The 57,671-nt window shown below is 36.0% G+C and carries 55 protein-coding genes and 2 pseudogenes (1 of these 57 cut by a window edge); 40 read left to right on the top strand and 17 right to left on the bottom strand.

Annotated features, from left to right (window positions below):
- The 15 genes from BOQ62_RS13650 to BOQ62_RS13580 form a co-directional block, all read left to right on the top strand.
- Window positions 1-579: the 3' end of an NAD(P)/FAD-dependent oxidoreductase gene (locus BOQ62_RS13650; RefSeq protein ID WP_129040302.1), read on the top strand. Its footprint begins 687 nt before the window's first position; only the last 579 of its 1,266 coding nucleotides appear in the window; the start codon falls outside the window, past its left edge; the stop codon is at window positions 577-579.
- 83 nt (window positions 580-662) lie between these two features.
- Window positions 663-866, top strand: a complete 204-nt coding sequence (locus BOQ62_RS13645; protein WP_129040300.1) for a hypothetical protein — start codon at window positions 663-665, stop codon at window positions 864-866.
- Complete coding sequence (locus tag BOQ62_RS13640) at window positions 863-2,806, top strand: zinc-dependent metalloprotease (RefSeq protein ID WP_164976749.1); 1,944 nt, start codon at window positions 863-865, stop codon at window positions 2,804-2,806. Before BOQ62_RS13645 ends, BOQ62_RS13640 begins: the two co-directional genes overlap by 4 nt.
- Before the next feature lie 251 nt (window positions 2,807-3,057).
- A complete protein-coding gene (locus BOQ62_RS13635; RefSeq protein WP_129040296.1) occupies window positions 3,058-3,552 on the top strand; it encodes a GNAT family N-acetyltransferase in 495 nt (164 codons plus the stop codon).
- A 165-nt stretch (window positions 3,553-3,717) separates the two neighbouring features.
- Window positions 3,718-4,134 (top strand): RrF2 family transcriptional regulator, encoded by a 417-nt coding sequence (locus BOQ62_RS13630; protein WP_129040294.1) that lies wholly within the window; start codon window positions 3,718-3,720, stop codon window positions 4,132-4,134.
- An 83-nt stretch (window positions 4,135-4,217) separates the two neighbouring features.
- Window positions 4,218-4,931 carry a phosphoadenylyl-sulfate reductase gene (locus BOQ62_RS13625; protein WP_129040292.1) on the top strand — a complete coding sequence of 238 codons (714 nt, stop codon included), beginning with the start codon at window positions 4,218-4,220 and terminating at the stop codon, window positions 4,929-4,931.
- Window positions 4,932-4,943: 12 nt separating this feature from the next.
- Entirely contained in the window at window positions 4,944-5,852 is a 909-nt protein-coding gene (gene cysD, locus BOQ62_RS13620; RefSeq protein ID WP_129040290.1) for a sulfate adenylyltransferase subunit CysD, read from the top strand.
- A 93-nt stretch (window positions 5,853-5,945) separates the two neighbouring features.
- On the top strand, window positions 5,946-7,184 hold the full coding sequence (locus BOQ62_RS13615; protein ID WP_129040288.1) for a sulfate adenylyltransferase subunit 1: 1,239 nt from the start codon (window positions 5,946-5,948) through the stop codon (window positions 7,182-7,184).
- Between the two features lie 4 nt (window positions 7,185-7,188).
- Window positions 7,189-8,019, top strand: coding sequence for a serine O-acetyltransferase EpsC (gene epsC / locus BOQ62_RS13610; protein WP_129040287.1), 831 nt, complete (start codon window positions 7,189-7,191; stop codon window positions 8,017-8,019).
- Window positions 8,020-8,046: 27 nt separating this feature from the next.
- Entirely contained in the window at window positions 8,047-8,958 is a 912-nt protein-coding gene (cysK, locus tag BOQ62_RS13605; protein WP_129040285.1) for a cysteine synthase A, read from the top strand.
- A gap of 23 nt (window positions 8,959-8,981) precedes the next feature.
- The gene (cobA, locus tag BOQ62_RS13600; protein ID WP_129040283.1) at window positions 8,982-9,827 is read left to right on the top strand and encodes a uroporphyrinogen-III C-methyltransferase; all 846 of its coding nucleotides are present in this window, start codon (window positions 8,982-8,984) and stop codon (window positions 9,825-9,827) included.
- Window positions 9,817-11,529, top strand: a complete 1,713-nt coding sequence (locus BOQ62_RS13595; protein WP_129040281.1) for a sulfite reductase flavoprotein subunit alpha — start codon at window positions 9,817-9,819, stop codon at window positions 11,527-11,529. Before cobA ends, BOQ62_RS13595 begins: the two co-directional genes overlap by 11 nt.
- 35 nt (window positions 11,530-11,564) lie before the next feature.
- Window positions 11,565-13,241 (top strand): assimilatory sulfite reductase (NADPH) hemoprotein subunit, encoded by a 1,677-nt coding sequence (gene cysI, locus BOQ62_RS13590; protein WP_129040279.1) that lies wholly within the window; start codon window positions 11,565-11,567, stop codon window positions 13,239-13,241.
- Window positions 13,242-13,589: 348 nt separating this feature from the next.
- A complete protein-coding gene (locus tag BOQ62_RS13585; RefSeq protein ID WP_129040277.1) occupies window positions 13,590-16,466 on the top strand; it encodes a TonB-dependent receptor in 2,877 nt (958 codons plus the stop codon).
- Between the two features lie 5 nt (window positions 16,467-16,471).
- Entirely contained in the window at window positions 16,472-17,989 is a 1,518-nt protein-coding gene (locus BOQ62_RS13580; RefSeq protein WP_129040275.1) for a TSUP family transporter, read from the top strand.
- Window positions 17,990-18,205: 216 nt separating this feature from the next.
- On the opposite strand, the gene BOQ62_RS13575 is transcribed toward BOQ62_RS13580, so the two are convergent.
- From BOQ62_RS13575 to BOQ62_RS13565, 3 genes are all read right to left on the bottom strand, one after another.
- On the bottom strand, window positions 18,206-18,772 hold the full coding sequence (locus BOQ62_RS13575) for a DoxX family protein (RefSeq protein ID WP_129040273.1): 567 nt from the start codon (window positions 18,770-18,772) through the stop codon (window positions 18,206-18,208).
- Window positions 18,773-19,460: 688 nt separating this feature from the next.
- Window positions 19,461-19,850: a DoxX family protein gene (locus BOQ62_RS13570; protein WP_129040271.1), complete on the bottom strand. Its 390-nt coding sequence runs from the start codon at window positions 19,848-19,850 to the stop codon at window positions 19,461-19,463.
- Window positions 19,851-19,958: 108 nt separating this feature from the next.
- A complete protein-coding gene (locus BOQ62_RS13565; RefSeq protein ID WP_129040269.1) occupies window positions 19,959-20,942 on the bottom strand; it encodes a polysaccharide deacetylase family protein in 984 nt (327 codons plus the stop codon).
- 90 nt (window positions 20,943-21,032) lie between these two features.
- Between BOQ62_RS13565 and BOQ62_RS13560 the strand changes: the two genes are divergently transcribed.
- Window positions 21,033-21,887, top strand: a complete 855-nt coding sequence (locus tag BOQ62_RS13560; protein WP_129040267.1) for an AraC family transcriptional regulator — start codon at window positions 21,033-21,035, stop codon at window positions 21,885-21,887.
- 22 nt (window positions 21,888-21,909) lie between these two features.
- Here the strand turns inward: BOQ62_RS13560 and BOQ62_RS13555 are convergent, their stop codons facing one another.
- Window positions 21,910-22,401, bottom strand: a complete 492-nt coding sequence (locus BOQ62_RS13555; RefSeq protein ID WP_129040266.1) for a hypothetical protein — start codon at window positions 22,399-22,401, stop codon at window positions 21,910-21,912.
- A 211-nt stretch (window positions 22,402-22,612) separates the two neighbouring features.
- Between BOQ62_RS13555 and BOQ62_RS13550 the strand changes: the two genes are divergently transcribed.
- Window positions 22,613-23,827, top strand: a complete 1,215-nt coding sequence (locus BOQ62_RS13550) for a hypothetical protein (protein WP_129040264.1) — start codon at window positions 22,613-22,615, stop codon at window positions 23,825-23,827.
- Window positions 23,828-24,044: 217 nt separating this feature from the next.
- A complete protein-coding gene (locus tag BOQ62_RS13545) occupies window positions 24,045-24,530 on the top strand; it encodes a hypothetical protein (RefSeq protein ID WP_129040262.1) in 486 nt (161 codons plus the stop codon).
- A gap of 59 nt (window positions 24,531-24,589) precedes the next feature.
- On the opposite strand, the gene BOQ62_RS13540 is transcribed toward BOQ62_RS13545, so the two are convergent.
- Window positions 24,590-24,979, bottom strand: a complete 390-nt coding sequence (locus BOQ62_RS13540) for a Fur family transcriptional regulator (protein ID WP_129040260.1) — start codon at window positions 24,977-24,979, stop codon at window positions 24,590-24,592.
- An 86-nt stretch (window positions 24,980-25,065) separates the two neighbouring features.
- Here BOQ62_RS13540 and BOQ62_RS13535 point away from each other — a divergent pair, with 86 nt between their 5' ends.
- The 11 genes and pseudogenes from BOQ62_RS13535 to BOQ62_RS13485 all read left to right on the top strand — a co-directional run bounded on the left by BOQ62_RS13535 (window position 25,066) and on the right by BOQ62_RS13485 (window position 36,776).
- Window positions 25,066-25,404, top strand: coding sequence for a MerC domain-containing protein (locus tag BOQ62_RS13535; protein WP_129040258.1), 339 nt, complete (start codon window positions 25,066-25,068; stop codon window positions 25,402-25,404).
- A gap of 4 nt (window positions 25,405-25,408) precedes the next feature.
- Window positions 25,409-26,611, top strand: coding sequence for a GTP-binding protein (locus BOQ62_RS13530; protein WP_129040256.1), 1,203 nt, complete (start codon window positions 25,409-25,411; stop codon window positions 26,609-26,611).
- Window positions 26,612-26,689: 78 nt separating this feature from the next.
- A pseudogene (locus BOQ62_RS13525) lies at window positions 26,690-28,086 on the top strand (alkaline phosphatase).
- 245 nt (window positions 28,087-28,331) lie between these two features.
- Complete coding sequence (locus BOQ62_RS13520; RefSeq protein WP_228414101.1) at window positions 28,332-29,627, top strand: phosphatidylserine decarboxylase family protein; 1,296 nt, start codon at window positions 28,332-28,334, stop codon at window positions 29,625-29,627.
- Between the two features lie 257 nt (window positions 29,628-29,884).
- A complete protein-coding gene (locus BOQ62_RS13515; RefSeq protein WP_129040254.1) occupies window positions 29,885-30,499 on the top strand; it encodes a TetR/AcrR family transcriptional regulator in 615 nt (204 codons plus the stop codon).
- 84 nt (window positions 30,500-30,583) lie between these two features.
- Window positions 30,584-31,867, top strand: a complete 1,284-nt coding sequence (locus tag BOQ62_RS13510) for a TolC family protein (RefSeq protein WP_129040252.1) — start codon at window positions 30,584-30,586, stop codon at window positions 31,865-31,867.
- Between the two features lie 14 nt (window positions 31,868-31,881).
- Complete coding sequence (locus tag BOQ62_RS13505; RefSeq protein WP_129040251.1) at window positions 31,882-32,811, top strand: HlyD family secretion protein; 930 nt, start codon at window positions 31,882-31,884, stop codon at window positions 32,809-32,811.
- Window positions 32,812-32,834: 23 nt separating this feature from the next.
- Window positions 32,835-33,764 (top strand): ABC transporter ATP-binding protein, encoded by a 930-nt coding sequence (locus BOQ62_RS13500; protein WP_129040249.1) that lies wholly within the window; start codon window positions 32,835-32,837, stop codon window positions 33,762-33,764.
- Window positions 33,754-34,497 (top strand): ABC transporter ATP-binding protein, encoded by a 744-nt coding sequence (locus BOQ62_RS13495; RefSeq protein ID WP_129040247.1) that lies wholly within the window; start codon window positions 33,754-33,756, stop codon window positions 34,495-34,497. Before BOQ62_RS13500 ends, BOQ62_RS13495 begins: the two co-directional genes overlap by 11 nt.
- 52 nt (window positions 34,498-34,549) lie before the next feature.
- Complete coding sequence (locus BOQ62_RS13490) at window positions 34,550-35,656, top strand: ABC transporter permease (RefSeq protein ID WP_129040245.1); 1,107 nt, start codon at window positions 34,550-34,552, stop codon at window positions 35,654-35,656.
- Window positions 35,653-36,776, top strand: a pseudogene (locus tag BOQ62_RS13485) (ABC transporter permease). Before BOQ62_RS13490 ends, BOQ62_RS13485 begins: the two are co-directional and overlap by 4 nt.
- 89 nt (window positions 36,777-36,865) lie before the next feature.
- Here BOQ62_RS13485 and BOQ62_RS13480 read toward each other — a convergent pair.
- Window positions 36,866-37,654 (bottom strand): XRE family transcriptional regulator, encoded by a 789-nt coding sequence (locus BOQ62_RS13480; protein ID WP_129040243.1) that lies wholly within the window; start codon window positions 37,652-37,654, stop codon window positions 36,866-36,868.
- Between the two features lie 448 nt (window positions 37,655-38,102).
- Here BOQ62_RS13480 and BOQ62_RS22520 point away from each other — a divergent pair, with 448 nt between their 5' ends.
- Window positions 38,103-38,387: a bacteriocin-like protein gene (locus BOQ62_RS22520; RefSeq protein WP_164976748.1), complete on the top strand. Its 285-nt coding sequence runs from the start codon at window positions 38,103-38,105 to the stop codon at window positions 38,385-38,387.
- A gap of 118 nt (window positions 38,388-38,505) precedes the next feature.
- On the opposite strand, the gene BOQ62_RS13470 is transcribed toward BOQ62_RS22520, so the two are convergent.
- Window positions 38,506-38,724: a hypothetical protein gene (locus BOQ62_RS13470; protein ID WP_129040239.1), complete on the bottom strand. Its 219-nt coding sequence runs from the start codon at window positions 38,722-38,724 to the stop codon at window positions 38,506-38,508.
- Between the two features lie 330 nt (window positions 38,725-39,054).
- Here BOQ62_RS13470 and BOQ62_RS13465 point away from each other — a divergent pair, with 330 nt between their 5' ends.
- Window positions 39,055-41,439, top strand: coding sequence for a TonB-dependent receptor (locus BOQ62_RS13465; RefSeq protein WP_129040237.1), 2,385 nt, complete (start codon window positions 39,055-39,057; stop codon window positions 41,437-41,439).
- Between the two features lie 72 nt (window positions 41,440-41,511).
- Here BOQ62_RS13465 and BOQ62_RS13460 read toward each other — a convergent pair whose 3' ends face one another.
- A complete protein-coding gene (locus tag BOQ62_RS13460; RefSeq protein WP_129040235.1) occupies window positions 41,512-41,919 on the bottom strand; it encodes a GNAT family N-acetyltransferase in 408 nt (135 codons plus the stop codon).
- 100 nt (window positions 41,920-42,019) lie between these two features.
- Between BOQ62_RS13460 and BOQ62_RS13455 the strand changes: the two genes are divergently transcribed.
- A complete protein-coding gene (locus tag BOQ62_RS13455) occupies window positions 42,020-43,468 on the top strand; it encodes a PLP-dependent aminotransferase family protein (RefSeq protein WP_129040233.1) in 1,449 nt (482 codons plus the stop codon).
- A 43-nt stretch (window positions 43,469-43,511) separates the two neighbouring features.
- Here BOQ62_RS13455 and BOQ62_RS13450 read toward each other — a convergent pair whose 3' ends face one another.
- A complete protein-coding gene (locus tag BOQ62_RS13450) occupies window positions 43,512-44,216 on the bottom strand; it encodes a hypothetical protein (RefSeq protein WP_129040231.1) in 705 nt (234 codons plus the stop codon).
- 243 nt (window positions 44,217-44,459) lie between these two features.
- On the opposite strand from BOQ62_RS13450, the gene BOQ62_RS13445 reads away from it, so the two are divergent.
- Window positions 44,460-45,953: a BspA family leucine-rich repeat surface protein gene (locus BOQ62_RS13445; RefSeq protein WP_129040229.1), complete on the top strand. Its 1,494-nt coding sequence runs from the start codon at window positions 44,460-44,462 to the stop codon at window positions 45,951-45,953.
- A gap of 238 nt (window positions 45,954-46,191) precedes the next feature.
- Window positions 46,192-46,569 carry a DUF6624 domain-containing protein gene (locus tag BOQ62_RS13440; protein WP_129040227.1) on the top strand — a complete coding sequence of 126 codons (378 nt, stop codon included), beginning with the start codon at window positions 46,192-46,194 and terminating at the stop codon, window positions 46,567-46,569.
- Window positions 46,570-46,940: 371 nt separating this feature from the next.
- On the opposite strand, the gene BOQ62_RS13435 is transcribed toward BOQ62_RS13440, so the two are convergent.
- Genes BOQ62_RS13435 through BOQ62_RS13420 form a run of 5 tightly spaced genes read right to left on the bottom strand, consistent with a single transcriptional unit; the run spans window position 46,941 to window position 50,224 of the window.
- A complete protein-coding gene (locus BOQ62_RS13435; protein ID WP_129040225.1) occupies window positions 46,941-47,663 on the bottom strand; it encodes an MBL fold metallo-hydrolase in 723 nt (240 codons plus the stop codon).
- Window positions 47,660-48,532 (bottom strand): NAD(P)-dependent oxidoreductase, encoded by an 873-nt coding sequence (locus BOQ62_RS13430; RefSeq protein WP_129040223.1) that lies wholly within the window; start codon window positions 48,530-48,532, stop codon window positions 47,660-47,662. The genes BOQ62_RS13435 and BOQ62_RS13430 overlap by 4 nt, the downstream gene beginning before the upstream one ends.
- A 9-nt stretch (window positions 48,533-48,541) precedes the next feature.
- Window positions 48,542-48,949, bottom strand: coding sequence for an MFS transporter (locus BOQ62_RS23305; protein WP_410494198.1), 408 nt, complete (start codon window positions 48,947-48,949; stop codon window positions 48,542-48,544).
- Between the two features lie 26 nt (window positions 48,950-48,975).
- Window positions 48,976-49,815 (bottom strand): MFS transporter, encoded by an 840-nt coding sequence (locus BOQ62_RS13425; protein WP_228414097.1) that lies wholly within the window; start codon window positions 49,813-49,815, stop codon window positions 48,976-48,978.
- Complete coding sequence (locus BOQ62_RS13420; protein ID WP_228414095.1) at window positions 49,760-50,224, bottom strand: gamma-glutamylcyclotransferase family protein; 465 nt, start codon at window positions 50,222-50,224, stop codon at window positions 49,760-49,762. Before BOQ62_RS13420 ends, BOQ62_RS13425 begins: the two co-directional genes overlap by 56 nt.
- Window positions 50,225-50,321: 97 nt before the next feature.
- Between BOQ62_RS13420 and BOQ62_RS13415 the strand changes: the two genes are divergently transcribed.
- The 3 genes from BOQ62_RS13415 (at window position 50,322) to dapB (ending at window position 52,562) form a co-directional block, all read left to right on the top strand.
- Window positions 50,322-51,179: a LysR family transcriptional regulator gene (locus tag BOQ62_RS13415; RefSeq protein WP_129040221.1), complete on the top strand. Its 858-nt coding sequence runs from the start codon at window positions 50,322-50,324 to the stop codon at window positions 51,177-51,179.
- 100 nt (window positions 51,180-51,279) lie between these two features.
- Window positions 51,280-51,765 (top strand): MarR family transcriptional regulator, encoded by a 486-nt coding sequence (locus tag BOQ62_RS13410; protein WP_129040219.1) that lies wholly within the window; start codon window positions 51,280-51,282, stop codon window positions 51,763-51,765.
- Entirely contained in the window at window positions 51,762-52,562 is an 801-nt protein-coding gene (gene dapB / locus BOQ62_RS13405) for a 4-hydroxy-tetrahydrodipicolinate reductase (RefSeq protein ID WP_129040217.1), read from the top strand. The genes BOQ62_RS13410 and dapB overlap by 4 nt, the downstream gene beginning before the upstream one ends.
- Window positions 52,563-52,892: 330 nt before the next feature.
- Here dapB and BOQ62_RS13400 read toward each other — a convergent pair whose 3' ends face one another.
- The gene (locus tag BOQ62_RS13400) at window positions 52,893-53,276 is read right to left on the bottom strand and encodes a hypothetical protein (protein WP_129040215.1); all 384 of its coding nucleotides are present in this window, start codon (window positions 53,274-53,276) and stop codon (window positions 52,893-52,895) included.
- Window positions 53,277-53,633: 357 nt separating this feature from the next.
- On the opposite strand from BOQ62_RS13400, the gene BOQ62_RS13395 reads away from it, so the two are divergent.
- Together BOQ62_RS13395 and BOQ62_RS13390 are read left to right on the top strand one after the other, a co-directional pair.
- Window positions 53,634-54,029 (top strand): VOC family protein, encoded by a 396-nt coding sequence (locus BOQ62_RS13395; RefSeq protein ID WP_129040214.1) that lies wholly within the window; start codon window positions 53,634-53,636, stop codon window positions 54,027-54,029.
- A 197-nt stretch (window positions 54,030-54,226) separates the two neighbouring features.
- Window positions 54,227-55,096 carry a DMT family transporter gene (locus BOQ62_RS13390; protein WP_129040212.1) on the top strand — a complete coding sequence of 290 codons (870 nt, stop codon included), beginning with the start codon at window positions 54,227-54,229 and terminating at the stop codon, window positions 55,094-55,096.
- A gap of 89 nt (window positions 55,097-55,185) precedes the next feature.
- Here BOQ62_RS13390 and BOQ62_RS23300 read toward each other — a convergent pair whose 3' ends face one another.
- On the bottom strand, window positions 55,186-55,464 hold the full coding sequence (locus BOQ62_RS23300; protein ID WP_262708340.1) for a YdcF family protein: 279 nt from the start codon (window positions 55,462-55,464) through the stop codon (window positions 55,186-55,188).
- Window positions 55,461-55,967, bottom strand: coding sequence for a hypothetical protein (locus BOQ62_RS23295; protein ID WP_228414091.1), 507 nt, complete (start codon window positions 55,965-55,967; stop codon window positions 55,461-55,463). The genes BOQ62_RS23300 and BOQ62_RS23295 overlap by 4 nt, the downstream gene beginning before the upstream one ends.
- 748 nt (window positions 55,968-56,715) lie before the next feature.
- Here BOQ62_RS23295 and BOQ62_RS13380 point away from each other — a divergent pair.
- Entirely contained in the window at window positions 56,716-57,480 is a 765-nt protein-coding gene (locus BOQ62_RS13380; protein WP_129040210.1) for a class I SAM-dependent methyltransferase, read from the top strand.
- The last annotated feature ends 191 nt before the right edge of the window (window positions 57,481-57,671 follow it).

Below are 57,671 nucleotides of genomic sequence, written 5' to 3'. Positions count from 1 at the left end.
ATTTTTGGCAAGAATATAAAATCAGTTGTTGCCAATGGTAAGGAATTTACTGCAGACCAATTTATCATGACTGGAGGTTCATTCTTGCCTGAGCTTGCTCAGAAAGCAGGTATTAAAATTCAATTAATGCCCGGGAAAGGCTATTCGTTGATGCACCAACTGGAAGATCCGCTTACTACATTAGAGCATGCCGCTTTATTACTTGAAGCTAGAGTAGCAGTGACTCCAATGAACGGACAGATCCGTTTCGGCGGAACTATGGAGCTAGCTTCCCATCAGGATAAAATTAATAAGAAAAGAGTAGAAGGAATTATTCAATCCATTCCTCAATATTTACCTGATTTCCATGTTGAAATCCCAAAAGAATCTGAAATCTGGTTTGGGTACAGACCTTGTGCTCCGGACGGACTTCCTTATCTGGGACAGTCTTCCAAACTCAAAAATCTGATTATTGCAGGCGGCGGCGGAATGATGGGACTAAGTTTAGGACCCATTTTTGGAAAAACAGTTTCAGAACTTGCCAATGAAGAAAAGCCAACGGTTGACATACAGATATTCAACCCTGAAAGATTTAGTTAAAAAAACATCACATAAAAACACAAAATTATGCCTAAAACAATTTGATTATTTAAATAATTTATTAACAACCAAATCCAAAATTTATGAAAAAATTTAAATTACTACTACTTGTTTCCCTATTTCCAATAATAGGTTTTGCACAAGAAAAAAGACCTCATGAGTGTAAAGCTGATGAAATGATGAAACAACATTTTAAACTGCATCCTGAATCAAAGGCTGAATATGAAAATTTTGAGAAATATACTCAAGATTTCGTAAAAAAATGGGATCAAACAAAAATTCATTGAATAGGTCAATCAACAATCCAACCTACATTATCCCTTTGGTTTTCCATGTGTATGGAGAATCTCAAAGTAATGTAAAAGTAAATTACCAAAAAGTAGTCGACTTACTGGAACAAATCAACTTAAATTTCAATGGAATTAACACTGATTCAAACACAGTAGATCCTGACTTCCAATCTATCAGAGCAGCGTTAAGCATTGAATTTCGCTTAGCTAAAATTGACCCCACCGGAAAAGCAACAAGTGGAGTGGTATTTCACCCTTTCAAAGGCGGATATGGCAATGGAGGCGGATACGATGCACAAATTGGTGCAGATGCCTGGGATAATGCAAAGTATATGAATGTGTATATCCAAAATGACCTATACGCTGATAAGGATTTATATCAATCAGGAGTTGCCTGGTATCCGGATTCATACATGACTTCAATAAATACAGCCAGAGTTGTGTATAATGGACGTTATATATTCAATGCTGCAGGAACAGTGGCTTCAAACGAGTTTTCTGATACATTCACTCACGAATTTGGGCATTGGTTGAATCTTCAACACACGTTCAATGTTCTTTGTTCAACTGCTAACCCTGGTAATGATGGTGACGGAGTTGCTGACACCCCTGTAGAAAATAATTCTTCCGGATTAGGATGTACAGCTGGCAATAATTGCCTCGGACAAAAAGTAAACGTTGAAAACTATATGGGATACAACGGTTCTGCCGGATGTTATAAAATGTTTACCACTGGACAGATTAACAGAATGATAGCTGCATTAAATCATCCTTCGCGAATAAATTTATGGCAGCCTGCCAACTTAGCTGCTACCGGAGTTGCTAATACTCCACCCAGGCTAACCCTTAGCAACAGTACATTTACAGAGAACTTGGACAATAATGGCAGGGTGTCATTAGATGGAACAGTAGCCTCTGCTCCTACATCAACAATTACATTAAATTCAGCAACATTTGCCGTACCAAATGGAACAACTCTTACTGCAGGAACACATTTCACGTCTTCATTATCAGCAGGACTGACAACAACTATAGTAGTTACAAGCCCAACAACTGCTACACTTACCATAAATGGAGCTGCAACCAGTCACCCTAAAAGCCAGGTCCTGAATTCATCAATTACATTCCTGAATCCGGCTATAACAGGAGGCACAACTTCACTGGGATCAACGACAGCTTTGGCATTAACTTTTTCTTATAAAGATCCTTATAAAATAGTTACTGGAACTCCTCTGGAAAGTTATGCCAACCCAACACCAACAACCGTAACAACCAATTCCGGAGCTCCTTGGAAATATTTTATCATTAACCCGGAACTTAGTGATGATGCAGGATATGGCGCTTGGTATTATGCTGCCAATCAATTAAAACTGGAAACCTACTGGAAAGGATTAGTATGCGAAACAGGAACACGAAATATCAGTTTAATTCCGGCTTGTACCACCATAACCAATGCAAATAATATAGGCTATCCTACTGGTACTCCCGGACAACTTGATGTGTACACTCCTACATATACTACCTGGTCTGGCAAAACCGCCTATGTTGGTTTTAGAAACCAATTTGAAGGTTACAACATTAACGGTTATTTCAAACTGACTGTAGGGGCAAATGGTTCAAATTATTCTGTAACTGCGTTTGCATATAATACACAACCATATGGCAGTATTACAACACCTTGTACGCTATTATCCACTACAGACATTGACACAACAAACACAGAAACTTCTATCTATCCAAATCCGGTTTCTGATGTATTGACTATTAAAACAAAAGGTGAAATTAAATCAATTTCTATTTACAACATGTTTGGAAGAAAAATGAATGCTAAAATTATTGGTGATAAGGTGGATGTTAAAAACTTCCTAAGCGGAACTTATTTAATTGATATTGAAACTTCTTTAGGGAAATCTTCTCAGAAATTCATTAAAAAATAGGATCAAACGGCATATTGCTACAATATGATTGTTAGTAAAAGGTTTTATTATAACTGTCTGTATTTTTGAGACGGTACAGAATTAAGATGGGCTCATTGAGCTCATCTTCTTTTATTTCACCTTCCTATTTCCAGCAATGATGGGCTTAATTTTAAGCCCATTTTTAATATTAAATGAATATTCAATAATCATTTCAGATTTATTTACCTAATTTTATTCGTTTATTAAACATTTACATTCTATTTATTTCTATGAAATATAAAAATGACACGATCATTATTCGTGAATTTACGCCCGAAGAATTTCCTTTATTCTCTACTCTTTTTGAAAATGAGAATGTAACCCGGTATCTGCCTTACAAAACTCCGGAAGAATACAGAGAAATGTTTGATAAAGCATTGGCAGACTACCAAGAAAGCCCATTCAGCAGATGGGGAATATTCAACACCCAAACTGATGATTTTGTAGGAATGTGCCTTGCCAGAGTATTTTTGGACAATCCGGAACAGGTAGAAATAGGGTATACCTTAGGAGAAAATTACTGGGGAAAAGGGCTCGGAACAGAAGTATGTAAAGCACTTGTTGACTATTGCTATTCATTACATCCTAAAAAGGACATTGTTGCAGTAACCGATCTTGATAATATCGGATCTCAAAAAGTACTTCTGAAAAGTGGCTTCAACAGAATTGAAAATCTTGCACGAGAAGACAGAGAACTGGCTTACTTTATACTACAAAAGGAGTAAACTTGTCGCTCATATTACAAACGGAGGACTTAGAATTCCCCTCCTGTGGAGGGGTGGCAAAAATTCAAAGAATTTTTGACGGGGTGGTTCGCACACATCTACTTCAGGCTCATTCATTATAAAACATTTCATTTATCAGATAATTTATCATAACTTGCAGAGATTATGATGTCGAAACGTTGCAAATATGCGCTTAAAGCAATGGTCAGATTAGCAAGGAATTATAACCAGGGCTTTCTGCCAACTTCCGTTATTGCACAGGACGAAAACATCCCCAAGAAATTTCTGGAACAAATTCTCCTCGAACTTAAAAGAGCCAAACTTGTCAACAGCAAGCAGGGTAAAGTAGGAGGGTATTACCTTCTAAAATCACCTGATGAGGTCTCATTAGCAGACATTTACCGCATTTTCGATGGTCCTATTGCACTTACCCCATGCGTATCTTTAAACTTTTATGAAGCTTGTGATGATTGTGTGGATGAAGCTGTTTGTTATCTTAGAAAAGAATTAATGATTGTTCGTGAAAAGACCAGAACGAGCATGATGGAAGCCACTCTTACTAAGTTTATTAACAAGGAATAAAAAAAATTTTATTTAAATTCTACTATTTTGATAGGAGTTATAGAATTTTGTATATATTTGCAAGACTTAAATCTCAATTCAAAATGAATAACAGTCTGAAAAATGAATACGAAAATCTTGTAAAAGAGGCTAATGAAGCTTCTTTTCAAACAGATGGACTGCAAATACTGACTGAAAAATTTCCGGATAAAGTGATCTTTTCAACGAGTTTCAGTTACGAAGATCAGGTCATCACTCATCTGATAAAAGATTTAAATATTGAAATATTCACCCTGGATACGGGAAGACTTTTTGAACAAACTTATGAAACATGGACTTCCACAAAGGCTTTCTTTAAAAAGAACATCAAAGCCTATTATCCGGATATGGAAGAACTCAGAGAATTTGTCACAGAAAATGGTCCTGATTCCTTCTATCAATCCGTAGAAAAAAGGAAAGCATGCTGTACCATTCGAAAGGTTCATCCACTAAGAAAAGCACTGGAAGGCTATGAAGTATGGATCACCGGTCTGAGATCCGAGCATTCTCCCAACAGGCAAAATATGCCCCAGCTGGAATGGGATCCGGATAATAAGATCATAAAATTCCATCCCATCCTTCACTGGACGACAGAACAGGTGACAGCCTATGTAAAGGATCATCATTTGCCTTACAATCATCTTCATAAAAAAGGATTTGTGAGCATAGGATGTGAGCCCTGTACCAGAGCGATCAAAGAAGGAGAAGATTTCAGAGCAGGCCGTTGGTGGTGGGAAGATGCCAACAAAAAAGAATGCGGTCTGCATATTCATCAATAAAAAAAGAAAAAAATGTCAATACATCAGTTAAACTATTTAGATCAGTTAGAAGCCGAATCTATTTATATATTAAGAGAAGTAGCAGGTCAGTTTGAACGTCCGGCCTTACTATTCAGTGGCGGAAAAGACAGTATTGTACTGGCTCATCTGGCCAGAAAAGCATTCTTTCATGGGAAGATCCCGTTTACATTTGTTCATGTAGATACGGGACACAACTTTCAGGAAGTATTGGATTTCCGTGATCAGCTGGTAAAGCAGTTGGATGTGAATCTGGTAGTCAGAAAAGTAGAAGATACGATAAAAAGTAAAAAACTGACTGAGGCTAAAGGTAAATTCCCGAGCAGAAACTGGCTGCAAACCTACACGCTACTTGATACCATTGAAGAATTTGAATTTGATGCCTGCATCGGAGGCGCCAGAAGAGATGAAGAAAAAGCAAGAGCAAAAGAAAGAATCTTCTCCGTTCGTGATGAATTCGGACAGTGGGATCCTAAATTGCAACGTCCTGAACTTTGGAATATCTTCAACGGAAAGATTCACAAAGGAGAAAATGTAAGAGTTTTCCCTATCAGCAACTGGACAGAGCTTGACATCTGGAATTATATCCGAAGAAAAAAAATTGCACTTCCTTCCATCTATTTTTCGCATGAAAGAGAAGTGATCGACTTCAACGGTCAATGGCTGGCCAATTCTTCCCATGTTGTGTTAGAACCTGAAGATATCATCACTACCAAGAAAATCCGTTACCGTACCGTAGGAGACATGACCTGTACTGCAGCTGTAGAGTCTAATGCGGTAACAATAGATGCTGTCATTGAAGAAATAGTAGCCACCAGAATTTCAGAACGTGGCGAAACCAGAATAGACGACAGGGTAACAGAAGCCGCCATGGAAGACCGAAAAAAAGGAGGCTACTTTTAATCAATGATAAAAGATAATTGATCAATGATTACACAAAGTATTTCATCAATTATCATTCATAATTTATCACTTATCATTTATAATTAACATCGGATGGATATATTAAGATTTATAACAGCAGGAAGTGTAGATGACGGTAAAAGTACCCTTATCGGCAGGCTGCTTTACGATAGCAAAAGTATTTTACAGGACCAATTGGAAGTCCTTGAAAAACATTCTAAAAACAAAAATGAAGACGGAGTAGACCTTGCCCTTTTAACGGATGGTCTGCGCGCAGAAAGAGAGCAGGGCATCACCATTGATGTTGCTTACCGCTATTTTTCAACTGCAAAAAGAAAATTTATCATTGCTGATGCTCCGGGCCATGTACAATATACGCGTAATATGATCACCGGAGCTTCCAACTCTGATCTGATGATTATTCTGATTGATGCCCGAAAAGGCGTGATTGAACAGACCAGAAGGCATTCCATCATCGCTTCTTTATTACAGTTGAAAAAAGTAGCTGTAGCCATTAATAAAATGGATATGGTAGATTATTCCGAAGAAGTTTTTGAAAATATAAAATCAGAATATTCGAAAATTGCGGAAAATCTAGGATTAAATGACGTCAGTTATTTTCCAATCTCAGCATTAAAAGGAGATAATATTGTTTCAACATCTTCAAGAACAGAATGGTATGAAGGAAATTCCCTTCTGGAATACCTTGAAGAAGTAACGATTAATGAAGAAAAAAATAATGGAAGCCGTTTTCAGGTTCAGTACGTGATTCGTCCTCAGACTGAAGAATTGCATGATTACAGAGGATATGCCGGACAAATATTAAGCGGAAAGTTCACCAAAGGAGACAAAATTCATATTCTTCCAGCGGATCTGACCACTGAAATCACGAAAATTGAGATCAATGGCATTGAAAAAGAAGAAGCTTTTGAAGGGCAGCCAGCCGTTATCCATCTTGCTCATGATGTAGATATCAGCAGAGGAGATATTTTTGTTACGGAAGAACATGTTCCCACCGTTGAAAAAGATCTTGAAATTCTTTTATGCTGGCTTGATCAGAAACCTTTGCAGCCGGGGAATAAATACCTTCTGCAGCAGAACAGCAGACTTGTAAAGGCAGTGGTAAAAGAGGTAGACTACAAGATCAACGTTAATACCCTTGTCAGAGAACAGGCGGACGGCGAAATTAAGCTGAATGAAATTGTAAAAGTTACCCTCCGTACAGCACAGCCTTTGGTCTATGACAGCTTTATCAATAATAAAACAACAGGCTCAGCTATTTTGGTGGATGAAACGTCTAATTCAACGGTAGCAGCCTGTATAATTCAATAGAAAGATGGCAATTTCCGATCAATTAATACAAAGAATTCATCAGACCAAACAAAATAATATTCACGGATTCTTTGATAAAATAAAGACCAAAAAGTGGGTAAAGGATTTGTATGAAACACTCTTCCTTCCTCAGAATGACAATACTGAAGATCAGCTGAAAAGAAATTTTGAAGCACTGCAGGAAACACTATCAGACCTTATTAATACGGTAACAGGAGATAAAATCCTTACTGAAAAAGAGGTCAGTCAGTTTTTTGAGGCTTTACCGGAGCTTTATAATCAATTGGTTCTGGATGCAACATCCATTTTGGAATTTGATCCTGCTGCAGATTCTCTGGAAGAAGTGTACCTGGCATATCCCGGCTTTTTTGCCACGTATGTCTATCGTATTTCGCATCAGCTTTGGAATCAGGAAGTGAAAATTTTGCCTCGTGTCATTTCAGAATATGCTCACAGTAAAACAGGAATTGATATTCATCCCGGAGCAACGATAGGAAAGTCTTTTTTTATTGACCACGGAACAGGAATAGTGATCGGAGAGACAACCATTATCGGAAATAATGTCAAAATCTATCAGGGAGTAACCCTCGGAGCCTTGAATGTTTCCAAAGAAAAAGCCCATCAGAAAAGGCATCCCAATATAGAAGATGATGTGATTATCTATTCGGGAGCCACTATTCTGGGAGGGGAAACTACCATAGGCAGAGAAAGTGTCATAGGAGGAAATGTCTGGGTAACACAGGATGTTCCTGCCAACTCTCTGGTCTATCATAAAAGCGAAATAAAAATAAAGGATAACAGTTCATTACCGGAATCATTAACCTTTGTGATCTAAAAAACAAAAAATAAAAATTACATTGATATGAAGTTTCAGAATGCATTAGAAACGATTGGAAATACACCCGTCGTGAAAATTAATAAACTCTTCAGTTCAGATCATGAAATCTGGATCAAACTTGAAAAAAGCAACCCCGGCGGAAGCATTAAAGACAGAATTGGATTAGCAATGATCGAAGATGCAGAAGCCAAAGGATTATTAAATAAAGACAGTGTTATTATAGAACCTACCAGCGGAAATACAGGAATAGGACTTGCTTTGGTAGCTGCCGTAAAAGGATACAAACTCATCCTTGTCATGCCGGAAAGTATGAGTATAGAACGCCGTAAAATCATGGAGGCTTATGGAGCCGAATTTGTGCTTACTCCAAGAGAAAAAGGAATGAAAGGCGCTATTGAAAAAGCTAATGAATTGGCTGAAGAAACACCCAATTCATGGATTCCAAGACAGTTTGACAATCCTGCCAATGTAAAAGTACACGTAGAAACCACCGCTCAGGAAATTTTAAAAGATTTCCCGGACGGACTTGATTATATCATTACAGGAGTTGGAACCGGAGGACACATTACCGGAATCGCAAAAACAGTAAAAGAAAAATACCCTAACCTGAAAGTAATTGCTGTAGAGCCTGAATTATCTCCTGTGTTAAGCGGAGGAAGTCCTGCACCACATCCATTACAGGGATTAGGAGCTGGCTTTGTACCTTCCATTCTGGATATTACCCTTTTAGACGGAGTGATCACAGTAGGCAAAGAAGAAGCTTATGAATATGCTCTTAACGCTGCTAAAAAAGAAGGACTTTTTGTAGGAGTTTCTACAGGAGCCGCTTTAGCAGCCATCGCCAAACATTTACCGGAAATACAACCTAACGCTAAAATCCTTACCATCAATTACGATACAGGAGAAAGGTATCTCTCTGTAGAAGGACTCTTCTAAATCCTTAATTAACACCTACTTCAATGAAAACAAATATAAAATCACCAAAGGTCTTCCTTATCGGTGCAGGGCCCGGCAACCCTGAACTGATCACTGTAAAAGCAGTAAAAGCTATCGCAGAAGCAGACGTCATTTTATGTGACCGCCTTGTAAGTCCGGAAATTCTGGAAACCTACGTTAATAAAAACACAGAAATCATTTATGTAGGCAAAGAATGCAGCAAAAATGCATCCACCTCTCAGTCTCATATCAATGCTTTGATGGTGGAATATGCCTTTCAGAATAAAACTATTGTAAGATTGAAAGGAGGAGACGTTTCTATATTTTCCAATATTCTGGATGAATTGCAGGCTTTAAAACAAAATCATATTCCTTACGAGATTATTCCGGGAATTACAGCAGCTTTAGGAGCAGCAGCATTTGCGGGGATGCCTTTAACTGCCAGAGGATATTCTACATCCGTTCGTTTTCTGACCTATTATAAATCAGAAATCGTGAGTGAAGAATACTGGAAAGAGCTTGCTTCTACCAATGATACCCTTGTTTTCTATATGTCAAAAGGAAACCTTACTCCTCTAGTGGAAAAACTGAAAGCACTTAAGATTTCTGGTGATAAAAAAATTGCAGTCATTGAACAGGCTACAACGCCTTTCCAAAAGGTATGCACGTCATCATTTGATGATTTTAATGAAAAATTCGGGGACAAAAACTTTGCATCACCATCATTGGTGGTAGTGGGCAAAATTGTAAATCTCCACGAAGATTTTTCATGGCTGGAAAATGCCGAGCAGGAAGGTCTTTATTTTAAATCTGTAGAAAACGGAAGTCTAATCCCTACCACTCAAAATTTCTTTGAATATGCTGTCTGAAACTAAATTAAACGTATTAAAACAAATCTCCGGAGACCTTTCCAGAGACGAAGCCATCTGGGCAAGCGGATATCTTGCAGGTATTGCAGGGGGATCATCACTTACAGCTGTTCTTCCACCACAGGAAACGAATACTATTGTTCAGAATGCTGTAAAAAAAATAACGCTGGCTTACGGTACAGAAACCGGAAACAGTAAAAAACTGGCTACAGCTCTGGCAACGATTGTTAAGAAAAAAGGACTTCAGGTAAAACTGGCTGACCTTTCCCAATATAAACCTAAAGATCTTGCGAAAGAAGAGTTCTTCTTTGTAGTGATCAGCACTCAGGGAGAAGGTGAACCACCAGCACTGGCCAAAAAATTCTATGATTATATTTATGAAAATGAAATCAATCTTAACGGACTTAAATATGGAGTACTGGCGTTGGGAGATAGCAGCTATCCACTGTTCTGCCAAACCGGAGAAGATGTAGATTCACGTTTTGAAATATTAGGTGCTCAGCGTATCATTCCATTAAAAAAATGTGATATTGATTACGAACAGGAAGCTTCCCATTGGATAGAACATGTATTCGAAACCGTTAATAAAAATGCTGGTCAGGCTACAAAAAATGTTTCAGCTCCAAAGGTTTCTGCCGGAAGAAAAAAAATTCAGGGAAAGGTTTCAGCCATCATCAATCTGAACGATATTACTTCTGAAAAAGAAACTTATCATATCGAAATTGAAACCGAAGAAGCGCTTGCCTATCAACCAGGTGCTGCTTTGGGAGTGATCCCTTTCAATTCAAAAGAAGTTGTATACGAAATTATTACTCTCACAGAAATTGATCCTCATAAACAGATAGAAACAACAAAAATTACGGATTCTGTAGAAGGACTTTTGCACAAGCATCTTAATATTAGCTATCTGCTTAAATCTGTTGTTGCTCAATATGCAAAAATAACAGGACATTCCATTCCTGAAGTCAGATTAAGTCTTCTTGATTTGCTTAGAATTTATCCGGTAAAAAATGCAGATGAATTTGAGGAAATCATTCAGATATTAACCGCTCAGTCACCTCGTCTGTACTCAATCTCTTCCTCTCTGGAAGCGCATGGTGATACGGAAATTCATATTACGGTTGCCAAATCAGAGTTCTTTATTGATCATCAGAAACATAACGGATTATGCAGTGGTTTTCTGAGTGAATTCAAAGAAGGAGAAGAGGTGGAATTTTATATTCAGGATGCAGGACATTTCAAACTTCCGGAAGCAGATAGAGATATCATTATGATTGGTCCGGGAACAGGCATTGCACCTTTCAGATCATTCCTTTGGGAACGAGATGCCACAGGAGCAGAAGGAAGAAACTGGCTGTTTTTTGGGGACAGAAACTTCGTATCAGATTTCCTTTATCAGGCAGAACTTCAGGATTTTCTTAAAACAGGCAGTCTGACGCATTTAGACCTTGCTTTTTCAAGAGATACAGATGAAAAAGTATATGTTCAGCACAGACTGGAACAAAATGCTCAGGAAGTTTTTTACTGGCTGGAAGGCGGTGCTTCTGTGTATGTATGCGGAGCGAAAGAACCCATGGCTTATGACGTAGAGCAAACGCTTCTCACCATTATTCAGAATGAAGGAAAACGCAGCAAAGAAGACGCGGTTGTTTACCTCGAAGAAATGGAACTGAGCGGTAGATATGCCAAAGATGTGTATTAATAAGAAGTACTCGTAAAAATTAAAGGAAACAAGTTATGAACAATGATAAAGAAAACCTTTCACCGGTAGAAAGAATTAAAACCAGCAGTAACGGGCTCAGAGGATCTTTAAAAGAGAGCCTTGCTGATAACTTTACCGGAGCCATAAGGGAAGATGATCAGACTCTGATTAAATTTCATGGAATGTACCAACAGGACGACAGAGACCGAAGGGAAGAGCGTGTCTCCAAAAAACTGGAATGGCTGTATTCTTATATGATCAGATTAAGACTTCCCGGTGGTTTTTTAACTCCTGAACAATGGGTTGGATTGAATGAAACCGCTGAAGATCATTCCACAGGAACGATAAAAGTAACGACAAGACAAACGATTCAGCTGCATGGTATTTTAAAATCTCATTTAAGACCTACCATTCAAAGCTTCAATCTGCAGCATCTGGATTCGATTGCGGCTTGTGGGGATGTCAACAGGAATGTAACCTGTACTGCTAATCCTTCAGAATCACCTTTGCACAAGGAAGCTTACGAACTGGCAGGAAAAATCAGTGAAATGTGTCTTCCGAAAACCCAATCTTATTATGATATCTGGATTGATGATGAACTTCTGGTAGACCGAAAAGCAGAGGAAGATCCTCTGTATCAGGACAGATATCTTCCGAGAAAACTGAAAATAGGAATTGCAGTTCCGCCTAATAACGATGTAGATGTATTCATCAATGATATTGCCTTAATTGCAATTATCGAAAATGATAAAATCGTTGGCTACAATATTGCTGCCGGAGGTGGACTAGGAGCAACCCACGGAAATGAAGCCACTTACGCCCGTCTTGCTTCCATTCTTGGATTTGTGGATACCGAAGAAAAAGTATTGAAAGCAGTCTACGAAATCATCACGGTGCAAAGAGACTTCGGAAACAGAAGCGACCGAAAATTATCAAGATTAAAATACACCATTGATAAACTTGGGATCGATCAGTATAGGGCTGAAGTAGAAAAACGAACAGGATTCAGTTTTGAACCTGCCAGAGAATTTAAGTTTGAACAGAGAAAAGACCGTTATGGCTGGATTCAGAATCATGAAGGAAAATGGTTTTATACCGTATTTGTAGAGCACGGTAGAATTCTTGATACTGCAGAATATCCTTTAAAATCAGGGTTATTAAAAATCGCACAAACTGGAAAAGCTAATTTTCGTTTTACCTGTAATCAGAACCTTATTCTGGCTGATATTGAGGAAAAAGATAAACCAGAAATTGAACATATTTTAAAAGAACATGGAATTTCAGAGTATACCAATGGGGCCAGCGCATTACGCAAAAACTCTGTTGCCTGTGTTGCCCTGAATACCTGTTCACTGGCTTTGGCGGAAGCACAGCGGTATTTACCTTCTTTAGTCACCAAAATAGAACCTATCCTTGAAAAATATGGTCTGTTAGAAGAAGATATTACCATCCGTATGACCGGTTGTCCAAATGGCTGTGGAAGATCTCCCAATGCAGAAATCGGATTTGTAGGTACAGCTTATGGGAAATATAATCTTCACATCGGTGGAGACCGCTTAGGAATGAGACTGAATACAAAATTTAAAGAAAATATTGGTGAAGAAGAAATTCTGACCACGCTGGATGAGCTTTTCGGAATTTATGTACAGAAAAGACTTGCAGAAGAAACATTTGGTGATTTTTCATACCGTTACTTACACACCTTAAACTAATTATATGGCTAATTTTCATTATGATCTGAAAAAAAACAAAAAAACTAAACCTCTTCATTTAGGCGGACGAATGTGTATGTGTTGTTGATTCTCAAAATAACAATACAAACAAAGCTGTTTGAAATAGTAAAACATCATAGTTCACCACTTAAATCAATCAAACCATTAAGGAAATAAAGTTATTTAGGAAAGTTAAGGTAAAATCAAATGATTTTTTAAGATCTGTTCTTTAATGCGAAGCACTCTTAAATACCTTAAAATCTTATCAACTCTTAATGGTTTAAAAACTTTTATGTTTTATTTAAAAAATTCAGACAGCTTCATTCTCAACCTAAAAAATGAAGCAAAATGAAAAACAAAAAACAGGGAAATTTTCTACCAAAAGCAGGTATTATCGCATTCACATTTCTATTCTTTAACTTCGCAGAAGCACAGCAGCAGCTTATAGAACTCAGCGGAAACATCAAAAGCACAGATACACGCAAAAGTCTTGACTCTGTAAAAATACAGATCGAAAATACGCAGGACATTGCATTAACAGATCAGCTGGGAAACTTTAAAATCAGAACCAGAGTTACCATTCCATTTCGGGTGGTGGTTCAAAAAGAAGGCTTCACCAGCCAAACCGTTGAAATCCTTTCTCCTTCCAACAAAATAACGATAGGTCTTAATCCGCAGAATACGATTATTGATGACGTTGTGATTTCTGCCTCCAGAGTTCCGGAAAAAATATTAAGATCACCAATAGCCATTGAGAAAATTGATATCAAGACCATCAGAGAAAGTCCGGCAGCCTCTTTCTATGAAACCCTGGAAAATGTAAAAGGACTTCAGCTTTTGACCTCAAGCCTTACGTTGAAAATTCCTAATTCGAGAGGGTTCAATTCGCCTAATAATTTCCGTTTTATGCAGCTGGTAGACGGGGTAGACGTACAGTCGGCAACGTTAGGAGTACCATTGGGAAATGCAATTGGTCCTACAGAACTGGATATTCAGTCGATGGAAGTCACTCCGGGTGCCGCTTCTGCATTATATGGAATGAATGCCATCAACGGACTGGCAAGTTTACAGACCAAAGATCCGTTTACCTCTGAAGGGATAAGCGTTTATTTCCGAGGTGGAGTGAATCATGTAGACAATGTTAACCATAAAATAAGTTCTCTGGGGGAAAGTGCCATCCGTTTTGCAAAGGTGATCCATAAAAACTTTGCCGTAAAAGTGAATGCCTCTTATTTTAGTGGAACAGATTGGATCTCCAATAATCTCACCGATCAGAATTCAGGGGCATTAGTCACAGCCAATCCTAATTTTGCACTGACCAATAATCCGGCAGAAGACCTCTGGAATAAATACGGTGATGAAAGAAACAACCGCGTAGCTGTAAAAGTGGATTACAATGGAAAACCTACCACATTCAACGTTTCCAGGACAGGGTATCTGGAGAAGGATCTTGTAAGTCCGGATGTGAAAAATATCAAGTTTGATGCAGGGTTATACTATCGTTTCGGAGATCAGTGGAGAACATCTTACGTGTATCGTTATGGTTTACTGGACGGAACTTTCCAGAGAGGAAATAAAATCCGTTTGCAGAATGCCACCGTTCAGAACCATAAAGTAGAACTGACAGGAAAAGAGCTTACCTTCAGGGCTTATATATCTATAGAAAATACCGGAGATTCTTATAATCTGAAACCTTTGGCAGACAATCTTGATCTCACCAACCTTTCCAATACCAACTGGAGAAACATTTTTCAAACGGCTCTCCAGAATAGTCTTAATTCAGGTGTTAATCTCAATGATGCATTTATTCTTGCCCGTCAGCAAGCAGATAAAAACAGAGTTATACCAGGAACGGCAGCCTTTGAACAGTTAAAAAATACCATCATCGGCATCAATAACTGGGATTCAGCTAATGGAGGAGTGGCAGGAGCTCCGGCAACAGGAGGAGCCAAGCTTGAACAGAAATCCCGATTTTATCAGGGTGAACTAACGTATGATTTCAGCAGATTTGTGAAGGTCTTTAATCTTCTTGCAGGAGTAGATTACCGTTTGTACAGCATTACTCCGGATGGAAACAATTTTGTTGATTTTGACCGTCCCGTAAATGAAAGAAATATTCCTTTAGCCAATGGTACCTTCGGAAAAGATGTTATTTATCAGAAATATGGTGCTTTTGCACAGATTACCAAGCTTTTCTTTGATGATAAATTAAAAATAAATGCGGCTTTACGTATCGACAGAAACCCAGAATTTGAAGCCAAACTAAACCCAAGGATAAGTGTGGTCTATTCTCCGGTGAAAGAACATAATTTCAGAGCTTCTTTCCAGAACGGATATCGTTTTCCATCTCTGTTTGAAGCCCTCTCTTTCGTAAACAACGGAAATGTAAGGAGAGTCGGAGGTCTTTCAAAAGTGAATGATGGATTAGGCTATCTGGAAAACTCCTATACATTGGCTTCCATTGATAAATTTACTTCAGCAGTAAATGCAGATGTAGATGCCGGAAAAACCCAGGCTCAAGCAGCTCAGGATAATAAGCAACTTTTAACTGTAGCCAATTTGCAGAAGCTACAGCCGGAAAAAATCAACTCGTTTGAAGTAGGGTATAAATCTACTTTTTTCAATAATAAGCTTGTGCTGGACTGGGATTTTTATTATAATATCTACGAAGGATTCCTTGGTCAGGTAGAAGTAGCTGTCCCTAAAAACAGTCAGGTAGGAAGCAATACTGCCGTACTTGCCATGCTGGACCGAAGTAAACAGGACCGATACAGGGTTTATACGAACAGCAACAGTACCTACAAAAGCTATGGAACCTCTTTAGGAATCCGTTATAATATTACCGGAAACTATAATGTGAATACCAATGTTTCTTATAATGATCTTGCTTCCAATAATAGTTCAGACCTGTTTATCACAGCTTTCAACACTCCGAAATGGATGGTGAATGTAAGTATTGGGAACAGGGAGATTGTTAAAAATATAGGATTTACCCTTGTGGCAAGATGGCAGAGCGGTTTTATGTGGGAAAGTCCTTTAGCATCAGGCCAAATTCCGGCTTATTATACCATTGATGCCCAGGCTACATGGAAACTTCCTGAGATCCGTGCAAATATTAAAATCGGTGCAACCAACCTGTTAAATCGCCGTTATTTTCAATATGCAGCAGGTCCTGAAATCGGAGGACTGTATTATGTCGCTTTTACGTATGACTTAAAATTGTAATCAGGATGAGCAATTCATTATATCCCATATTTTTAAAACTCGAAAACCTTTCACTGCTGATCATTGGCGGAGGCAAGGTTGCTCTTGAAAAGCTGGAATCTGTACTGGGTAATTCACCCGAAACTTCCATCAAGCTCGTGGCAAAAGAGATTATCCCTGAAGTCAGAACTTTACAAAATCAGTTTTCCAATATAAAACTGCATGAAAGAGCCTATGATGATCATGATTTTAATGATACCGATCTTGCTATTATTGCAGTGAATGATATAGTATTGGCAGGAGAAATCAGAGAAAAAGCTCAGCAAAAAAATGTATTGGTTAATATTGCAGATAAACCGGATTTGTGTGACTTTTATTTAGGTTCCATTGTCAAAAAAGGAAGTCTTAAAATTGCCATTTCTACCAACGGGAAATCTCCTACTATTGCTAAAAGATTAAGAGAAACCTTTACAGAAGTAATTCCTGATGAAATGGATCATGTGTTGGATAATATGCAGCATATTCGTAATCAACTGACAGGAGATTTTAATTATAAAGTTAAAGAACTCAACAAAATTACTACAGAATATCTGTCAGAAGGAAAAGCTGCTGCAAAACCGGACATGGAAATTGAAAAATTGATCAATATTACCAAAACCGCTCAAAGAAAGGCTAATATTTACCTCGCAATCATAGGTGTTTTACTTCTTTTCGGATTATTCGGACTTGTGGTGTATCAGTTTAATCTTTCCGGTGATATTCAGTATTTTCTGAATAAAGATGGTCATATTTTTTACTGGATGCTGTTTGCCGGTTTTATGGCAGAGATTGTTGCCGGATCCATGGGCATGGGATATGGCGTGATCTGTACCACAATCCTTTTATTGCTGAATGTTCCGCCACCTGTTGTGAGTGCAAGTATTCATTCTGCGGAGTCATTCACTACTGCAGCCGGAAGTTTCAGTCATTATAAATTAGGAAATGTTAATAAGAAAATGGTATGGGTTTTATTCCCATTAGCTATTGTCGGCTCTATTATCGGTGCTTTAACGTTGTCTCATTATGGCGAGCACTATGCTCATATTGTAAAGCCTATTATTGCCTGCTACACGTTGTACCTTGGAATCAACATCTTAAGAAATGCATTCAAAGATAAAAAATCAGGACAAAGCAAAACCAAACGAAGAACCAATCTAAGAGTATTAGGTTTAGTTGGTGGCTTTATTGATTCCTTTGCAGGAGGGGGCTGGGGACCGTTGGTGACCGGAACATTGATTAAAGAAGGAAGGATTCCCCGTTATGTAGTAGGAAGTTCTACGGTAGCCAAGTTTTTACTCACCATAACAAGTGCCATTACCTTCATTTTTACGATTGGTATTCATCACTGGAATATTGTGTTGGGACTTCTGTTAGGTGGTGTTTTTACGGCTCCATTTTCTGCAATGCTTACCTCAAAGCTTCCCACAAAGAAAATGTTTATTGTGGTGGGAATAGTAGTGATCCTGATGAGTCTTGTTACCATAATAAAATCAATTTTATCATAAAAAATAATAATTAAGCTTCGGAAAAAGCGTGTTTTTTAACGCAAAGATTTTAATGTTTTACTTTAGTTTGAGAGATCAAGGGGAAAAAATCAATGATACAGTCTATGTATATACTGACATTACTCATTTTTAGTAAAAATCTGAAACCATTAAAACTTTGCGTTTTTTACTTTATTTCAAATAATTTTCTAAACATTGTAGTTCTTTATGTGGTACTCAAAAACACTTTGCGACTTTACGATTATCCAACAAAAAAACAGCTCCCCAAAAAGAGAGCTGCTTTAAGAAATTAATTTTTTCCAATTTTGATTTTAAGAAAGTATCAATTCCAAATCCTGAACATCCCTGAAATAAGAATAGGAGTAAAAACAGAAGATACAACGTCTGAGGCAGGTAAAGAAAATAGCTCAGCCAGGTAAAAGGATCCATTTCATAAACTCCGGTTTCAGATTTTATGGGAATAAGTTCTTTGGGAATAGAGCTCAGATCATGGGTGAATAAAGCGACAAGTATAATAATCATTAAAAATACAGAGCTTATTCTTGCCCAGAAACCCAGCATGAGAAATAAACCAAATATACACTCACAAAAAGCAGTAAAACTGGCAGTAAACTGCGGAAATGGAAATCCTATCGTATTGATAGTATTAAACATATATCCCTGAAAAATAGGATGGAAAAGTTTGTTGAAACCTGCTATAAAAAAGAATAATCCAATGAGTATTCTGCAAATTACATAAATATTGACTGTATTTTTTTCGAGGTTTGATATTGTTGTTTTCATTATTTTTTTAATTCATTAATTGATTAAATCCTCATGACAAAACCATGAGCAATAGCTGGTCATGTGATTTTTGATTTGATAGTAGGATATTCTGTATAAATTTCAGATCGCATTATTTTAACGACCTCTGAAATTTATATTTTCGGAGGGATCCAGATAGAATTAAAAAATGAAGAATAGGGTGGATCATCATACAGAAAATGGCGGTTGCTTATCTCCTGATCCATAAATTTTTCAAATGCAAAAGAATGAACAGAAGCGGTAAAAAACAGAGAAAAGCTGGAACAATAATTACTATTGCATTTTATTGGAGTTCTGTTGTTTTCTTCAAGTGAATTTTTATCACATTCTTTATGAGAAGTCTCTTCCTGACTATAGTTTTGGTTTATATTTAAAGAAGAAAGACTGGAATTTTCAGTTTTTAGAATCACCAAATGAATCAGCATTAAACATATATTAAATACCTGTATAAACTGCCGTAATTCATTCTTTTTCAACATAAATTCCTTTCAATGACGACAAATATAGTAAAATATTTATACTTATTTTTTGATCTGAAACTCTTTAAAAATTGTATTTCTCAATAACCTCTGGAGATGAAAAAAACGGAAAAATAAAGATAATAATATGGGGGAATAATATACTCTTTGTTTTCTTTACTTTCCCGGTATTTACAGTTTACTTTTTATCATTTCCTGTCCAAAGCCAGATGATTATCATCAATTCTGCTGATCAGAATGTAAAATAGACCCGCATAGATCATCTGGATACCCATTGCTTCCCAATTTTCAATGGTACTGCTTCCAAAAAGTAACAGAATAATCAGAGAAGCTCCTGCTATGGTAGCAATACGGGTTTTAAAACCAATCATCAGCAATAATCCGATGAGAAATTCCAGAAAGGGAAGTGTAACTCCGAAGAGTTGTACCAATGGCTGTGGAAGCCAGCTTGTTTCAAAACCTTTCATCATTCCTGATGCAAAGTCCTGTAGTTTTACGAGACGGACCAATCCGTGTCCTAAAAGGTTTATTCCCATAGATACTCGAAGAAAAAAATAGGCTGTTTTTATATTATTCATAAAAGTAATTTTTGGTTTGGGAGAAGGAAGCTAGAGGTTGGAAGATATATTGGTCAAAAAAGGACTTTTCAGGCTTCAATAACATCCTTCTTCCAGCCTCCTGCTTCTTTACTTATTAAACTTTTCTTCGCTATTATCAACCGGAGTATTGGGATCATTGATCACCATTTTAGCGATATCATCCTTTCTCATAAAGACTACTCCCTGTTTTTCTTTGGTATATTTAATAAACTCCTCCATAGCGTGCACCATTGCAGGAGTGCCACCAATTCTGTCGTGAAAACTGATGCTCATCATTCTTCTCTTTGAAGCTCCTTCTTCATAAAGACGGTCAAATTCAAATTTCAGCTGTGCCAGAAACTGATCCGGACTCCAGTGCTTTCCTTCAATGTTAACAATATCATTGTTACGCAATGTATAAGGAATAACAACAAAATTTTTCCCTTTCACTTTGGTAATGAAAGGTTCATCATGGCTTAAGTCATCTATATGATACAGAAAACCAAGTTCCTGTAATATTTTAAGGGTGTTCGGACTTCTTCTTAGCCAGTTAGCGTTATAACCAACAGCTTTCTGGCCTGTAATCTTTTCAACAACATCCACACCTTCTTTTATAAAATTCAGCTCATCAGCATAGTTTTTATTCCACTGATTGTCCCACGCAATACCATGGGCTGCAATTTCATGCCCTCCGCTTGCAATGGCTTTGGCCACTTCGGGATATCTTTCAGCAGCTGTTCCCACTATATGAGACGTAACTTTAATATCATATTTTTTCCATAAATCCAGCATACGATAAATGCCTTCATTTCCTCCATATCGATACCAGCTTTCTGCCGGAAGATCGGGTTTTCCTTTAGGCAGGGGAGTTCCGCTGAATGGACTTTCTGCACCCTCTGGCTGTCCGCCTGTTTCAAACTGCATAGAAACAGAAATAACCAATTGAGCTCCATTAGGCCAGTATTTTTTAGCTGAAGTCTGAATTGTATGCTGTTGTTTTTTATCTGTTTTACCCCCATCATGACAATCAGAAAAGGACATCAAAGCGATTGTTGAAGCAAGCAGCAATATGGTTTGTCTTATGTATTTCATTGTGAATGTATTTACAGTACAAAATTGATCAATAAACAAGTATGATATATTGTAAAAATTAATGGTAAATTTGTAAAAATCCAACCTTCAATGAAGCGAATTGTAAATTTCAATTCTTTTAATGTTTTCAGTATTGAAAAAGAAACCTGGGATATAGAATATCACAATCATAACTTTTATGAATTGATTATTATCGAAAATGGAAAAGGATTTCATCATCTCAACAGTATTACTTTTCCCTACAAAAAAGGAGATGTTTTTCTCCTAAGGCCCAGTGATGGTCATGAATTTTCGATTAAAAGCAAAACAAAATTTATTTATATAAAATTTACAGAACAATATATCTGGGAAAACCTCTTGTCTAATAAAAAGAATGAACTAAAAAAAGTAGTTCAACTCCTGATGGAAGATCATTCTTTTGTATATGAATCCGTGATTAAAAGTAAAACAGATAGGGTACACCTGCTACAGCTTGCCCGGATTCTTCTGTATGAATTCAACCATAAGAACACATATAATAAAGAAATAACGGCTGATCTTTTTTCTGCAATTATGACCATTCTTATTCGGAATACAATGAACAATGTTACTACTAAAGACTGGGTTATACAGAATGTAAGCAGAATTGAAAGAATCCTGTATTATATTAATGTCAATGCTTTGGATGCAGATAAAATGAAAATTGAAAATTTGGCCAGAGAGTTTATGCTTTCCCCAAACTATATCAGTATTTATATCAAAAAACAAACGGGCTTCTCTATACAGCAGCATATTATGCAGTATAGAATAAAAACAGCAGAAAAGCTTTTACTTCAAAGTCATTACAATATCAGTGAAATTGCAGATAAGCTGGGTTTTAATGATGCCAGCCATTTCAATAAAATATTCAAAGGATATAAAGAAATGTCTCCTTCAGAGTTTAAAAAGAAATCAACAGCAAAGTAATTCCTTAATAGAGATTATATTTTTATCTTTTAATACCAATCGCTTTTAATGCACTGGACGTTAAGAAAATATCATCAAAAACTGTAAGTGATTCTACATCATTGAATCCTGAAGGGATCAGATCATTTTTGTTAAAAGACAATTCAATGGAAGGGTCGTATGCAGCAACAATTCTCACTTTTGAATATCCATTGTAATCTACTTTGAATGCTTCAAACATACAGTTTTGCTCAGCTTTCTGATATTCAGCATATTCTTCAAATCCGGCAATATCTGTTCTTTTTCCATCATTATGATCAAGAGATTTCCACTCAGAATAATTTTTAGGTTCTTTCAGGATATTTCCTTTTGAATCTACAGGAACAAACATCCCAAGGGTCAAACGCTTCTTTAAAAAATTAGCATAATTATTCATCAGATTCAAAATCTGAAGATCGGCATATCCTTCGTGTGAATAATATTCCAGCACGAAAGTGGTCATCGGAATCAGCTTGTGAGAAGCATCAGTCGGCATATTGAGTGTTTACTTTTTGGCCGATAAAAATAGTATTTTTATTTACGCTACCCAACGCCGGCATGTGATTAGGATGGAATTTATACCCATTCTGAATAACAATAACTTTGGAACAAACTCTCATTTTTCAGTATTTTTGAGGAATAACTATGTAAACCATTATAAACCCATCTGCAAAAACATAAAATATTTTGCAGACACCAATTACAATATGTTGAATAAGATACTATTGGCCTCTGGTATTATCCAGTGCTGCTTCTACAATATCCAGGCTCAAAATGCCGGAGTTCATCCAGTCTATACCTCAGAATGGGGTCATCTTTATCGTGAAAATGACAATAATAAGGATCTTTTAGGAATATTTTCTACCGAAGCTCCTGTTTATGTCCTGGATTCCACCCAAACACAATATAAAGTACAGGTAAGTAACGGAGATATTGGTTTTATAGACCGCCAGTCTTTGCAAAAATCTATGCGCGGAAAAAAATCTGCTGGCGAACCGGCTCAGTATTTCTATCGCGGAGCACAAGGATATCAATGTCCACATTTCTATGTACAGGTTTCTGAACTGCGGGTAAGAAAAGCACCTACCACAGAAAGCACTGCAACCCGCAGAGCAAGTTTAAATGAGTTGATTTGTATTGATTATGTCCCGTTATATCAGGATGGCTGGGTCTATATTGGTGATCATTTCCACGAAAATCCTGAATATATTCAAATGAAATATCTGGGTGGTGAAATTACCTACGACAAAGTTCTGAAAGAATATCTGACTGTAAAGGGCAAAAATCAGGAAAAAGAACTGACCCAAGTTGGAAGATTACGTGAAATAGCATGGACTGAAGATAAAAACCTTAAACAAGCATTGAATTATTGGAAAGAATCTTACACCCATGCGGGAAAAGAAAACCCAAAGATAGATATCGACTTTGAACTTCTTCTGGCAGATCAATTTGCGAAAAAACCAGGAACTGAAGCTTATGAAAAAAAATTAAAGGCTTTGAATATGCATTTTATGTGGAAAGAAACTCAACTTTTTGATGGGAAGATCACAGATACACAGGTAAAACAATTAGAAATGCAAAAAGTAAAAGAGATTCCCAATACTCCTGAATGTGGTTGGGAACCTCAGTATTTTTATAAAAATCCTAATATCATTGCAGCCTTTGAAGAATACAAAGGAAAAGTCTCCGGAAGTATTTACAAAATGTCTTTTAGCAATGGTGAAGCCGTGGTTTTAGGAAACGAACATATGGATTCTAATTATGATGAAAAGAATTTCGTTATCCATTTTGGAGATTTACTTTCTTCACGCTGGATTTCCTCTCCACATGAATATCACATTCAGAATGGAGATGCAGGACTCTTTATTTTCACGTTTAAAGATGGAAAGCTTTTCAGCTATGAATGCATGTTTTATTGTTAGAAAATTTTGATCATTTTGATTAATAGTAGCGGGCTAAAGCCCGCTTGTTTTTTATTTCTGTATAAGACTTTACGAATATTAAGCTTTGGCTGAAGCCATAGGATTTTATGCATATTATTAAAATGGGCTAAAGCCCGTTCCTATTGAATATATTTTCCAATATGAGTGATTAAATTTTAAAGCTGTATCTTTACCATACCAAACAAAATATTACAATATGTCTTTTATTACACCAGAAGGAGCCAGGAAGGCTCAGCTATCCCTATCAGAAAGGGCACCCGTTGCCCACGCCATTCTCTCCGGGGAAGAGAATATTTCGAAATACAACAGTGGAGTATGTCATGATGTGGTAGCCTATGCATTGTATATGCGTGGAGCCAGGATAAGTCCTAATCAGCTTGCAGAATCTGCAGGACAGAAATGGCTAACATTATTCAATTATCCGGCGGGAGAAAAATGGGATGGATATTCACCCATTCCGGCAGGAAAAGCCATTGGTTTCTACAGACTTATTGATAAAACGTTCTTTCACTCTGCTATAACTACAGGAAACGGAAATGAAATAAGATCTGTTAACGGATTTTCTTTAGGATCTGCGTGGTCTGTGCCTGTAGATATGAAGTGGGTTTTGGGCAAAAGAAATTCTGATGGTACCTTCAATTATGACGGAACCAAAATAGAAGTTTACATCTCTTCTTTATAACACCTTTATAAAAGGGTAAAAAGGCAGATGAGCAAATTCGCTTTTCTGCCTTTTTATTTTTATGCATCAGCACATTTCGGGCAGATCCCGCTGATAATAAAATTATATTCCTGTGCAATAAAGTGTTCTGGCAAGCTGATTTCCGGAATCGCATTTTCAATGCATGTTACAGAATGACATTCTTTGCAGTTGAAATGAACATGATTGTGAAAATGCTGTTCATGACTGCACTTTCCACTGCACTTTGCAAAATTCACTACCCCGTCAATATTAACGATCTTGTGTATTTCACCTTCATTTTCAAGCCTTTCCAAAACCCTGTAAATGGTTACTCTATTACACAGATCTCCCAATTTCTTCTGAATATCAGAATGGGTAAGGGCTACATCTGAACCATTGATAAGGTTTAAAATTTCCGTTTTAGCATGTGTATTTCTGACCTGTTTCATATTTTAATGCAACAAAGTTGCGTTATTTAAATTTTTATCTATACTTTTGCAACAAAGTTACGCTAAGAAAATTAATCCATGCTATTATGAAATCAAAAATTCTTGATGCTGTAGGAATCTCCGCTGCTGTTTTATGTCTGATTCATTGTATTGTCTTTCCATTATTGCTGATTATTCCGTTGGGAATATCACACAATCCCTATATAGATCTGGCATTCCTTTGTATTGGAGCCGTTGTTGTGTTCAGGGTAACAAGGAAAATGGAAAACCGATGGCTGAAATTTCTATTCTGGATATCCATTAGCCTCATTTCCGTTTCTATACTGGCAGATTTCCTGTTTGAAGTCCATATTCCTCTGATTTATGTTGGAGCTGCAGGTTTAATTACAGGTCATATCATCAATTTTAAAAATCATAAACATTAAAAACATGACAAAGAAACTTCCTGTAACGGTACTCAGCGGATTTCTAGGAGCTGGTAAAACCACATTACTGAATCATATTCTGCATAATAAACAAGGTTTAAAAGTAGCTGTTATTGTGAATGATATGAGTGAAATCAACATAGATGCCCGACTTGTTGAAAATCAAAATACCCTTTCTAGAACAGAAGAAAAGCTGGTGGAAATGAGTAACGGATGTATTTGCTGTACGCTCCGAGAAGATCTGATGGTGGAAGTAGAACGTCTTGCTCATGAAGACCGTTTTGATTATCTCCTTATTGAAAGTACAGGAATAAGCGAACCTATTCCTGTAGCCCAAACGTTCACTTATATAGACGAAGAAAGTGGAATAGATCTTTCCCGCTTCAGTTATGTAGATACGATGGTAACGGTAGTAGACTGTTTCAATTTTATGAAAGATTTTGGTTCTAATGAATTGTTAATGGATCGTGACCTTACTGATATGGAAGGTGATTATAGAACCATTGTCAATCTTCTGACCGATCAGATTGAATTTGCCAACGTGATTATTTTAAATAAAACAGATCTAATAGATGCTGAAACACTCGGCTTTTTAACAGCTGCTATAAAGAAATTGAATCCGGACGCAGCTCTTTTACATTCTGAGTTTGGAAAAATTGAGCCTCAAAAGATTTTAAATACCCGGCTTTTTGATTTTGACAAAGCACAATCTTCGGCGGGTTGGCAAAAAGAATTACAATCTGATCATCACACTCCGGAAACTGAAGAATACGGAATAAGCTCAATGGTTTTCAGAGATAAAAAACCTTTCCATCCCGTAAGACTCTGGGAATACCTGAATCATCATTATCCTGAAGGAGCCATCAGAGCTAAAGGTCTGTTCTGGCTGGCTTCAAGACCTGATGATGCTTTAAATTTTTCTCAGGCAGGAGGCTCTTTTAGACTTGAAAAAGCCGGAGTATGGTGGTGCAGTATGCCTTTACATCACAGGGTGCAATATTCTTCATTTGCAGAGAATCAAAAATTTATAGAAAGCAGATGGGATAAAACCTGGGGCGACAGAATCAATGAGCTGGTGTTTATCGGGCAGAATCTGGATAAAGATCAAATGGTGTCGGATCTTCAGCACTGTCTTATTAATGACGATGAAAAGGAAATGTTTGATCAAAAGTTGGCTTTTGAAGATCCGTTTCCAGAGAATATTTAAAATTAACCTTTAATTAATGCAACTAAGTTTCAATATAAAATTAAATACAATATCTTACAGCATTATTTTAAAAACAATATGGACAGAAGAAAATTTCTAAAAGGTTCAGCATTACTTTCGGGATTATTGACCTTATCACCCTCCGATCTTTGGAGCTTTGGAAAAAATACGGAGCAATACCAGAAAGGAAAAGGCAAGAATATCATCTTCATGGTAAGTGACGGGATGAGCCTTGGAACACTATCAATGGCAGACTTGTATTCAAGGAATATTTTGGGAAAAGGAAGCAATTGGCTGAATCTGTATCATGATAAAAGGTAACCCGCTCTTTGATGGACACTGCTTCAGCAAGCTCTATTGTAACGGATTCAGCAGCGGCAAGTTCGGCATTCGGAGGAGGAATAAGAGTAAAAAACGGAACCCTGAACATAGGAGCTAACGGTGAAAAACATCTTCCCATATGGCAGAAATATAAAAAAGCAGGAAAGAAAGCAGGTTGTGTCACAACAGTTACCATTACCCATGCTACTCCGGCAGGCTTTTGTGTCAATTCTTCCAAAAGAAATGCAGAGCCACACATTGCAGAAATGTATGCAGATCTGGAGCTGGATGTACTTTTAGGAGGTGGGGACGAGTTTTTTAATCCCGCTAAAAGAGAGGACAAAAAAGATCTTTACTCTGTTTACCGCCAAAAAGGTTACCAGATTTTAAAAACACAAACCGATCTGAAAGAAATCAAAAAAGGAGAGAAGCTGTTAGGAATATTCAGTACAGGGGCATTACCTTATAGTATCGACAGAAACAGCCTTCCGGAACTAAAGAATACTCCGACTCTTACTGAAATGGCCAATACGGCTATCAATCAGATGAAAGATCATCCTGCAGGTTTTGTACTTCAGGTAGAAGCCGGAAAGGTAGACTGGTCTGCTCATGCCAATGATGTAGCAGCACTTATTCACGATCAGCTGGCATTTGATGAAGCTGTAAAAACGGTAATGGATTTTGCCGAAAAAGACGGCAATACTTTAGTGATTATCACTACAGACCATGGAAACGCCAATCCGGGGACTATTTACGGGACAGATGCAACCAAGAATTTCAACAGTATTTCAGACTACAAATACACCAATGAATATATTCTGAACAATATTCACAAAGAATATTCAGCAAAAGAGATTAAAGACTGGATTTATGAAGGCAACAAAATCATCCTGAATGATGATGAAGCCAAGCATTTGCTAAGCTTTTACAACGGTCTTGAAAAAGGAGAAGAAGGACTCTATAATTATAAAAAGCTCCCTTTCAAACTGTATTCTGAAATTCAGAAAAGCAGAAATTCTGTTGGATGGATTAGCATGGATCATTCAGGAGATTATGTAGAAGTGGCAGCCTATGGTCCTGGAAATGAACTTTTGAAACCTTTTGTTAAAAATACAGACTTGCATGATCTGATGCTGAAGGTCTGTACTCTATAACATTCATATTTTTTCATATTTAATTATTTGGGAGATGCGAGGCGGATTGATTGTGTCCGCCTTGTTTTTTTGTGCATAAAAAGCAAACTTCCATTAAAACTACCTGGTAAGTATTTTTACTTATTTCACATTAAGTAGAAATACTATTGCAGCATTCTGTCAGTTGAAGTAACTTTATAGTACATAGATTAAAAAAATAACCTTAAAAACCGTACTATGAACCATGTAAAATACAGAGTGGGGAAATGGCTGCCCTCAGACAGAAAGTTCCTCAATACCTGGCTGGAAAAAAAGTAAAGCAGGCTCAAAACAGCAGACTACCAATGAATCCTGCTGTTGCTGATCTCAGGGACGCTATTTACAATGATCCTGTTTTATATATGAGCTTTACCAGCATGTATGATGAGATCCCTCAAGGATATAATGAGCCCGTAAAAAACTTCGAAACCATGCTCCTTATTATCAATCAGGTTTTACAGGAAGCACCCTGCTACAGTGTTATAGAAGATAATATAGGACTTGTAGGATTTCCGATTAATGCGATTGTAGACTGGGCAATGGGAACACAGGCAGGATATTTAGCTTTTCTTCATCCCGAAGTGAACCAAAAACTAAGCGTTATTTTAGCAGAATGGAAAACTTTTCTGGAATCTCCGGCATCACAATATGTTTTAGTGAGTGGTCCTGTAAATCAGCCACAACCTGATTATACCAATCCTTTAGGTTGGTTTTCTCCACAAGCTCTGGAAGCAATTGCCGCCATGGATCCTTTAAGAGGAAAAGGGAATAATCCTGAAGACCCTTTGCAGAATTTTATTTACAATTATCAATGCCAACCTAATGAACCGTATTTCGGATTCAAAAGCTGGGACGATTTTTTTACCCGTCAATTCAATCCGGGAGTAAGAGAAGTAAGTGAAGCGGACAAAGATCCGTCGGTGATTGTTAACGCCTGTGAATCGGCTCCTTACAATTGCGTTACCAATGCTCAGATGAAAGATAAATTCTGGATGAAAGGACAACCTTATTCTTTGCTGGATATCATGAACCATCATGAACTTACTCAGAAATTTGGTGACAACAGCACTGTTTATCAGGCGTTTCTTTGTGCTAAAACCTATCATCGCTGGAACAGTCCGGTAGATGGCACTATTGTAGCCATTGAGAATGTTCCGGGAACCTACTACGCCGAAGCTCCTATTGAAGGATATGATCCTTCAGGCCCTAATGATTCTCAGGGATATATCACAGAACTGGCAGCACGTGCATTGATTTTTATCCAGTCAGATAATGATAAAATAGGATTGATGTGTTTTGTTGCTGTTGGAATGGCTGAAGTATCCAGCTGTGAAATTACAGTAAAAGAAGGAGATCATGTCAAAAAAGGAGATCCTATAGGTACCTTTCATTTTGGAGGATCTACCCATTGTCTGATTTTCAGACCTGAAGTCAATATTGATTTTGACTTCCATGGACAGACACCTTGCCTTAATACCTACAACATTCCTTTGAAAGCAAGAATCGGAGTTGTCACTAATTAGATCATCCGTCAAAATCATATTTATCAATCATAGAAACAGAGAATAATCTTCTGCTTCTATGATTTTTTTATAGGTTATGAAAGAGGATACTTTTCAAAAATTCTGTTTTCAAAACATATGAAACGCTTTATACTAAAATACGCAAAATATTGTTTATCAATAATTTAAATATTGTTATGTAAAATTTAATCAAATGATTAAAATATTTGTTTAAATAATAAATTTTGTTTATATCTTTGTAAGAGAAAATAGTAGGAATGAAAAAAATAGATACCAGTACGGAAGAAAAAATAAAAGAAGCTGCCCGTATTGTGTTTTACAAAAAAGGATTTGCAGCGACACGAACCCGTGATATTGCCGAAGAAGCGGGAATTAATCTGGCATTGCTCAACTATTATTTCAGAAGCAAAGCAAAGCTTTTTGAGATGATCATGATAGAAACGATGGCTGGATTTTTTCAGAACTTAATGATGGTACTCAATGATAAAAATACCAGTATTGATCAGAAAGTGGAGGAAGTAGTAGGAAAATATATTGATCTCATCATCAGGGAGCCTGAAATTCCGACTTTTATTATTAGCGAACTTCGTAATAATCCTAATCTGCTTTTACAAAAGATACCTCTAAAAGAAGTAGTAGAAACCTCTGAGTTTTTAAAACAACATCAGGAAGCTGTAAAGAACGGAAGCATTAAAGAACCCAATCCTTTACATTTTCTGATCAATATACTCGGGCTTACTGTATTTCCTTTTATTGCGAAACCCATGCTCCTGGGAAGCAGTACATTAAATGATAAAGAATTTGAAAAGATGATGATGGAACGTAAAAAGCTTATTCCTATGTGGATAAAAGCTGCAATGTCAACAGGATAATTTTTTTATCCTGAATTTAATCAAATGATTAAAACCTGTGAATAATAAAGACAAAATTGATTTTAACTTAAAATATCAATTCTTATGTGTAGAAAATTTCATATCTCTATTATAGTTTTTTTGAGTTTGGGTGCTGCTATTCCTCTGAAAGCCCAGTCTGGATCCTTAACACTTGAAGAATGCTATCTCCTTGCAAAAGAAAACTATCCTGAAATCAAAAAATTAGGAATGATAGCAAAAACTGCAGAGTATACAATCGATAATGCAAACAAAGGCTATCTACCCAAAATTTCATTTTCCGGCCAGGCTACTTATCAGTCACAAACCATTAGTTTTTCTGATGCTTTAGGTGCACTTCCTATAAATACACCCATTCCGTCATTAAGTAAAGACCAGTATAAAATTCAGGGAGAGGTAGATCAGTTATTATATGACGGAGGTATTATACACCATCAGAAAGAGCTTACAAAAGCCAATACCGAACTCCAGACTCAGAATATAGAAGTTTCATTATATACTTTAAAACAGAGAATCAACGCTTTATTTTTCTCCATTCTTTTAACCAATGCTCAGCTCAAACAGAATGAAATAAAAAAATCAAGTCTGCAGACACAGGTGCAGAAGGCCGAAGCCGCTTTGCAATACGGAACTGCCTACCGAAGCAATGTAGACGAGCTGAAAGCAGAAGTTGTGAATACAGATATGGCCAATACAGAGTATATATCCAACCGTAGCGCCTATCTGAAAATGCTCAGTATCTTCATTGGTAAAGAAATTTCCGATTCTTCAGTATTACAATCTCCGGAACCTGAACTTTTGTCTTCAGAAATCAACAGGCCGGAACTGAAAGGTTTCGATCTTCAAAAATCGGTTTATACATTACAGGAAGAGCAGCTTAAATCTGATCTTATGCCTAAAGTAAGTGCCTTTTTTCAGGGAGCGTATGGAAGACCTACTCTCAATATTATCGAAAATAAATTCGGACCATGGTTTATTACCGGGGTAAGATTCAGCTGGTCCCTGGAAAGTTTATATACTTCTTCCAATAAAAAACAAATCCTGGAGCTGAACAGAAAAACTACAGACACCAACAAGGAAACATTTTTAATCAATACCAAAATGGATCTGGCTCAGCAGGAAGAAAATATTAATAAATATAACCATCTGCTGGAACAGGATAAATCTGTAATTAACCTTCGACATTCGGTTACCCAATCGGCAGAAGCCCAACTGGCCAATGGAGTGATTACTACTCATGAATACATCCAGAAGCTTAATACAGAACATCTGGCTAATCAGACCATGATTTTACATCAGATTCAGCTGTTACAGGCAAAATATAATCAGAAATTTATTTCCGGAAATTAATAATCCATAAGTCTATGAAAAAAGTTACCCTCATATTAAGTGCTTTTATCCTTTTAAGCGCATGTAAACCTAAAGACGATTTTGATGCTTCAGGAAACTTTGAAGCAGATGAAGTTATTGTTTCTGCCCAGCAAAACGGAGAATTAATTTCCTATTCCATACAGGAAGGCACTCAGCTTAAAGCAGGAACACAGGTAGGACAGATTGACGTTACAATAGCTCAACTTCAAAAGGCACAGGCAGAAGCCAGCATTGAAGCTTTACAGCAAAAAACAAGCAACACCAATGAGCAGGATCTATTGGTAAAAAAACAACTGGCCGTGCAGGAAGCACAGCTGGATCAACAGCTTCATGAACGTACCCGTACAGCAAATCTTGTAAAAGCAGATGCCGCAACCCGGAAGCAGTTAGATGATATTGATGCAGCCATTGTACAGCTTAAAAAACAGATTTCCGTTACCCGACAGCAGCTTTCTGTCAATAACTCCAACAACAGTACTCAAAACAGAAGTATTTTAAGTGAAAAAGCACCGCTTGAAAAAACGGCTGCACAGTTTCAGGAACAGATTAATAAAGGGACTATCATCAATCCTATCCAGGGAACGGTCTTAGTAAACTATGCATTGAAAGGGGAAATGCAGACTATTGGAAAACCGCTGTATAAAATAGCAGATATCAGCACTCTTGATCTCAGAGCTTATATTACCGGAACCCAATTACCACAGGTAAAGCTTGGACAGAAAGTAAAAGTAAGAATAGATCAGGGAGAAAAAGGATTTAAAGAATATCCGGGAACCATTATTTGGATTTCAGACAAGTCAGAATTTTCCCCAAAAACCATTCAAACCAAAGACGAAAGAGCCAATCTTGTCTATGCCATCAAAATACGGGTAAAAAATGACGGGTATTTAAAGATAGGAATGTATGGAGAAACACTATTTTAAGAATTAAATACGATCATCAGAACATGTTTTCCATTACCGTAAAAAATATAATTAAAACCTACAACGGCCTAAAAGCAGTTGATGATGTTTCTTTTGATGTAAAGAAAGGAGAGCTTTTTGGCCTCATCGGACCTGATGGAGCCGGAAAAACATCCCTGTTCCGGATTCTTACGACACTTTTACTGGCAGACAGCGGAACGGCAGCAGTGGAAGGCCATGACGTAGTAAAAGAATATCAGACCATTAGAAATAAAGTAGGGTATATGCCGGGGAAATTCTCATTGTATCAGGATCTTACCGTTGATGAAAACCTGAAATTCTTTGCAGCCATTTTTGAAACCAGTATTGAAGAAAATTATGATCTGATCAAAGACATTTATGAGCAGATCAAACCATTCAGTAATCGGCGGGCAGGCAAGCTTTCGGGTGGAATGAAACAAAAATTAGCACTCTGCTGCGCTCTGATCCATAAACCGGAAGTATTATTCCTTGATGAGCCCACAACCGGAGTAGATGTTGTTTCACGAAAAGAATTCTGGGATATGCTGGCCAAGCTGAAAGAGCAGAATATCACCATTTTGGTATCAACACCTTATATGGATGAAGCAAAGCTTTGTGACCGAATTGCATTAATGCAGAATGGAAAAATAATGTCTGTAGATCAACCCGAAAATATTGTCAACAGTTTTCCTAAAACACTTTTTGCGGTGAAAAGTAAAAATATATATCCGCTTTTGGAAGCCCTCCGTACAGACAAAGACGTTGAAAGCTGCTATGCATTTGGAGAATATCTGCACCTTACATTAAACGAAGATGGAAAACAGCAAGCTGTAATAGAGATAGCGGAAAAATACCATCCGGAAGATTTGGAAATTTTGGAAATAACACCCACTATTGAAGACAGCTTTATCCGGCTGATGCATGAACAAAAAGAAGTAAATCATGGAAAATAAGGCAATTATATGCAGAGATCTCACCAAACAGTTTGGAGACTTTAAAGCGGTTGATGCAATCTCTTTTGATGTAGATCAGGGAGAAATATTTGGTTTCCTTGGGGCTAACGGAGCCGGAAAAACGACTGCCATGCGAATCCTTTGCGGATTATCATATCCTACTTCAGGAACAGCATCAGTAGCAGGGTTTAATGTTTATAAACAGCAGGAACAAATCAAAAAGAATATTGGATATATGAGCCAGAAATTCTCTCTCTATGATAATCTTACCATTCTGGAAAATATTGAGTTTTATGGCGGTGTATATGGAGTTTCCCGCAAGGATATAAAAACAAGAAGCACAGAACTGGTTTCTACACTGGGCTTAGAAAACGAAGCTAAAAAACTGGTAGCAGCACTGCCGTTAGGATGGAAACAAAAACTGGCATTCTCTGTAGCTGTCTTTCACAGACCTAAAATTGTATTTCTTGATGAGCCAACAGGAGGTGTAGATCCTATTACCAGAAGACAGTTCTGGGATATGATTTACCAAGCCGCTGCAGATGGGATTACCGTGTTTGTAACCACTCATTATATGGATGAAGCAGAATACTGCAATCGGATCTCTGTCATGGTAGACGGAAGGGTAGAAGCCATGGATACTCCTTCTAATCTTAAAAAAAAGTTTAATACCCATTCAATGGATGATGTATTTTATGAACTGGCCAGAGGAGCCAAAAGATCAGGAGACTAAAAACAGGAATAAAGATCTCAACGGACAAAAGGTTGATTAAAAAAGAGAAAAAATGAAACAGTTATTCGTATTCATCAGAAAAGAATTCTATCATGTATTCAGAGACCGGAGAACACTGCTGATCCTTTTCGGGATGCCCATTGTTCAGATCATCCTTTTTGGGTATGCTCTGAGCAGTGAGGTTAAAAATATCGGGATTACTGTTTTGGATAATTCTCATGACGTTCAGTCTGAGCAAATCATTTCAAAAATAAGATCAAGCACTTATTTCCAGATGCAGGAACCTTCGTTAAATTATCCGGATATAGAAAGAAAATTCAGAGAAGGAAACATAAAATGTGCGGTGATATTTCCTGTGAATTTTGGATCAGATCTTTATACCACGAACGGAGCACAGATAAGAATTATTGCCGATGCTTCAGACCCGAATACCGCGACCATTCTTACGAATTATCTCAATGCCATGATTGCAGACTACCAGCAGCAGCTCAATCCCAATATACAACCTTCCTATCAGATTATCCCTGAAATGCGACAGCTTTATAATGAAGAGCAGAACGGATCTCTCAATTTCATTCCGGGTGTTATCGCATTAATCTTTATGATTGTAAGTACTGCCTTAACATCCGTAGCCGTTGTCCGTGAAAAAGAATTGGGAACCATGGAAATACTACTGGTATCTCCCTTTAAGCCCGTCATGGTATTGGTAGCAAAGGCAATTCCTTATCTGGTTCTTTCTCTTGTCAACTTTATCATTATTCTCCTTCTTTCTGTTTACTTATTAAATGTAGAGATCCGCGGAAGTCTTGTTTTGCTGTTTGCGGAAAGCATATTATTTATTATCACTTGTCTTTCATTAGGCTTATTAATATCGAATGTTACCAATTCTCAGCAGACTGCTATGCTGATTTCCATGATGGGAATGATGCTTCCTACTTTATTATTAACAGGTTTTATGTTTCCGGTAGAAAATATGCCTATTGTTTTTCAGGTGATATCGAGAATTCTTCCTTCAAGGTATTATTATGATATTGTAAAAGCAGTCATGCTCAAAGGTCTTGATTTCAGATATGTTTGGAAAGAAACACTTGTTTTATTGATCATGTCGACAGGATTACTGGCACTTGCTCTTAAGAAATTTAAAATCCGACTGTCATGAGAATAATGATATTCATATTAAAAAAGGAATTTCGTCAGATATTCAGGGATAAAACAATCCTTGCCATGATGTTTGTAATGCCTATTGTACAGTTGATCATCATGCCTCTCGCAGCTAATTTTGAAGTAAAAAATGTCAGTGTTGCTTATGTAGATCACGATCATAGCAGCTATTCTCAAAAATTACTTCATAAAATTACCTCTTCAGGTTATTTTAAGCTGGCAGGAAATCCTGATTCTTATAAAAAGGGACTAAAAATGATTGAAGAAGGAAATGCCGATCTTGTTCTGGAAATTCCTCCCGGATTTGAACGAAATCTTGTTCGCGAGGGAAGTCAGAAGGTAAATCTTTCTGTAGATGCAATCAATGGGACAAAATCAGCACTGGGAGGAAGTTATCTGCGCTCTGTCATCAATGATTTTAACAGCAGTTTAGATGTAAATATTAAATTATCTATTAAAAAAACTAACAATACTTCTGCGAAAATTATTATTAAAGAGACCAATTGGTACAATCCGAGAGCAGAATATAAATACTATATGGTTCCGGGTATACTAGTTCTTCTTCTTACTTTAATCGGAGGCTTTATCACGGCCTTAAATATTGTAAAAGAGAAAGAAATAGGAACAATTGAACAAATCAATGTAACGCCTATAAAAAATGGCAGTTTATTTTAGGCAAGCTGATTCCTTTCTGGATTGTAGGAATGACTGTTTTTACCATTGGACTCATCGTGATGTATGTAATTTACGGTATTTTTCCGGAAGGAAGCCTTCTCACCCTGTATATTTTTGCAGCAGTTTATCTTATTGCTTTACTGGGATTGGGCCTTCTGATATCTACCTTTGCCGATACACAGCTGCAAGCTATGTTTATTGCCTACTTTTTTATGATGGTATTCATGCTGATGAGCGGTTTTTTTACCAATACGGAAAGTATGCCGGACTGGGCACGAAACATGTCAAACTTTACCCCCGTAACTCACTTTATCAGGGTAGTAAGACTCATAGTACTGAAAGGAAGCAGCTTTTATGAATTACAAACCGAATTCTTCTATCTGATTGGCTTTGCTGTTCTTCTCAACGGTCTTGCCATCTATAATTACAGAAAAACCAATTAAATATAATGGGATGAAATTTAAATTTCACCCCATTATAAAAATATTTTCTATAGCAAGAATATATTTTCTGCTCACAATGTATTTAAATATTAAGACTGCTTCCGGCGACGGCCCGAAACCTTTTTATCAAGATCCCTGATATCCTGTCTCAGTTCACGGAACATTTCTTTAAAATTATAACTTTCATAGTCACCAGGCTCAAAATCTTCCGGAAAAATCCCTGAAGCATACTGCCAGATTTCTACCACTTCTTCAAATGGAATATCGTAAGGCTCATAAAAAGAGTTATCTGCACTTACAGAAATCGCATTTTCTTTTCTTTCTTTAAAACGCTTATAGGTAATTCCGTCATTCAGGGTTACAAAAACATAAGTTTTACCAGGTTTCAGTTCACTGATTCCCTCCACATATTTTCCTACAATATAAGAACCATTCCTAAATGGCGGCATAGAGTCACCATCTGCAGGAAATGCTCTGTACTTTCCATTAGTAAGAAAGGGAAGGGCAATACGCTGAAGACTTTCAATATAATCAATATCACTGTAACCTTCCAGATATCCCATTGAAGCTTTCTGAGGGATAATCTCTATCGTATCATTTCCCTGAGTATCTACGGCAACCGGAAGAACTATTCTATTATCCGGAAGTTTCAACATTTCATCCATCGGGTGTTTTTCAAGATCTACAGACAGCATAAGATCAATGCTTACATGAAAATACTTGGCGATTTTTACTAGCAGTTCGATAGGAGGTTCGGATATTCCATTTTCGTATTTTGAATAACGAACTCTGGAAATCATCAGTTCGTCTGCTACATTCTGTTGGGAGAGCTTTCTTCTGGCTCTTAAAAAGCGTATATTATTTGAAAAAATTGACATTGATAAAAGTATGTCAGCAAAAATACAAAAATTGATGCGGTTATCAATCAATGCAGCAGGTTTTACTATATGATATCAGGAAATTTAAAGAGTGTGATCCCCATTTCTACCCAAATAGGAAAATTTCGGTCTCTCCAACACCCATTTTATCAGATTAAAAATTGGTTTTTGATCCAATATACAATGCATTACATACTTTGAACAATAATCATTAATAAACATTATTTAATGCAAAAATAATAACTCAATTTATGGAATTTAGAGTTATCATTTTTAACATTTAGTAAATCAATCACATATAAGTGAAAACCATATTTTCATTAAAATACAATTATATTAATGAAATATTAAATAATAAAAACATATAATTAATTTATTAAAAATAATTTGTAATTGTAATATTATTATTCATATATTCGTGATGTAATAATCATATAAAATTATAGTTATGAAAAACTTAAAAAAATTAGACAGAAACGAATTAAAAACTATTTCAGGTAACGGATTACTAGATCCAATCGGCGGACTTCTAGGTGGACTAGGAGGAGTTGTAGGTGGAGTAGTAGGCGGTGTAGGAACTATCGTTGGCGGTGTAGTTAGCGGTGTAGGTTCTACAGTAGGTGGAGTAGTTGGCGGTGTAGGTACTGTTGTTACTAACGCTTTATGCCAGACACAATGTGTTGTTAATGGTGTAATCCACATCAGATTACTTGAGTGCGGTACTACTTGCTAATAAGTAAGCATTTGACATTAAAAATTATGAGGCTGCCTGGAATAGGTAGCCTCTTTTCTATTGGAAAGTTTTTAATATTGAGATTACAAGTCAGAATTTTGAAATGTATTTATGTATATTATTTAATCTTAATCATCTCACATTCCATTATTTCATCAGAAAAGTTCGAACTAAGTCTTAAGAAAATCTTTTCATTTACAACTTTTAAGATTTCTGCTACTAATACATAACCAGAAGCACTTTCTTCAGGGGATTTACTTTTTATAACTTTTCTGTTTTTTAATTGATAATGACAATCATCAATCCAGTGGATGTCATATCTTGCTTTATACCCCATTTTTTCGTTTGTTTCAATTTGGAATTTACTACTCCTATCAATGACCGTGATCCCATATTCGCCACTGTCTATCTGAAATTTTCCAATATGTGCAGATTTGCAGTTAACGTTCTGAGCATTTATAACTAAAGAAAAAATAAAAATAGAAGAAATATCTTGTCCATAATACGTTTTTTATGGTTGTTTAGTTTCTGCTAATATAAAGTATAAAATTTAATCTATAAACGAAGCATCAGCATAAGAAATAAAGGCAATATATTTTATAAAGCAACATTGTTGCATTAATGAATTTAATTATCTAGCTTTGCCGGATCATTAAAGTATATGCACATGAAAAAGACCGTTTATTTTTTGATGGGAAGCACACTCATGTATTCCTCATCCATTCTGAAGGCGCAGAAACTTAACCCTGAAAAAAAAGTTATTAAGGACATCGAATCCGTTGAAATACAAGGGAAAACCAATTATAGTTCTGTAAATATTTCAAGGAAAAAGCTGGATTTCATTCAATCCAATACCTTAGGAGAGACATTGAGTAAAATTCCGGGGATTCAAAATTCGGGGTATGGTCCCAATTCCGGTGCTCCTGTTATTCGAAGTCTGAGTGGAAATAGAGTAAAAATATTGGAAAACGGAACTACAGTAAACGATCTATCCGGAATAAGCCCTGATTTTAATACGGATATAGAAATGAGCAGTGTTCAAAACATTACAGTCTACAAAAATTCGGCATCTGTTTTATATGGTGGTAAAGCCATTGGAGGTGCTATTGATATTGAAACAGATTACATCGCAAGACAATTACCGGAAAAAAAGCTAAATGTAAAGGGACTTCTTGAAGGTGGAAGTAATAGTGGACAGAAACAAGCGTTTTCAGCCAGAGGAACTATTGCTAAAAACTGGGTATGGGCTGTAGGAGGAAGCAATCACAAGCAGGATATGGTAAGAATTCCCGGAAAATCAAAAGACAGCAGATGTTACGATCCCAATCTGATGGGTTTCAATAGTATTTTACAGTCATTGTGTCAGGTAGATGTGGATTCCAGACGAGTGTTAAATAAAAGCCTTTTTCCATACATCAGCCAGTTTGCAAAAGATCACATGATAGATTATGAACTTTCTGAAGATGATCTTTACACCTTCAGCCCTACTTATTATAATCCGGCAGATGGTAAAAATTATCCTAATCCCAAAAATGATCTGTATGTTCCGGGTCAGGATCCTTCTAAAGACCGTTACAAAAGTGAAGTCAACGGAATCAGGGATTATGTGGAAACAAAAGACGGGGTCATCCCCAACAGCCATTCGGAAAGCAACTCATTTTACGTTGGGACAAGCTATATCGGAAAATCATTTTATGCAGGAGGAGCATATCAGAATTCTTATTCTTATTTCGGAGTTCCTGGATATGCTATTGCGAAAATGCCCAAACATACCCATGGAAAACCACAACAAAAAATAGAATATCTTCCTATCAATATAAGAAGTTTGTCTCATAAAGCTATGCTTGAAACGGGTTATAGATTTACAAATTTCCCAATTTCAAGTATCAAACTAAATTATATGGGAGTATTTTCCAAAAATGCAGAACTTCTTGATACTTTCAGAGCCAATCAGTTTGCTGTAAACCAGCACAATGGACGACTGGAAATCACACAGCAGAAATTAAAATTCCTGACGGGAACCACAGGTCTTGAAGTGCAATACAGAGATATGGAAGGAACCGGAGGTCAGAGGTATTTACCCAACAATATAAGCCGTGAAATCGGAATATTCACGATGCAGCACCTTGATTTTAATTTTATTCAGCTGGATCTTGGATATAGAAATGATCATGTTCAACGCAGAGCAGAAGCAGATCATAAATTTGTCAGAAGCCGTGGACTTTCCGGTGGAAAGCTCAGCGACAGAGATTTCACCCTTCATCAATTCCATAGTTCTGCACAATGGAATATCTTCAAAAAAGCTTATCTGAAAGCACAGTACAATCATTCCGAAAGGGCTCCGGAAGTGAATGAGCTTTATTCAGGAAACAATCATTTTGCTATTCTGACAGAAGAAAATGGCGATGATAGACTGGATAAAGAAACCGCAAATACAGTTGAAATAGGCGCGGGTTTAAATCTGAAAAACCTACGCGTATCTGCCAACCTGTATCATACTTTTTATAAAAATTATATTTATCTGGCCCACACAGGACTTTCCAGAGAGGTTTTCCTTGTCAAAGAATGGCGTTCTGATGATACAGAGATCAATGGAATTGAAGCTGAAGCCGCTTATAAAGCAGATCTGGGAAAAATAGGAAAGTGGGAGATAGGTGGATATTATGATTTGGTGAGAAATATAAGTGTGGCCGACAGCTCCATAAGAAAATGGAGTGATGGCGATTACATGCCCAATATGCCTACAAGCCGCTTTGGGTTCAATCTGGAAGGAACTCTACAGAATTTCAGCATGAATGTAAGTTTAGACCATTATTTAAAACAAAAATATTTAGGTAAGAATATTAATCCTGAGCTGCCTATGCCGGCATTTTCATTACTGAATGTCCGTTTAGCTTATAAAGACAACAGTATAGGCATAGGTGACCTGGAATATTATATCATAGGAAATAATCTTCTGAACACAGAGGCAAGACTTCAAAACTCACCATTAAAATTTCTAAGTCCGCTTCCCGGAATTAATATTTCAGCGGGTGTAAAAATAACCATATAAAAACCTATTATAATATCCGAAAGAAGGCATGTATTTTATATACATGTCTTCTTATTTATGAATGGTATTTCATTATTTTAAATCTTCTATATTATTTAACAGATAACATTGTTCCCATTGTCTCATCCCGATTTTAGGATAATAGCCCACAGCTTTTGGTGCAGCTAGCAGAATCAGTGTTGCTTTTGGGGTATGTTCTTTTGTCAGTCGGATCAATTCTTTTCCAATTCCTTTCTTTTGGTAATTCTCATCCACTGCCAAATCTGAAAGATAAGTACAGAATGCAAAATCAGTTAATGATCTGGATACTCCAATCAATTTACCGTTATCCCGGGCTGTAGCAATAAGGTTTGTATGTTGCAGCATTTCCACTATTCTTTCCGGCTCGTTTATAGGGCGTCTTTCTCCTAATGTAGAATTAATCAGGACTTGTATAAATTCTTCTATTCCAATTTTTTCTTCAATTTGATAGGTAATCATTTTTTATCTTTTTAAGTATTGTTTTTTGTTTTGCATGACAAAATTATATTGAATTTGGACTACATTTGTACTCCAGATTCAATATATAAAGTAGTCCAGAATGTTTCCTTTTGAGCACATTATCAGTATCGACAAAGAAAAAAAGCTTCCTGTCTACAGACAGATAGCGATCTCTATTATTAATGCTATACGAAATGGAAATTTACACACCGGAATGCCTCTTCCAAGTACCAGGGAGCTCGCAAAACTACTGGATGTACACCGCAAGACTGTTACCGCTGCCTATGAGGAGCTCAATGCACAGGATTGGATATTGATTATTCCCCGAAAACAAGTCAGGGTATCCGAACATATTCCCAATCTGGAACCACAAAAATGGAACGCTCAGGATTCACCTGTATCATATGAAAATAATTTCAACCTTCCGCTTCATCCATCAAAGAAAGATCCATCACAAAAGCAAGTAGTTACAGTTTCACAAATTTCTATTGATGACGGACATCCTGATATTCGACTTTCTCCTATAGATGAATTGTTGAAAATTTATCGCAGCTATACCTCGAAAACTTTTACAATTAAAAATGCAGTGGTTGGAATAACCCAAGGCACATTAAAATTAAGAGAAGAGCTGTCCAGATACTTATCTGTGACAAGAGGATTGAATATTTCCGCTGATAATGTATTGATTACCCACGGTGCACAGATGAGTATTTATCTATCAGCTCAATTGCTTTTACAGGAAGGAGACACTATTATTTTAGGAAAACCAGGGTATCCCATTGCGAACAGTGCATTTGAAAAGACAAAAGCTTGTGTCGTGGAAATTCCCGTAGATGAAAACGGGTTAGACATCAATGCTCTCGAAAATATTTGCAAAAGAAAAAAGGTAACAGCAGTATATATCATTCCACATCATCATTATCCTACCACCGTAACATTAAGTGTAGAAAGAAGAATGAAGTTATTGGAGCTTTCAAACCGATATTCGTTTGCGGTCATTGAGGATGATTACGATTATGATTATCATTATTCCTCTTCACCTTATTTACCCTTGGCAAGTGGAACTCATACAGGAAACATTATCTATATTGGCTCCTTTTCAAAAACAATAGGATCTTCCATTCGTATTGGCTTTATGGTGGCTCCTAAAAATTTTATTCAGGAGGCTGTCACTTTACGAAAAATGATTGATATTGGGGGTGACGGATATATGCAAAATGCATTGGCTGAATTGATTAAAAATGGTGATTTGGGAAGACACCTGAAGAAAACAAAAAAATGTTACCATCAACGCAGAGATTATCTGAATCGTCTTTTGCATGAGCATCTAAGCCGTTATGTTTCTTTTTCTTTACCAGATGGCGGGCTGTCGGTCTGGATCCAGCTAAAACATCCATACAGCATTCATACTTTGAAAATGAGTTCACAATTACAAATCAACCGAATATGTGAAGAAGAAAATTCTTTTCGATTTGGCTTTGCTTCAATGAATGAGAAAGAGCTGGAAGAAGCTATTTTATTAGTAAAGAAAATTCTCACAACAGAATAGAGAAGGTTCTCTGGATGAAAATTTTTTAGTATCCTAGACGTGGTTATTTATTATAGCTATCCGTTTCCAGAAGTTTCAATAATTTACTATCAATTTTGCTGTTATCAATGGTAGTAGGAAAGTCTATATTCGCACTAATCCTATCAAAATGGCTCTGAATAGCACTGTCCATTTTCTTTTCATCCAACTTGCCTGCTATAACAGCTATTTTCATAATATCTGATTGAATTTTCTGAAATTCTTTTATTTTCAGCATATTCGAATTGATATTATCCTTATTGCTTAACACATTGGGCAGAAAGTAATACACAGAGGATAATACAATATTGGCCAATAAGAATGTCTTAAGAAGAAGACTTGAATTTTGCCAGCCCTTATTTACCATAAGAAAAACAGCAACCGTAAGAAGGGTAGCAAATACAATGGCACAAATAGAAAATGAATAATAATTCACATAATATGTTGTTCCCAGTTGTCTGTAATATCTTTTAACCTGTTCACTCATAAGATATTGCTTTTTTAAAGTTGAAATTTTCATCGATGATCCAGAAAGTGATGTATTAACTACCTGATTTTGAATAGAATCAGCTTTATCCAAAGGTTCTAAAACTTTCACAGAAGAATCTTCCATAAAACGACCCGATTGAGTTTGCACAGTAAATGCTAAAGCACCAAGAATCAAGCAAATGAGAACGGCTTGTACATTTTCTTTTTTTAGAAAATTTTTAATGATTGTAAAGGTTTCCATGGTTTTTTTTTCAAATTTAGCTTTACAATGGAATAGACGCAATAACTATTTTGGGTGATTTTTACATCCTTTTTAAGATAAAAAATAATTAAAAAAAGAAGTAGTTCCTTTTTAATACGACAGGTTCTGTCGCTGTGCGTCTATATCTTTGTGTTAGAAATAAGATAAAGAATCCCGGGAAATTTATTGTCTTACCAAATCAAATTTTAACCTTAAAAACAACTCATTTAAATTTTTACAATTATGTACAAAAAACAACTAATAATCATTTTTCTCTTTTTATTTTTCATTTCCTATGCGCAGACTGAATTTATTACTCTATGGAAACCTAACGCCAATGGCACCATTGATAATTCAATAACTTTTGGGGGTACCGGAACAAGTTATACCATTAGCTGGGAAGAAGTGGGATTTCCTCAGCATGGCGCAATTATGACTTCTGTGACCTCTAACAGTAACAACCCGATTACCATTTCTTTTGGTCCCTCTTTAAATGTAAATCCTCTCCAGGCCACTTATAAAGTGAAAGTTTCAAATGGGAATGGATTATTTTACGGATTCAGGGCTAATAATGGCATCATGAATCCTTCGGGAAATCAGGAGCTTATAGAAATTAACCAATGGGGAAATACGACATGGCTTCAGCAATTCGACAGCGGATTTGCGAACTGTCCCAGCCTTAACGTAACAGCTACAGATACTCCTGATCTGACACAGATCAGCAATTTATCACAAATGTTCCTTAACTGCTCATCTTTGGTTGGTAATAATTCATTTTCTTACTGGAATACACACAATATTACGGACATGAGCAGCATGTTCAGCAGAGCGACTCTGTTTAATCAGAATATTGGAACATGGAATACAGCAAAAGTAACAAACTTTAGCAGCATGTTTTCTTTTGCAGCTTCTTTCAACCAAAACATTTCTGCATGGAACACGATATCCGGAACTGATTTCTCTTCCATGTTCTCCGATGCCATAGCTTTCAACCAGCCTTTAAATTCATGGAATACAAAAAATGCTACTAATTTCCGTTATACATTCCATAATGCAGCAGCCTTTAACCAACCGCTTAATAACTGGAATACAAGTAAAGCAACAGATTTTGAGAATATGTTTAAAAAGGCAGCATCATTCAATCAGCCCATTGGAAACTGGGATGTAAGTAAAGTTAATTATTATGCCGGTTTTAACATGTTTGAAGAGGCTTTACATTTTGATCAGGATATTTCTACATGGAATATCAAGCTTCAAAACTTTAGCTGGGGTTCCATCTATTTCGGATTTAAAAATTCTGGTTTATCATGTACGAATTACAGTAAATTTCTGATTGCACTGAATAATAATCCTACATGGACAAGCTCAACAGTAACAGCCGGAACTATAGATGCAACGGGACTTATTTATTCTACACCGCAAGCCATTTTGGCCAGAGCTCAATTGATTAATAAAGGTTTTAATATTATTGGAGATTCTTATAATTCCGGATGTTTTTTATCTACAGCAGAAGTTTCAGCAAAAACAAAAACTCAGGCTTATCCTAATCCAACAACAGGAGTGATAACTGTGGAGTCTGCTGAAAACGAAAATGCATATTTATATGACATTACCGGTAAAATCATTAAAACTATGACTTTAAATAAAGGAAAAAACAATATTGATCTTACAGGCTATCCTTCAGGTAATTATATGTTAAAAGGAAATAGTACTTTCACAAAAATAATCAAAAAATAAAAGAACAGCCGAAAGGTTACTTATTTAAAATTAGCTCCAAAGTCATTGTACTTTGGAGCTTTATGGTTTTCCATATTTTATATATCAATAAGTGTATTATATTTGTGTAGACTAAGAATTAAATTCCAATATATAAAATAACTAAGAAAATTTACATTCAAAAAAGGAGTGGGGAAACCATTGAAAAGTTAGAGAAAAAAATAGCTTTAATAGAAGCAAATTATGACAAACTGAATTATTGACAATTCTTGAAGAAGACCAAAAATATAGAATGCAAATCAATGAAACTCAAAAAAAATTCGGTCCTGATTCTAAAGAAATGAATGACCTTTGGAAAAAAACAATGCAGAAAGACTCCATTAACTTAATAAAAGTAAAAAAAATATTAAGTGAAAAAGGTTGGGTTGGTAAAGACAAAGTAGGCGCACAAGCCAATAGTGCATTATTTCTTGTCATTCAACATTCAGATTTGGAAACGCAAAAAAAATATTTCCCCATGATGAAAGAAGCTGTAACAAAAGGAAATGCGAGTGCAGGTTCTTTAGCTTTGTTAATTGACAAAATAGAAATTCGAGAAGATAGAAAACAAATATATGGAAGTCAAATAGGAATCTGAAGATAAGAGCAGAAGTTGAGTTAGGTCCAATCTCTGACTATGTTAAAAATTGGAATTTAGTTTGGGACGTTGAAAAGTATAAACGTGAATTACCCGAATTAGAAAAATTAAATAAATAGAAAAATATCTACTCACAGCAGTTTGCAAAATGGCGGATTAAGGTTTAATTTTAAAGACTGAAATTACAAAAAAACGATACTCTCCCACAAAGTGTGTAAGTTAAAAAGTCTGGGCTTAGATTTTATAATCTGAGCCTTTCTTCAAAAATAAGCATAAATTGATTGAGAACAATACCCCAATTCTGGATAGGCATGGTCCATTTTTTAGCAGCTTCTTTTAATGCCAAATAAACTGAAAACAATCCACCTTGATTACAATTCAAGAATAGCCTGTTCCATGTCATGATATAAAAGGATTTTCCAATATTCTTCTTTTGCTCTTTTTTCCCATTGGTTGCGAGCTTCCATGGCCAGTTTTCCATCGAAATCGGTTTTGAAAGCAATCTGATATTTCAGATAAGCCGTTGTTGGCAGATTGTCTGCCCCGTAAAAAGCCGTTTCCCCGTTTTCCCTAATAAAAAATACTTGATGATATGGCGTGTGTCCGCCAGTGACCTCAAAAGAAATCTCTGAACTGAGATTGCCTTTGTCTTCATTCATCCAAACTATTTTTGCATTTTTAATTATAAAATCTAAAACTTCAAGGTCAAAAGATGGATTTTCTGATTTTGAAAGGGCAAAATCGTATTCTCTTTTTTGAAGATAAACTTCGGCTTCCGGAAAATTGAGTTTCCAGCCTTCTTCTGATGTATTCACCAGCCCATCGATATGATCTTTGTGAAGGTGTGATAAAAGAATTTTGCTTACATCTTTTGGTTGAAGACCAGTTGCATAGATGTTCTCCCATATCGTTGGAATTCCGTTTTCTACCAAACCTAAACCAGCATCGAGAAGAATTACTTCATACGTAGTTTCTATTAAAAAAGGTTGGGTAGCCATTTTTAAACCTTTAAGCCCTTCCGATTTTTCTAAATAATGGAATGTCTTTTCTTTGGTTACTAGGAAATCGCCGTCTTTTAATGGATGTATTTTCATTTTATTGTTTTAAAATATTCAAATGTTTCTGTTACTGTTTTTGGGGTTTTATCTTCAAATATTCCCGAATTGTATATTTTTTCGAAGATTTGTGCTGCTGTTAATGCTATTCCGTTGGGTAAATTTTCTGTCTGAAGCATTTCCGACAAACCATTCATTTCATCAATTCGTCGTTTAATATGTTGTGGATAGGTAGGTGTTGTTTTCTTTAAATCTTCGTATGTTCCGGGAAGATATTTCATTAAGCTTTCATTAAGCTCATCCAAAATTCCAAAATGAGCTGCGGCTATCATTGTTTCAAAGAAAAGAGCATTAATTCCTTTATTCACCATAGAAAATAACAGCTTATAGGCAGATGCCGAAACAGTTTGATCTCCAGCATTTTTTATCTTAAAAATTGGAGAAAGCAATGTAATGAATTCCTGTGTTTCTTTACCGCTTAGAACAAAAACCGCAGAATGGGGAATATCTTGTGAAGCTCCCATTACTGCACCATTGATAAATCTTGTTCCTGAGTGTATCATCATTTTCTCAATTTCTAAAGCTGTTTCCGGACTGTTGGAATTGAGATCGACAAATACTGCTTTTTTCTGTGTAAAAGCAATAGATTCTGCAACCTCTTTAGCTATGGTAATACTCGACTTCGGGCTGTTCAAACTCAATATATAATCACTTACTTCAGCTAACTCTTTAATGGATGGCAAATCTTCAATACCCGCATTTTTAATATTTTTTTTAGTCAATTCAGACCTTCCTTCTGACACGGAAACTATGCGAAAATCGTTTTTAATAAGTTCTTTTGCAATTACAAATCCCATATCACCCGGATATAGAATTGCAATAGTTATTTTTGAGGTGTTATTTTTCATATTTTATTTTTAAATAAGCTTCTTATCTTTTTTATAAGACAACAAAAAAGCCATTAATATAAATCCAATGAGTATCCAAACAAAGATATTCCAAGAGCTGAAATGCAGAAGATATCCTGTTCCGCTTCCCAGCATTGCCGATCCGAGATAATAGAAAAGCCAATAGAGTGAAGTGGCAGAACTTTTACCTGTTTTAGCGTGTACAACGACCATTCGGCTGGCCATCGTATGAGCAGCAAAGAAGGCAAACGTCAGCATAATAAGTCCAATGATGACTAATAATAATCTGCCTGAAAATAACAAGACGATACCGACAGTCATCAAAATCAATGAACTCATCAAAAGTTTTTGGGGTTCCTGTTTTTCTGATAATCTGCCAACAACCGTCGTGCCCAACAAACCAAATGTATAAATCATAAATATAAACGCAATGAAAATATGATTTAATGAAAGGGAGGAGATTCAAGTCTGTAGGTAAGGTAATTGTAGATACTTACAAAGATTCCCATTATTAAAAAGGCAACAATATACAGACGCATCATATATGGATCTGAAACAAAGTTTTTCATTTCCTTATATTTTAAGGAAAAGTCTGTTTTTTGGGGTTCAAAAAAGAGAGATTTCGGAAAATATCTTCCAAAAATAACCGCAAGAATCAAACTTATCATACCGATAATCGTAACAGTATTACGCCAACCTATTTCGCCATCCAGGATTGTTGTGACAATTCTACCGCTCATCCCACCAATGGTATTTCCATTGAGGTACATACTGATGGCTAAACCTATCACAGAGAATTTCACTTCTTCGGTTAAATAGGGCAGGGCAACAGAGGAAACGCCAGCGATTACAAAACCTTTAACAACGCCAATTGCAATGAGAAGAGGAAAACTATAAATCCAAGCTGAAACAATCGTTAATATGGCAGAAGAAACCATTGCAAAAAGCATCTGGTTTTTACGTGAAAAACTGTCTGATTTAAATGCAAAAAACAAAAGTCCCAAAGCCATTCCGAGCGTAGAGGAAGATACGAGTAATGAACTGTCGCCAGCAGAAATTCCAAAATCTTTGGCAACCGTAGGCAATAAAGGTTGAAAAAGATACAATTGCGCAAATACAGAAAGTCCCGAAAGAAAAATAGTCAACTGTATATTTCGGAATCTTTTGCTGCCTTTATCGGCTTTTTCCTTTGTCTTTTCGATAAGGTCAGATTGTACAAAAAGTTTCCTATTCGTTAATGGCGTATAAGTATCCAATACCTTGTTGTCCGTCTTCAAGTTCATAATTTGCAAGTATTCGTTTGTATCCTTCCCCTTCAAAACCATCTAAAAAATCCCAGTTTTCATTAAGATTGTCTGAAAACAGTACGTAGCATGGAATATCTGCCTGTTCATTTTCTTCGGTTGGTACATAACCATTGAAACCAAGTTCCGCTCCCCAGCCTTTGGTTTCCAGTTTTCCTCCTTTTAGGATTGCCGGTTTCCAATCTCCTTTGATATGGGTCATCTTATGGTGATTCGGTTTGCCGGGAGCCAGTGTTCCGTAAATAATCAGTCTATTTTCCGGTTGATAACGTGTCAAAAAATATTGCTCCTCAATAGATAGGTTATATTGATCTAATGCTTTTAGAGTAATATCTGCGATATCTTTTCGTCGATTTAACATTGAAAGCAGCGTAAGGTCACTCATCATTTTAAATTTTATATTGATAAAGCAAAGTTCTATATATTTTATAAATTTGTAAAACTCTTTGTTTCGATGAAATCAATCGAAAAAACCGATTTGAAAAATGGAATTACGTCAACTAAAATATTTCCTAAAAGCTAAAGAACTGCTTAATTTTACAGAAGCAGCCCATCAGCTTAATATCAGCCAAAGCACACTTTCTCAGCAGATAAAGCAGTTGGAAGATGAAATTAATATTCCTTTATTCAACCGTATTGGGAAGAGGATTACGCTTACAGAGGCAGGATTACTTTTTTCGGAATATGCATTCCAAAGTGTCAGTCGTGCTAAAGATGGTTTGATGATGATGAAAGATTTGAATAACCTTAACGCAGGCAATCTTTCTATTGGTGTCACGTATGCTTTACGGAACTTGCTCACCAAAGCGCTTCTTCTTTTTTCAGAAAAATTTCCGGCTATTAAAGTGAAAATTGTATTTGGAACAACTTCAGAACTCATAGAAAAACTGAATAATACCGAGCTTGACTTTGTTCTTACCTTTCGGGAAGAAAGCAGTGATTCTCATTTGGAACATCGCAGTTTGTTTTTTTCTCCGATGACCTTGGTCGTATCTAAAAATTCTGTTCTTTCCAAACGGTCTTCGATTACCTTAAAAGAAATCATTGACCTGCCTCTTGCCTTACCCGATAGTGGATACAGCACCATTCAGTTTATCAATAACTTGCTAAAGGCAAAAAAACTTAAACCCAATGTATTGGTCGAAATCAATGATATTCCCACATTGTTGGAGCTCGTTAAAACGGGTGCCTGGAATAGCATTCTCACGCAAGTAAGCGTTGATGGCGACGGATTAGTAACCATCCCAATCAGTGGAAAGAATATGCTGCGGGAAGCAACGATTATTTCCTTAAAAGATGCCTATCAAAAGAAAGCCGCAAAAGCTTTTCAGGAGTTTCTATAATAATTTGTTGGCTACTTTTTCTGACCAATGTCTTTGAAAAAAACAAAAAAAAGAAACATTCTATTTTATTTTGTATTTTTGTAACCAGTTACATAAATATATGGTTGAGGATGATTTTTTATCACAAATTGATCTTGCCGGACTTACCAGCAGATTAAAAAGGCTAAGTGATACTATTTTATACAGCACTAAAGATTTTTATAAATCTGTAGGAGCGGATATTGAGCCTAATTGGCATTTGATGTTTTTACTCTTAAAAAACAATCCTGATTTTACCATCACTGAAATTTCTGAAAAATTAAAGATGTCTCATCCTGCAGTCATTAAAATTATTCAAAAAATGAAGGAAAGAGGATATTTGATAACGATTACAGATAAAATTGATTCCAGAAAGCAAATTGTAAAACTCACTGAAAAATCTTTTGAATCATTGCCTCAATTCGAAAAATTTTGGAGTGCCTGTACAATGACTATGCAAGAGCTTGTGGCAGATACCCCAGATTTTTTAAGAAACTTAGACTCCATAGAGGAAAAGGTGAGAGAGAGTAGTTATAAAGAACGTACATTAAAAAATTTAAAAAAATGATTAAAGTATTTATTGCAGGAGCAACGGGATGGGCTGGCTCAGCTCTTAGTAAAGGGATTATTGAACAACAAAATATTAAATTGGTAGGTGCGCTTTCCAGAAAACATAAAGGTGAAAATCTAGCAGAAGTTTTAAAATTAGGAGATTATGCTATACCTATTTTCGAAACTATAGAAGAAGCTTTAGAACTTGTAGAATTTGATGTATTGGTAGACTATACCCGTCCAGAAATTGGAAAAATTAATATCATAAAATGTCTTGAGCATGGCAGGAAGGTTGTTGTAGGGACTTCTGGACTTACAACAAAAGACTATGATGAAATTGAAAAAGTGGCAAATTCTAATAATACTTCTGTTTTGGCTGTTGGAAATTTTGCCATCACGGTTGTATTACTTCAGAAGTTTGCAGAGATGGCGGCTCGGTATATTCCAAATTTTGAAATCATTGACTATACCCACGAAGATAAAATAGATAGTCCCAGTGGTACAGCCAGAGAATTGGCCCATCGATTATCAAAAGTTCAAAAGCCGCTGCTTCATGTATCTCAAGATGAATTGATTGGTGAAAAAGCAAGTCGGGGAGCTGACGTAGATGGTGTTCAGATTCATTCAGTGAGGCTTCCGGGATATGTAATTTCTGTAGAATCTATTTTTGGTTTAAAAGATGAAAGATTGACGATTCGTCATGACTCAGGTGCAGGAGCAGAGCCTTATGTTAAAGGTGCGTTGCTTGCCATTGAAAAAGTAGGAAGTTTTAAAGGATTACGAAGGGGCTTAGACAGCGTTATGGATTTTTAAATACTAATTTCAATGTTATAATACTTTTAATTGTTTCTATTTAGACTTAAGATGAATTTGAAATGAAATTTTCACGCAATTTATTGACCTATGAAAGAATTTGACTAACATGGAATTCTGAGAATGGTGAGCTTAAAGATATAATTGCAGAAGGGCTTAAATCTCAACTTTGGAATTGGATCCAAAGAATTGGGAAGTCTTCATAATTAATTAGTATTAAGCTTTTAATTAAAATGTACAAATATGTCAACATGAATAATTTAACATAATATAAATTATAAGACTTTTAGTTATCTCTTTAAAATAGAGGACTAACCACTCCAAAATCCCTTATTTTGCAATTTTTCCTGATAAATATTCTTTAACCGTTTCTAAGAACTCCTCTTTGGTCATAAACCGGTCAAGAAACTCTTCCAGACTTCCTTTCTCATCAATTTCCTGAAAATAAACTTCATGGTCTGTACCATACACTGTCGGATTAGTCTGATCTGGATCTGTGACACAAGCAAAATAGTGATCCGGATATCCGTAAGAATAAAATATACAGATAAAATCCATTTCTTTGCCATCTACGATTTTTTTTAATTCGTATTCCTCTACAAACCCTTCAAGTTCTCCATGATCGTCTGTGCCTTCTTTAAACGGTGTGAAAAACCAATCTCTGAGAAAATATTGACCGTACGGCAATTCATGTTCACAAAAATAATGTTCCAATAAATTTTTATAAAATTTTCGGTGTTATCATGATATAAAGTTTTATTTTTCTCATAATACTGATCAAGTCCATAGACACCCCAGTCTTTATCATAAAGATAATGATGGAACCTGATGCTCTGCCAGTTTTCAGCAAAATTTTTATCATCGCGTACAGCGTCCGTATTTCCCCCTAACTTTTGGATTTTCTTGACAATACTTTCATTCATGTGTTACAATTCGTTTTTCTTTATATTATGTTAAATAAAATAAATGGCAAGAAATTTCTTTTAAATCTTAAAAATACAAAATCTTGTCACATGACAGTTTTTATCATGGTTAAACAGAATATCTTTATCCTAACCAAAATAAGATAATATGAAACCTAAAATGATCTGGGCTAATATGGCTGTTGCGGATCTTGAACGCACACAAAAATTCTATACAGAACTGGGATTCAAGTCCAATAATCCACACAGTTCTAATGAATTGGTAAGCTTTTTTATGGCTGGAAATGAATTTATCATGCATTTTTTCTTAAAAAGCGTCATAGAAAACAACCTAAAAAGCATGAAATTTGGAGATCCCAAAAGCTCTAACGAAATTATATTCACCCTTTCCGCAGAAAGTAAAAATCAAGTAGATGATTGGGCTGAAGAAGTAAAAAATGCAGGTGGAACCATTGTTTCAGAGCCTGAGAGCTTTGGAGAAAATTATTACGGTTTTGTATTTGCAGATCCGGATGGGCATAAATTCAATGTATTTTTTATGTAGATTTAGAACGTATTTTTCCTATATTTGACTCTCTCAACAAATAAATATGAACCGCGCGAACTGTCTGCCTCCTCCGGCACCTTAATATTTTCAATTTAATTTGAAGCAAACTTATGTCGTTAACTCATTAACGGCCCAAGTGCTTATGCTTCTTATTCAAAAAAATATTAATTCAACTCTTTACAGTTCATTATCTAATGAAAAAATCATATTTATTATTGCATCTGGCCGTAATTCTGGCCGGATTTACAGGCGTATTCGGAAAACTGATCACTCTTAATGAAGGTTTGCTGGTATGGTACAGACTCCTCTTCTCCTCCATTATTTTATTCTTTATCTTAAAGCTTTTGAGAATTCCGACTGATATTCCTTTCCAGGGAAAAATTCAGATTTCAAAAGCAGGATTGCTGCTTACATTACACTGGCTCCTTTTTTATGCCAGTATAAAATATGCCAATATATCCATTGGTGTCGTATGTTACTGTCTGACGAGCTTTTTCACAGCAGTATTCAAACCAATAATTGATAAGGAGAAATTCAAGCTTTCAGAATTACTTTTCAGTACACTTACAATTATAGGGATCAGTTTGATATTTCATTTTGATACCTCCTATCAACTTGGAATTATTCTGGGCGTCTTTTCATCGGCATTTGGTGCTCTTTATACGATTTATAACAAACGTTTGGTAAATCATTTTGATACGAAAGTGATCAACTATTATCAGATGATTTCCGGTACTTTATGCTGGGGAGCATTTTTGCCCGTATATCTCGCCTATTTTCATTCAGATAGCATAGTCCCTGACTTGAAAAACATTGCTTATTTGGGCGTTTTATCACTTTTTTGTACAGTTGGTTTATATGTTATGTTTGCAGAAGTATTAAAGAAAATTCCCGCCTTCACAGTTAATTTAACATACAATCTGGAACCTGTGTATGCTATTATTATGGCCTTTTTATTATTTGGAGAAAGTAAAGAGGTCAATCTTTCTTTTTATATAGGATTGGTATTTATTATTTCGTCTGTGATTTTACAGACGCTAATCTCTTTGAGGAAAAAAAATTAATAAGCAATTTTATTTAAACCAAAACCGGGCATTTAAGTTAGTTTAAGTGCCCGGTTTCATGCATTTTATGATTAAAAAATCACATAATATTATCCATTCATTCCCAAGCTATTGTACAATTTCACCTGCCATATTCCCAACACTTCTTTCAGCATCACAAATGTAAATGCTGCATTATAGCTGTTCGGAAACATCGTTATTTCAGTATCGATAAAATCTGATGCCTGCAGAACAGGATTTAATCCAAATGTCTGAAACAGAGCAACAGATCTTTTCATATGAAATCCTGAAGTAACCAGATATACACTGGAAGGTGCCATCTGCTTTACGATCTTGCTGGAATACTTTGCATTTTCATAAGTATTCATGCTTTTATCCTCTTTAACAATATCAGCATCAGATACTCCCATTTTTTGAAATTTTCACTGAATAATTCTGCTTCACTTTTCCGCCCTCTTCCTTTTCCGGAAATTAATATTTTACAGGGTAGATTATTTTTTCTGTATTCATAATACAATTGATAAGCTGTGACAATTCTTGAATAAGACATGGTGTGTAATTTTTCTGTTTTGTCAAAATCTACAACCCCTCCTCCCAAAACTACAATAACGGCATTCTGAGAAACTGTATTCTTAGTATTAGAAGTATTTACATAACTTTTCTGCAGATATCCGGAGGTTAGTTTTCCCAGAAAGCCGTTTCCTATAATAATGATCATTAGAACTGTCACTATATAAATTCCAATTATCAGACCTTTACGCTTATTTTTTCTTTTTAACAGCGCTATTACGACTACCGCAAGAAATACTAAGAAATAAGGTTCTGTAAAAAGCTGGAAAACACGGAATAAAAGATCTAGTAAAAATTTCATTTTAAAATAATATGGATTAATGTATAGAAAACATCGAGACCACAAAGATAAAAGAATTTCCTGAGTAGAGCTTTTGCCCCCTAATAGACAATTAAAGACTATTACAGTAATTTAGCCTAATTCATCTTTCTGTTTATACAATTATTTTATACATTTGCACCAATAAAACAAAACACTATTTAGTGTGTTATTGAAAAAAAACAATACCTACTCTCATGAAAAAGCAAAAAAAAACCACCCTTTTTATGGCTGTGCTCCATATATTTTTGGACAGACATTTCTGTAAAGAAAAAAGCTTCACCTTATCCATAAAGAAACCGTCTCAGCCATAAACACATAAAAGCCCATTTTTGTGTAATAAAATCAAAATTGAAACTAAGAATTTGAGTCATTAAGAATAAGTAAGTAATTAAGGAGATATTTAAAGATATTCATAAAGCGCAATGTTTCTTTCAAATGTATTTGAATCTTAATTTTGCTTAAAACCTCAAGCCTTCTTAATGGTTCAAAAATAACCTCCCGCTTCATCGGGTGAATTCATTTGCCTACCTTTCGTCCTCTAGAAAAAATAAAAATATTTCTCTTTAACTTTACATTTAAAGTAAAATATATTATTTATTGTTGATTAATCATCAGGAATGTCATTAAAAAATTATAAACAAATTTACTTTCAAAATTAATATTGTCTACATACAATACGGATTTTATTAAGATACATTTGTCTTGTAACTTTAATGCAATCAATGAAATGTCAACAGTTCTCAAAACATTTGTAGCTTATCTTAAAAGACCTGCTCTTTATCCTGAATTGGGCAGAAAAATCATTAAAAATACGGTAAGCAGAAGAAGTCCGTTTAGAGGAAAAGTAAAAACAAATTCCTGGGCTGCATCCATAGCAATATCTCAAAAAGAGGCAGTTTCAAAACTTTTCTCTATTGATAATGATCATTTCAGAGAAGCGTATGCTGATACTCTGGAAAAAGCAAACTTAAAAGAAAAAGAATGTCCTATCACAATGGGCGGTTCTGGTGCACTGGAGCTTATTTATTATGCCTGCGAATTTACCAAAGCACAAAACGTTCTTGAAACCGGAGTGGCTTACGGATGGTCTTCGTTAGCCATATTGCTTTCGGTTCAAAAAAGAAACGGTACGTTATATAGCTCAGATATGCCTTATCTTGCTCAGGATGGCGATCGTTATGTGGGATATGTTGTTCCTGAAACTCTTAAAAAGTTCTGGAAATTATTTCATTTTGCGGATAGAGAATCTCTGCCTAAAATTCTAAAAAAAGTCTCCTTTTTTGATGTTTTCCACTATGATTCTGACAAAAGTTATCATGGAAGAATGTGGGCCTATCATAAAATTTATAAAAGATTAAAACCCGGTGCAGTCTTTATCAGTGATGATATTGGCGACAATTCTGCTTATCAGGATTTTTGTATTAAAAAGAATATTAAGACTTCCGTTGTGCAATACGCCGGAAAATATATCGGCGTTTTTATAAAACAATAAAGAAAAACCATCCACATCGCTTCATCAGGCAAGTTCACTTGCCAATCTTAGCTCTCTAAAATAAAAAGCCTTCCTCTGAAAGCTTTGCGTTTAAAAATTCTAATAAAATATTTGAACCATTAAGAATTGATTAAGGTTTAAGAGAATTAAGGAAATAGAAAAATCCCGGATCCCCCTCATTAATCTAGGAT

This window comes from Chryseobacterium sp. CH21, from assembly GCF_004119445.1.
GTDB lineage: Bacteria > Bacteroidota > Bacteroidia > Flavobacteriales > Weeksellaceae > Chryseobacterium.
This window is presented reverse-complemented; position numbering and strand designations above follow the sequence as displayed.

What these genes read in the sequence shown, in the direction of transcription:
- BOQ62_RS13645 (WP_129040300.1), top strand. Translation starts at nt 663, where the DNA reads ATGAAAAAATTTAAATTACTACTACTTGTTTCCCTATTTCCAATAATA.
- BOQ62_RS13635 (WP_129040296.1), top strand. Translation starts at nt 3,058, where the DNA reads ATGAAATATAAAAATGACACGATCATTATTCGTGAATTTACGCCCGAA.
- BOQ62_RS13630 (WP_129040294.1), top strand. Translation starts at nt 3,718, where the DNA reads ATGATGTCGAAACGTTGCAAATATGCGCTTAAAGCAATGGTCAGATTA.
- BOQ62_RS13625 (WP_129040292.1), top strand. Translation starts at nt 4,218, where the DNA reads ATGAATAACAGTCTGAAAAATGAATACGAAAATCTTGTAAAAGAGGCT.
- cysD (WP_129040290.1), top strand. Translation starts at nt 4,944, where the DNA reads ATGTCAATACATCAGTTAAACTATTTAGATCAGTTAGAAGCCGAATCT.
- BOQ62_RS13615 (WP_129040288.1), top strand. Translation starts at nt 5,946, where the DNA reads ATGGATATATTAAGATTTATAACAGCAGGAAGTGTAGATGACGGTAAA.
- epsC (WP_129040287.1), top strand. Translation starts at nt 7,189, where the DNA reads ATGGCAATTTCCGATCAATTAATACAAAGAATTCATCAGACCAAACAA.
- cysK (WP_129040285.1), top strand. Translation starts at nt 8,047, where the DNA reads ATGAAGTTTCAGAATGCATTAGAAACGATTGGAAATACACCCGTCGTG.
- cobA (WP_129040283.1), top strand. Translation starts at nt 8,982, where the DNA reads ATGAAAACAAATATAAAATCACCAAAGGTCTTCCTTATCGGTGCAGGG.
- BOQ62_RS13595 (WP_129040281.1), top strand. Translation starts at nt 9,817, where the DNA reads ATGCTGTCTGAAACTAAATTAAACGTATTAAAACAAATCTCCGGAGAC.
- cysI (WP_129040279.1), top strand. Translation starts at nt 11,565, where the DNA reads ATGAACAATGATAAAGAAAACCTTTCACCGGTAGAAAGAATTAAAACC.
- BOQ62_RS13585 (WP_129040277.1), top strand. Translation starts at nt 13,590, where the DNA reads ATGAAAAACAAAAAACAGGGAAATTTTCTACCAAAAGCAGGTATTATC.
- BOQ62_RS13580 (WP_129040275.1), top strand. Translation starts at nt 16,472, where the DNA reads ATGAGCAATTCATTATATCCCATATTTTTAAAACTCGAAAACCTTTCA.
- BOQ62_RS13575 (WP_129040273.1), bottom strand. Translation starts at nt 18,772, where the DNA reads ATGAAAACAACAATATCAAACCTCGAAAAAAATACAGTCAATATTTAT.
- BOQ62_RS13570 (WP_129040271.1), bottom strand. Translation starts at nt 19,850, where the DNA reads ATGAATAATATAAAAACAGCCTATTTTTTTCTTCGAGTATCTATGGGA.
- BOQ62_RS13565 (WP_129040269.1), bottom strand. Translation starts at nt 20,942, where the DNA reads ATGAAATACATAAGACAAACCATATTGCTGCTTGCTTCAACAATCGCT.
- BOQ62_RS13560 (WP_129040267.1), top strand. Translation starts at nt 21,033, where the DNA reads ATGAAGCGAATTGTAAATTTCAATTCTTTTAATGTTTTCAGTATTGAA.
- BOQ62_RS13555 (WP_129040266.1), bottom strand. Translation starts at nt 22,401, where the DNA reads ATGCCGACTGATGCTTCTCACAAGCTGATTCCGATGACCACTTTCGTG.
- BOQ62_RS13550 (WP_129040264.1), top strand. Translation starts at nt 22,613, where the DNA reads ATGTTGAATAAGATACTATTGGCCTCTGGTATTATCCAGTGCTGCTTC.
- BOQ62_RS13545 (WP_129040262.1), top strand. Translation starts at nt 24,045, where the DNA reads ATGTCTTTTATTACACCAGAAGGAGCCAGGAAGGCTCAGCTATCCCTA.
- BOQ62_RS13540 (WP_129040260.1), bottom strand. Translation starts at nt 24,979, where the DNA reads ATGAAACAGGTCAGAAATACACATGCTAAAACGGAAATTTTAAACCTT.
- BOQ62_RS13535 (WP_129040258.1), top strand. Translation starts at nt 25,066, where the DNA reads ATGAAATCAAAAATTCTTGATGCTGTAGGAATCTCCGCTGCTGTTTTA.
- BOQ62_RS13530 (WP_129040256.1), top strand. Translation starts at nt 25,409, where the DNA reads ATGACAAAGAAACTTCCTGTAACGGTACTCAGCGGATTTCTAGGAGCT.
- BOQ62_RS13520 (WP_228414101.1), top strand. Translation starts at nt 28,332, where the DNA reads ATGGCTGCCCTCAGACAGAAAGTTCCTCAATACCTGGCTGGAAAAAAA.
- BOQ62_RS13515 (WP_129040254.1), top strand. Translation starts at nt 29,885, where the DNA reads ATGAAAAAAATAGATACCAGTACGGAAGAAAAAATAAAAGAAGCTGCC.
- BOQ62_RS13510 (WP_129040252.1), top strand. Translation starts at nt 30,584, where the DNA reads ATGTGTAGAAAATTTCATATCTCTATTATAGTTTTTTTGAGTTTGGGT.
- BOQ62_RS13505 (WP_129040251.1), top strand. Translation starts at nt 31,882, where the DNA reads ATGAAAAAAGTTACCCTCATATTAAGTGCTTTTATCCTTTTAAGCGCA.
- BOQ62_RS13500 (WP_129040249.1), top strand. Translation starts at nt 32,835, where the DNA reads ATGTTTTCCATTACCGTAAAAAATATAATTAAAACCTACAACGGCCTA.
- BOQ62_RS13495 (WP_129040247.1), top strand. Translation starts at nt 33,754, where the DNA reads ATGGAAAATAAGGCAATTATATGCAGAGATCTCACCAAACAGTTTGGA.
- BOQ62_RS13490 (WP_129040245.1), top strand. Translation starts at nt 34,550, where the DNA reads ATGAAACAGTTATTCGTATTCATCAGAAAAGAATTCTATCATGTATTC.
- BOQ62_RS13480 (WP_129040243.1), bottom strand. Translation starts at nt 37,654, where the DNA reads ATGTCAATTTTTTCAAATAATATACGCTTTTTAAGAGCCAGAAGAAAG.
- BOQ62_RS22520 (WP_164976748.1), top strand. Translation starts at nt 38,103, where the DNA reads ATGAAAAACTTAAAAAAATTAGACAGAAACGAATTAAAAACTATTTCA.
- BOQ62_RS13470 (WP_129040239.1), bottom strand. Translation starts at nt 38,724, where the DNA reads ATGGGGTATAAAGCAAGATATGACATCCACTGGATTGATGATTGTCAT.
- BOQ62_RS13465 (WP_129040237.1), top strand. Translation starts at nt 39,055, where the DNA reads ATGAAAAAGACCGTTTATTTTTTGATGGGAAGCACACTCATGTATTCC.
- BOQ62_RS13460 (WP_129040235.1), bottom strand. Translation starts at nt 41,919, where the DNA reads ATGATTACCTATCAAATTGAAGAAAAAATTGGAATAGAAGAATTTATA.
- BOQ62_RS13455 (WP_129040233.1), top strand. Translation starts at nt 42,020, where the DNA reads ATGTTTCCTTTTGAGCACATTATCAGTATCGACAAAGAAAAAAAGCTT.
- BOQ62_RS13450 (WP_129040231.1), bottom strand. Translation starts at nt 44,216, where the DNA reads ATGGAAACCTTTACAATCATTAAAAATTTTCTAAAAAAAGAAAATGTA.
- BOQ62_RS13445 (WP_129040229.1), top strand. Translation starts at nt 44,460, where the DNA reads ATGTACAAAAAACAACTAATAATCATTTTTCTCTTTTTATTTTTCATT.
- BOQ62_RS13435 (WP_129040225.1), bottom strand. Translation starts at nt 47,663, where the DNA reads ATGAAAATACATCCATTAAAAGACGGCGATTTCCTAGTAACCAAAGAA.
- BOQ62_RS13430 (WP_129040223.1), bottom strand. Translation starts at nt 48,532, where the DNA reads ATGAAAAATAACACCTCAAAAATAACTATTGCAATTCTATATCCGGGT.
- BOQ62_RS23305 (WP_410494198.1), bottom strand. Translation starts at nt 48,949, where the DNA reads ATGATTTATACATTTGGTTTGTTGGGCACGACGGTTGTTGGCAGATTA.
- BOQ62_RS13425 (WP_228414097.1), bottom strand. Translation starts at nt 49,815, where the DNA reads ATGAACTTGAAGACGGACAACAAGGTATTGGATACTTATACGCCATTA.
- BOQ62_RS13420 (WP_228414095.1), bottom strand. Translation starts at nt 50,224, where the DNA reads ATGATGAGTGACCTTACGCTGCTTTCAATGTTAAATCGACGAAAAGAT.
- BOQ62_RS13415 (WP_129040221.1), top strand. Translation starts at nt 50,322, where the DNA reads ATGGAATTACGTCAACTAAAATATTTCCTAAAAGCTAAAGAACTGCTT.
- BOQ62_RS13410 (WP_129040219.1), top strand. Translation starts at nt 51,280, where the DNA reads ATGGTTGAGGATGATTTTTTATCACAAATTGATCTTGCCGGACTTACC.
- dapB (WP_129040217.1), top strand. Translation starts at nt 51,762, where the DNA reads ATGATTAAAGTATTTATTGCAGGAGCAACGGGATGGGCTGGCTCAGCT.
- BOQ62_RS13395 (WP_129040214.1), top strand. Translation starts at nt 53,634, where the DNA reads ATGAAACCTAAAATGATCTGGGCTAATATGGCTGTTGCGGATCTTGAA.
- BOQ62_RS13390 (WP_129040212.1), top strand. Translation starts at nt 54,227, where the DNA reads ATGAAAAAATCATATTTATTATTGCATCTGGCCGTAATTCTGGCCGGA.
- BOQ62_RS23300 (WP_262708340.1), bottom strand. Translation starts at nt 55,464, where the DNA reads ATGAATACTTATGAAAATGCAAAGTATTCCAGCAAGATCGTAAAGCAG.
- BOQ62_RS23295 (WP_228414091.1), bottom strand. Translation starts at nt 55,967, where the DNA reads ATGAAATTTTTACTAGATCTTTTATTCCGTGTTTTCCAGCTTTTTACA.
- BOQ62_RS13380 (WP_129040210.1), top strand. Translation starts at nt 56,716, where the DNA reads ATGTCAACAGTTCTCAAAACATTTGTAGCTTATCTTAAAAGACCTGCT.